The organism is Isoptericola sp. NPDC056618 (genome assembly GCF_042792715.1).
Classification (GTDB): Bacteria; Actinomycetota; Actinomycetes; order Actinomycetales; family Cellulomonadaceae; genus Isoptericola; species Isoptericola nanjingensis.
In genome coordinates this window covers 55,712-107,495 of the sequence record NZ_JBHTVZ010000015.1, presented here as the reverse complement: position 1 = coordinate 107,495, position 51,784 = coordinate 55,712, and the positions used below count along the sequence as shown (strand labels likewise).

33 protein-coding genes (1 of these 33 only partly in view) are annotated in these 51,784 nt (G+C 74.1%); 14 read left to right on the top strand and 19 right to left on the bottom strand.

Translation table 11 applies throughout. From position 1 onward, the window contains the following. Window positions 1-91: 91 nt before the first annotated feature. Complete coding sequence (glgB, locus tag ACFQ8T_RS16625; RefSeq protein ID WP_430547590.1) at window positions 92-2,311, bottom strand: 1,4-alpha-glucan branching protein GlgB; 2,220 nt, start codon at window positions 2,309-2,311, stop codon at window positions 92-94. A gap of 110 nt (window positions 2,312-2,421) precedes the next feature. Between glgB and ACFQ8T_RS16620 the strand changes: the two genes are divergently transcribed. Next, on the top strand, window positions 2,422-3,435 hold the full coding sequence (locus ACFQ8T_RS16620; RefSeq protein WP_430547589.1) for a LacI family DNA-binding transcriptional regulator: 1,014 nt from the start codon (window positions 2,422-2,424) through the stop codon (window positions 3,433-3,435). Here ACFQ8T_RS16620 and ACFQ8T_RS16615 read toward each other — a convergent pair. Together ACFQ8T_RS16615 and ACFQ8T_RS16610 are read right to left on the bottom strand one after the other, a co-directional pair. After that, window positions 3,432-5,564, bottom strand: coding sequence for an alpha-galactosidase (locus ACFQ8T_RS16615; protein ID WP_430547588.1), 2,133 nt, complete (start codon window positions 5,562-5,564; stop codon window positions 3,432-3,434). The two genes, ACFQ8T_RS16620 and ACFQ8T_RS16615, sit on opposite strands and share 4 nt — an antisense overlap. Further along, complete coding sequence (locus ACFQ8T_RS16610; protein WP_430547587.1) at window positions 5,561-6,841, bottom strand: ROK family protein; 1,281 nt, start codon at window positions 6,839-6,841, stop codon at window positions 5,561-5,563. Before ACFQ8T_RS16610 ends, ACFQ8T_RS16615 begins: the two co-directional genes overlap by 4 nt. 129 nt (window positions 6,842-6,970) lie before the next feature. Between ACFQ8T_RS16610 and ACFQ8T_RS16605 the strand changes: the two genes are divergently transcribed. From ACFQ8T_RS16605 to ACFQ8T_RS16575, 7 genes are all read left to right on the top strand, one after another. Then, the gene (locus ACFQ8T_RS16605; RefSeq protein WP_430547586.1) at window positions 6,971-8,665 is read left to right on the top strand and encodes an ABC transporter substrate-binding protein; all 1,695 of its coding nucleotides are present in this window, start codon (window positions 6,971-6,973) and stop codon (window positions 8,663-8,665) included. A gap of 39 nt (window positions 8,666-8,704) precedes the next feature. Next, window positions 8,705-9,694, top strand: a complete 990-nt coding sequence (locus ACFQ8T_RS16600; protein ID WP_429766949.1) for an ABC transporter permease — start codon at window positions 8,705-8,707, stop codon at window positions 9,692-9,694. A gap of 14 nt (window positions 9,695-9,708) precedes the next feature. Next, window positions 9,709-10,776 (top strand): ABC transporter permease, encoded by a 1,068-nt coding sequence (locus tag ACFQ8T_RS16595; protein WP_430547585.1) that lies wholly within the window; start codon window positions 9,709-9,711, stop codon window positions 10,774-10,776. Then, window positions 10,773-11,708 (top strand): ABC transporter ATP-binding protein, encoded by a 936-nt coding sequence (locus ACFQ8T_RS16590; RefSeq protein WP_430547584.1) that lies wholly within the window; start codon window positions 10,773-10,775, stop codon window positions 11,706-11,708. The genes ACFQ8T_RS16595 and ACFQ8T_RS16590 overlap by 4 nt, the downstream gene beginning before the upstream one ends. Continuing rightward, a complete protein-coding gene (locus ACFQ8T_RS16585; RefSeq protein WP_430547583.1) occupies window positions 11,705-12,631 on the top strand; it encodes an ABC transporter ATP-binding protein in 927 nt (308 codons plus the stop codon). The genes ACFQ8T_RS16590 and ACFQ8T_RS16585 overlap by 4 nt, the downstream gene beginning before the upstream one ends. Then, window positions 12,628-14,667, top strand: coding sequence for a beta-galactosidase (locus ACFQ8T_RS16580; protein WP_430547582.1), 2,040 nt, complete (start codon window positions 12,628-12,630; stop codon window positions 14,665-14,667). The genes ACFQ8T_RS16585 and ACFQ8T_RS16580 overlap by 4 nt, the downstream gene beginning before the upstream one ends. 65 nt (window positions 14,668-14,732) lie before the next feature. Then, window positions 14,733-17,294, top strand: a complete 2,562-nt coding sequence (locus ACFQ8T_RS16575) for a glycoside hydrolase family 2 protein (RefSeq protein WP_430547581.1) — start codon at window positions 14,733-14,735, stop codon at window positions 17,292-17,294. On the opposite strand, the gene ACFQ8T_RS16570 is transcribed toward ACFQ8T_RS16575, so the two are convergent. From ACFQ8T_RS16570 to ACFQ8T_RS16560, 3 genes are read right to left on the bottom strand one after another with little or no spacing between them, the layout of a single operon-like run. Then, window positions 17,278-18,669: an aminoglycoside phosphotransferase gene (locus ACFQ8T_RS16570; protein ID WP_430547580.1), complete on the bottom strand. Its 1,392-nt coding sequence runs from the start codon at window positions 18,667-18,669 to the stop codon at window positions 17,278-17,280. The two genes, ACFQ8T_RS16575 and ACFQ8T_RS16570, sit on opposite strands and share 17 nt — an antisense overlap. Then, window positions 18,666-20,462, bottom strand: a complete 1,797-nt coding sequence (gene treS / locus ACFQ8T_RS16565; RefSeq protein WP_430547579.1) for a maltose alpha-D-glucosyltransferase — start codon at window positions 20,460-20,462, stop codon at window positions 18,666-18,668. Before treS ends, ACFQ8T_RS16570 begins: the two co-directional genes overlap by 4 nt. A 38-nt stretch (window positions 20,463-20,500) precedes the next feature. Beyond that, window positions 20,501-22,564 carry an alpha-1,4-glucan--maltose-1-phosphate maltosyltransferase gene (locus ACFQ8T_RS16560; RefSeq protein ID WP_430547578.1) on the bottom strand — a complete coding sequence of 688 codons (2,064 nt, stop codon included), beginning with the start codon at window positions 22,562-22,564 and terminating at the stop codon, window positions 20,501-20,503. A gap of 434 nt (window positions 22,565-22,998) precedes the next feature. Between ACFQ8T_RS16560 and ACFQ8T_RS16555 the strand changes: the two genes are divergently transcribed. Further along, on the top strand, window positions 22,999-23,763 hold the full coding sequence (locus ACFQ8T_RS16555; protein ID WP_430547577.1) for a hypothetical protein: 765 nt from the start codon (window positions 22,999-23,001) through the stop codon (window positions 23,761-23,763). A 74-nt stretch (window positions 23,764-23,837) separates the two neighbouring features. On the opposite strand, the gene ACFQ8T_RS16550 is transcribed toward ACFQ8T_RS16555, so the two are convergent. From ACFQ8T_RS16550 to ACFQ8T_RS16540, 3 genes are all read right to left on the bottom strand, one after another. After that, entirely contained in the window at window positions 23,838-25,553 is a 1,716-nt protein-coding gene (locus ACFQ8T_RS16550) for an FAD-binding dehydrogenase (protein ID WP_430547576.1), read from the bottom strand. A gap of 55 nt (window positions 25,554-25,608) precedes the next feature. After that, the gene (gene glgX / locus ACFQ8T_RS16545) at window positions 25,609-27,897 is read right to left on the bottom strand and encodes a glycogen debranching protein GlgX (protein WP_430547575.1); all 2,289 of its coding nucleotides are present in this window, start codon (window positions 27,895-27,897) and stop codon (window positions 25,609-25,611) included. Window positions 27,898-27,962: 65 nt separating this feature from the next. After that, the gene (locus ACFQ8T_RS16540; protein WP_430547574.1) at window positions 27,963-28,757 is read right to left on the bottom strand and encodes an SDR family NAD(P)-dependent oxidoreductase; all 795 of its coding nucleotides are present in this window, start codon (window positions 28,755-28,757) and stop codon (window positions 27,963-27,965) included. A 136-nt stretch (window positions 28,758-28,893) separates the two neighbouring features. Here ACFQ8T_RS16540 and ACFQ8T_RS16535 point away from each other — a divergent pair, with 136 nt between their 5' ends. The 3 genes from ACFQ8T_RS16535 to ACFQ8T_RS16525 all read left to right on the top strand — a co-directional run bounded on the left by ACFQ8T_RS16535 (window position 28,894) and on the right by ACFQ8T_RS16525 (window position 37,027). Further along, window positions 28,894-29,700: an electron transfer flavoprotein subunit beta/FixA family protein gene (locus ACFQ8T_RS16535; protein WP_430547573.1), complete on the top strand. Its 807-nt coding sequence runs from the start codon at window positions 28,894-28,896 to the stop codon at window positions 29,698-29,700. Between the two features lie 12 nt (window positions 29,701-29,712). Next, window positions 29,713-30,726, top strand: coding sequence for an electron transfer flavoprotein subunit alpha/FixB family protein (locus tag ACFQ8T_RS16530; RefSeq protein ID WP_430547572.1), 1,014 nt, complete (start codon window positions 29,713-29,715; stop codon window positions 30,724-30,726). A 229-nt stretch (window positions 30,727-30,955) separates the two neighbouring features. Then, the gene (locus ACFQ8T_RS16525; protein WP_430547571.1) at window positions 30,956-37,027 is read left to right on the top strand and encodes an Ig-like domain-containing protein; all 6,072 of its coding nucleotides are present in this window, start codon (window positions 30,956-30,958) and stop codon (window positions 37,025-37,027) included. Window positions 37,028-37,093: 66 nt separating this feature from the next. Here the strand turns inward: ACFQ8T_RS16525 and ACFQ8T_RS16520 are convergent, their stop codons facing one another. The 10 genes from ACFQ8T_RS16520 to ACFQ8T_RS16475 all read right to left on the bottom strand — a co-directional run bounded on the left by ACFQ8T_RS16520 (window position 37,094) and on the right by ACFQ8T_RS16475 (window position 49,443). Further along, entirely contained in the window at window positions 37,094-37,390 is a 297-nt protein-coding gene (locus tag ACFQ8T_RS16520; protein ID WP_430547570.1) for a MoaD/ThiS family protein, read from the bottom strand. A 14-nt stretch (window positions 37,391-37,404) separates the two neighbouring features. Beyond that, entirely contained in the window at window positions 37,405-38,514 is a 1,110-nt protein-coding gene (gene moaA / locus ACFQ8T_RS16515; protein WP_430547569.1) for a GTP 3',8-cyclase MoaA, read from the bottom strand. A gap of 4 nt (window positions 38,515-38,518) precedes the next feature. Further along, window positions 38,519-38,851, bottom strand: coding sequence for a DUF6457 domain-containing protein (locus ACFQ8T_RS16510; RefSeq protein ID WP_430547568.1), 333 nt, complete (start codon window positions 38,849-38,851; stop codon window positions 38,519-38,521). After that, complete coding sequence (locus ACFQ8T_RS16505; protein WP_430547567.1) at window positions 38,848-39,612, bottom strand: molybdenum cofactor guanylyltransferase; 765 nt, start codon at window positions 39,610-39,612, stop codon at window positions 38,848-38,850. Before ACFQ8T_RS16505 ends, ACFQ8T_RS16510 begins: the two co-directional genes overlap by 4 nt. A gap of 1 nt (window position 39,613) precedes the next feature. After that, the gene (gene glp / locus ACFQ8T_RS16500) at window positions 39,614-41,032 is read right to left on the bottom strand and encodes a gephyrin-like molybdotransferase Glp (protein WP_430547566.1); all 1,419 of its coding nucleotides are present in this window, start codon (window positions 41,030-41,032) and stop codon (window positions 39,614-39,616) included. A gap of 88 nt (window positions 41,033-41,120) precedes the next feature. After that, window positions 41,121-42,350 (bottom strand): nitrate/nitrite transporter, encoded by a 1,230-nt coding sequence (locus tag ACFQ8T_RS16495; protein ID WP_430547565.1) that lies wholly within the window; start codon window positions 42,348-42,350, stop codon window positions 41,121-41,123. A gap of 43 nt (window positions 42,351-42,393) precedes the next feature. Continuing rightward, window positions 42,394-43,155: a respiratory nitrate reductase subunit gamma gene (narI, locus tag ACFQ8T_RS16490; protein ID WP_430547564.1), complete on the bottom strand. Its 762-nt coding sequence runs from the start codon at window positions 43,153-43,155 to the stop codon at window positions 42,394-42,396. Further along, window positions 43,146-43,865 (bottom strand): nitrate reductase molybdenum cofactor assembly chaperone, encoded by a 720-nt coding sequence (gene narJ, locus ACFQ8T_RS16485; RefSeq protein WP_430547563.1) that lies wholly within the window; start codon window positions 43,863-43,865, stop codon window positions 43,146-43,148. Before narJ ends, narI begins: the two co-directional genes overlap by 10 nt. After that, the gene (narH, locus tag ACFQ8T_RS16480) at window positions 43,862-45,598 is read right to left on the bottom strand and encodes a nitrate reductase subunit beta (RefSeq protein ID WP_430547562.1); all 1,737 of its coding nucleotides are present in this window, start codon (window positions 45,596-45,598) and stop codon (window positions 43,862-43,864) included. Before narH ends, narJ begins: the two co-directional genes overlap by 4 nt. Continuing rightward, window positions 45,595-49,443, bottom strand: a complete 3,849-nt coding sequence (locus ACFQ8T_RS16475; RefSeq protein WP_430547561.1) for a nitrate reductase subunit alpha — start codon at window positions 49,441-49,443, stop codon at window positions 45,595-45,597. The genes narH and ACFQ8T_RS16475 overlap by 4 nt, the downstream gene beginning before the upstream one ends. A gap of 330 nt (window positions 49,444-49,773) precedes the next feature. Here ACFQ8T_RS16475 and ACFQ8T_RS16470 point away from each other — a divergent pair, with 330 nt between their 5' ends. Further along, window positions 49,774-51,129 carry an MFS transporter gene (locus ACFQ8T_RS16470; protein ID WP_430547560.1) on the top strand — a complete coding sequence of 452 codons (1,356 nt, stop codon included), beginning with the start codon at window positions 49,774-49,776 and terminating at the stop codon, window positions 51,127-51,129. Beyond that, window positions 51,126-51,784, top strand: partial view of a molybdopterin oxidoreductase family protein gene (locus ACFQ8T_RS16465; RefSeq protein WP_430547559.1) — the 5' end (the start) only. Its footprint extends 1,612 nt past the window's final position; 659 of the gene's 2,271 nt are visible here — the first part of the coding sequence; its start codon is at window positions 51,126-51,128; the stop codon falls past the right edge of the window. The genes ACFQ8T_RS16470 and ACFQ8T_RS16465 overlap by 4 nt, the downstream gene beginning before the upstream one ends.

The following is a 51,784-nucleotide window of genomic DNA, read 5'->3' as shown; positions in this document are numbered from 1 at the left end:
TGTCCGACCCCCGCGCCCCCACCTGCCTTCGTACCTTGCGCCCCCCCCGCCCGCTTGCTTAAACACCCCCCCACGCTCGATTCGTCGAGGGTCAGTCCGCGCCGGGGCGCAGGACGAGGGCGCCGAGCGGCGGCACCCGCAGCGTGACGGAGTGCCGCCGCCCCTTCCAGGGCACGTCCTGGGCGTGCACGCGCCCGAGGTTGCCGACGCCGGAGCCGCCGTAGACCTCGGCGTCCGTGTTGAGGACCTCGTCCCAGGCGCCGCCGTCGGGCAGCGCGAGGCGGTACCCCTCGTGCGGCACGCCCGCGAAGTTCACGACCACGACGGCGGGGTCGCCGTCGGCGGACCGGCGCACCCACGAGAGCGTGTCGTGGTCGGCGTCGTCGGCGTCGAGCCACTCGAACCCGGCGGTGTCGAAGTCCCGCTCCCAGAGGGCGGGCGTGGCCCGGTAGAGGGCGTTGAGGTCGCGGACCAGGCGCTGCACCCCGGCGTGGCCGGGAGTCTCGAGCAGCCACCAGTCGAGGCCGGAGCCCTCGTCCCACTCGGCGTCCTGCGCGAACTCCTGGCCCATGAACAGCAGCTGCTTGCCGGGGTGCGTCCACTGGTAGGCGAGGAAGGCGCGCACGCCCGCGAGCTGCTTCCACCGGTCGCCCGGCATGCGGCGCAGCAGCGAGCCCTTGCCGTGCACCACCTCGTCGTGGCTGATCGGCAGCACGTACTGCTCCGAGAACGCGTAGACCAGCGAGAACGTCAGCTCGTGGTGGTGGTAGCGCCGGTACATCGGGTCGTGCGCGACGTACCGCAGCCCGTCGTTCATCCAGCCCATGTTCCACTTCAGCCCGAAGCCGAGCCCGTCCGCGTCGGTGGGCCGGGTGACGCCGGGGAAGGCCGTCGACTCCTCGGCGATCATCATCACGCCGGGGGAGCGGCGGTAGGCGGTGGCGTTGGCCTCCTGCAGGAAGGCGATGGCCTCGAGGTTCTCCCGCCCGCCGCGCACGTTCGGCTCCCACTCGCCGGGCTTGCGCGAGTAGTCGAGGTAGAGCATCGACGCGACGGCGTCCACGCGCAGGCCGTCGGCGTGGAACTCCTCGAACCAGTACGTCGCGTTGGCGACGAGGAAGTTCCGCACCTCGCGGCGGCCGAAGTCGAAGACGAGCGTCCCCCAGTCGGGCTGCTCCCCGCGGCGGGGGTCCGGGTGCTCGTACAGCGGGCCGCCGTCGAACCGCGCGAGGGCGAACTCGTCGCGGGGGAAGTGGCCGGGCACCCAGTCGAGGATGACGCCGACGCCGGCCTGGTGCAGGCGGTCCACGAGGTACCGGAAGTCGTCGGGGTGCCCGAACCGCGCGGTCGGCGCGTAGTAGCCGGTCACCTGGTAGCCCCAGGACCCGCCGAACGGGTGCTCCGCCACGGGCAGCAGCTCGACGTGCGTGAAGCCGTGCTCGACGACGTAGGCGGTCAGCTCCTCCGCGAGCTCGCGGTAGCCCAGCCCCGGCCGCCACGAGCCCAGGTGCACCTCGTAGACGCTCACCGGCCCGGCGTGCGGGTCGGACGCCGCGCGGCGCGCCATCCACTCGCCGTCCGCCCACTCGTACGCCGAGTCGACGACGACCGACGCCGTGGCCGGCGGCACCTGCGTGCCCTTGGCGAGCGGGTCGGCCTTGGCCCGCCACACGCGGTCGGCGCCCAGCACCTCGAACTTGTACCGGGTGCCCTCGCCCACGCCGGGCACGAACAGCTCCCACACCCCGCTCGCGCCGAGCGAGCGCATCGGGTGCACCGTGGTCCAGCGGTTGTGGTCGCCCACGAGGCGCACGCCCCGGGCGTTCGGCGCCCAGACGGCGAACGCCGTCCCGTGGACGTCGCCCAGCGCGCTCGGAAAGCGGCGGGGGTTGGCGCCGAGCGCGCGCCACAGCTCCTCGTGGCGGCCCTCGGCGATCAGGTGCAGGTCCACCTCGCCCAGGGTGGGCAGGAAGCGGTACGGGTCGTCGACGGTCTGGACGTCGTCGTCGTAGCGGGTGCGTACCCGGTAGTCCGGGGCGTGGCGCCCGCCGCCGGCGTCCACGCCCGCCGGCACCACCGACTCCCACACGCCCGCCGCCACGTGCCGCCCCGGGTGCTCGCCGTCCGTGGTCACGACCGTCACCTCGTCGGCCAACGGCCGCAGCACCCGCACGACGGCCCAGGCCCGGTCGCCCGGCGAGCCGTCGTCGTCCAGCAGGTGCGGCCCGAGCACGGCGTGCGGGTCGTGCAGCGTGCCCTGGGCCAGGGCGGTCAGCACCTCGGGGTCGACGGGCGGTGGCGACGGCGTCATGCGCCCACGATTCCACGGACGTATGTCGGGCGCGTTCCGACGCGCGGCCCGACCCCGGGCGCGGGCAGCGGCCCGGCGAGGCATACCATCCTGCTCGGGAAGGAGAGCGGATGGCTCGGATCACGATCGCGGACATCGCCCGGCGGGCCGGTGTGTCCACGGGGGCGGTGTCCTACGCCCTCAACGACCGCCCGGGCGTCTCCGACGAGACCAGGGCGCGGATCCTCGGGGTCGCGGCGGAGCTCGGGTGGGTGCCGAGCCAGGCGGCCCGGGCCCTGTCCGGCGCGCGGGTGGAGACGATCGGCCTGGTGCTCGCCCGCGCCCCGGAGACCCTGGGCTTCGAGTCGTTCTACATGCAGTTCATCGCGGGCATCGAGCAGGTGCTCACGGAGCGCTCGTACGGGCTGCTGCTGCAGGTCGTGCCCGACATGGACGCCGAGACCCAGGCGCACCGGCGCTGGCACGCCGCCCGCCGCGTCGACGGCGTGATCGTGGTCGACCCCCGCAAGGACGACCCCCGGATCGCGGCGCTGTCGGAGCGCGACGCCCTGCCCGCCGTCGTCGTGGGCGACCCCGAGTTCGCGGGGAACCTGCCCGCCGTGTACACCGACGACGCCACGGCCCTGCGCGAGTGCGTGCGCTACCTCGCCGGGCTGGGGCACCGCAGGATCGGCCGCGTGTCCGGCACGGAGGGCTTCGGGCACACGACCATCCGTGACCTGGCGTTCGACGACGAGGCGACGCGCGCGGGCGTGGTCGCCCGGGTGGCGCGGGCGGACTTCACGCCGGACTCCGGTGCGGCCGCCACCCGCTCCCTGCTGGAGACGGACGACCCCGTGACGGCCGTGATCTACGACAACGACGTCATGGCGTTCGCCGGCCTCGGGGTCGCGCACGGGCTCGGGGCCCGCGTGCCCGAGGACGTCTCGCTGGTGGCCTGGGACGACTCGCCGCTGTGCCAGGCGGCGTACCCCCGGCTCACCGCGCTCAGCCACGACGTGACGAGCTACGGGGCGCACGTGGCTCGGCGGCTGTTCGAGCGGATGGCCGGGGCCGAGGCGCGGGCGTACCGCGACTCGACCCCGACCCTCACGGTGCGGGGGAGCACCGGACCGCCGGCCTAGGCCGGAGCGAGGTGCAGCACGAGCGCCTGGACGGGCCACAGCGTCGGCAGCTGCAGCCCGACCTCGGCGAGCACCCGGCCGGACAGGGTGACCGGTCCGTCGCCGAGCCAGCCCGGCGTGACCCAGCCCCAGCGTGACTCCCCGATCTCGTCCCGCAGCCGCACCGTGTACCGCCGCTCCGGGTCGAGACCGTCGATCCGCAGCCGTTCCGCGAGCGCCTCCTCGGGCGACGCGACGGTCGCGACGGTGACGACGGCCTCCGACCGGTCCTGGGCGACCACGGTGCGCACCCGGAGGGCGGGGTCGGCGGTGTCGGGGTGCCGCACGGTGCCCGAGTGGAGGAGGCCGCGCAGCTCCTTGTAGAGCGCCGCGAACGCGGTGATCCGGGCGGTCTCCTCCGGGGTGCAGCCGAGGATGTCCCACTCGAACCCGGCCGAGCCCTGCAGCGACGTGGCGATCCGGTACGACAGGTCGGTGGCCCGCCCGGAGGAGTGCGCGGGCGAGGGTCCGACGTGCGCGCCGACCAGCTCGGGGGGCAGCACCAGCTCGGTCCAGCGCTGGACGTCCTGCCGCTCCACCGGGTCGTTGGAGTCGGAGGCCCAGACCCTGTCGGTGCGGGCGAGGATGCCGAGGTCGGTGCGCGCCCCGCCCGAGGAGCACGACTCGATCTCCAGCGCGGGGTGGTCCTCCCGGAGCCGGTCCAGGAGCCGGTAGGCGGCCAGCGTCTGGGCGTGCGTGCCGGGCGCGCCGTCGTGGACGGGCTCGACCAGGTCCCGGTTGTGGTCCCACTTGACGAAGTCGATGCGGAGGTCCGTCACGAGCGCGGACATCTGCCCTCGGACGTGCTCCCACGCGTCGGGGTTCGCCAGGTCGAGCACGTACTGGGTGCGGAACGACAGGCCGTCGGGCGACGGCACGGAGGCGGGGTTGGCCAGGATCCAGTCGGGATGCCGGCGCGCGAGGTCCGAGTCGAGGTTGACCATCTCCGGCTCGAACCACAGGCCGAGCTGCATCCCCAGGCCGTGCACCAGCCCGGCGAGCGGCTCGAGGCCGTCGGGCCACACGCCTCGGTCGACCACCCAGTCGCCGAGACCCTTGGTGTCGTCCCGGCGCGCGGGGAACCAGCCGTCGTCGAGGACGAAGCGCTCGACCCCCACCTCCGCCGCCCGCCGGGCGAGCGCGAAGAGGCGCTCGGGGTCGTGGTCGAAGTAGACCGCCTCCCAGGTGTTGAGCACGAGCGGCCGGGGCGAGCGCGGGTGCTCGGGGCGCGCGCGCAGCCAGGTGTGGAACCGTGCCGCGACGCCGTCGAGGCCGCCGTCCGACCAGGCGAAGTACGCCGTCGGCGCGCGGTACGACTCGCCGGGCGTCAGGACGAGCTCGCCGGGCCGGAGGAGCTCTCCCGCGCCGAGCAGCGAGACGTGCTCGGTGACCCGGTCGACGCGGTGGCGCACGTCGGCGCTCCAGCCCAGGTGAGCGGCCCACACCCGGCCCTCCCCGGCGCGGGGCGCGCCCTCGGAGGCGAGGGTCACCCACGGGCCGTCGTGGCCGCCGCGGCCCCGGCGGGACTCGCGCACGGTGGTCCCCCGTGGCATCGGGGTCGTGAGCGGGGACTTCTCGCGCGTCCACCGGCCGCCGAACGTGGTGAGGTGGTCGGCCGTCTTCGGCACGGGCAGGGTCGCCTCGAGCCAGGCGACCTCGAGACGGTCGGCGCCGTCGTTGACGAGCTCGTGGTCGAGCACGACCAGGCCGCCGGGGCCGACCTCCACGCGGGTGCGCAGGGTGAGGCCGCCGGTCGCGTCGACGGCGGTGATGATCGCGCTCGCCTCGTCCGGGCGGTCCACGGAGGACTCCCAACGGGGGTACACGGGGCCGCCGGCACGCGTGACGAGGAGGCCGGGGCGGCCGGACCAGCCGTCGGACTCCTGCGGCAGGAGCGGCAGGCGCCAGGCGGCGTCGAGGGTGCCGGGCGGCGTCTGGCGGCTGGTCGCCCGGAGGAGGGCGTGGGCGGCGTCGTCGTCGAGCGGACCGAGGTCCGCTCCCCAGTGCACGACGGCGGGCAGGCCGTGCGTCGGCAGGTGGAGGACGAGGGCGGTCCCGTCGCGGTGCAGGACGTGGTGGTCGGTGGTCACAGGGCTCCGATCGTGGCGGGCTGGTCGGGTTCGGGCTCGGGGCTGAGGTCGGTCGACGGTCGGGGTCGGGCACGCCCCAGGGGCAGTCCCGTGTCGGGCGCGCCGCGCAGCACCGTGAGGGCGCCGCCGACGGCGGCGGCCGTGGCGACCTGGCCGGAGAGCGCCACCCGGGGCGGGCTGAGGGTGCGGCTGAGGGCGTGCTCGGACAGCGCGGCGCCGACGACGCGGCGGTACAGGGGGCCGGCCGTCGCGAACGCCGGGCCGGCGAGCAGCACGGTGTCCACGTCGAAGAGGTTGACGAGGACGGTGGCCGCCTGGCCGACCCGGCGGGCGGACCGGGTGAGCAGGTCGGTGGCGGCGGCGTCGCCGTCGCGCGCGGCGCGGGCCACGCGCTCGAAGTCGGCGAGCGTGTCCTCGGCGGGTCCCCGCACGCCCCAGCGCTCGGCGACGTCGCCGCGGGCCAGGGCCTGGGCGACGACGGCCGCCGGGCCGGCCACCGCCTGCGTGCACCCGCGGTTGCCGCAGACGCAGGCGGAGCGCGCGTCCGGGAGCGGGACGTGGCCGATCTCGACCGCGTTGGAGGCGCGCCCGCGGTAGGCGACGCCGTCCACGACGACGGCCCCGCCGATCCCCGAGGCCATGTAGACGAGCCCGAACGTCTCGGTGTCGAGCTCCCGCGTCCACAGCTCGCCCACGGCCGCCGCGGTCGCGTCGTTCTCCAGCAGCACGGGCAGGCCCAGCCCGGCGGCGAGCCGCGCCGTCAGGGGGAACCTCTCCCACGCGGGCGTGGGCTGCGCGGTGAGGAGCATGCCCCGCTCCCGGTCCTGCGGGCCGTGGGTCACGAGGCCCACGCCGAGCACACGGTCGCGGGGGACGCCGGCGCTCGCGAGCAGGTCGCCCACGTGGTCGACGAGCGTCCCCACGGTCCGGGCGGGCGAGCGCCGTCCGGAGCCCCGCAGCCCGGCGCTCGCGACCGTCGCACCGGCGAAGTCGACGACCACCGCCGTCGCGGTCGTCAGGTCGACCTGGATGCCCACGGCGTACCCGGCGTCCGCCGTGACGCTCAGCAGGCGGCGCGGCTGGCCGCGGCCGCGCTGCTGGACCCCGGTCTCGTGCACCAGACCGAGGTCCAGGAGCCCCCGGACGACGTGCGTGACGGTCGGGGAGGTGAGGCCGGAGAGCCGGGCCAGCTCCACCCGGCTGATCGACCCGCGGGTCCGCACGAGATCGAGCAGACGGCGCGACGAGACGACCTGCGCGACGCCGTCCAGCAGCATCTATCGCCTCCTTGCGTGAGTGACCTACGGCACTTGACCGCTTAAGTTAACCATGGCAAGAATACCCACGAGCGCCGACGACGGCGCCGCTGGAGCCGGCTCTGGTGCCGGCACGAGAAAGGACCGCAGATGTTCCTCAGGACAGGAATCCGTCGGCGCGGCGCGGTGCTCGCCGGTGTCGCGGCCCTCGGTCTCGCCCTCGCGGCGTGCTCCGGGGGCGGCTCGGCCGGCAGCTCGGGCGGCTCGGGCGGGGGCGCGGACAGCACGCTCGTCGCGTACACCGGCCAGGCCGGCGACTACCAGATCAACTTCAACCCGTTCTCGCCCTCGAAGATCGGCGGCCTCGGGACCATCTACGAGCCCCTGTTCTTCTACAACAAGGCCGAGGTGCGGGACCCGGTGCCGCTGCTGGGCACCGAGCAGGCGTGGAACGACGACGGCACGGAGCTGTCCGTCACGCTGCGCGAGGGCGTCACCTGGAGCGACGGCGAGCCCTTCACCGCGAAGGACGTGGAGTTCACCTTCACCCTCCTCAAGGACAACCCCTCGATCAACAGCGGCGGCTTCGACGGGACCGCGAAGGCCGTCGACGACACCCACGTGACGTTCACGTTCGAGCAGCCCGCGTTCGTCAAGGGGCCGGACGTCATGAACACGCCGATCGTGCCCGAGCACCTGTGGAAGGACATCAACCCCGTCGAGGACGTCATCGAGAACCCCGTGGGCACGGGGGCCTACCTGCTCGACAGCTTCAAGCCGCAGGCGTTCACGTACAAGGCGAACCCCGACTACTGGGGCGGTGAGCCTGCCGTCACGAACATCCGCTTCCTGTCGCTGTCGGGCAACCAGGCCGGCGCCGACGCGATCGCGGCCGGCACGGTCGACTGGCAGACCGGCCCCATCCCGGACATCCAGAACACCCACCAGAACTTCCCGAGCTACGACGCGTACACGCAGTGGCAGAACCAGATGGTGCTGTCCACCTGCTCGAGCGCGGAGATGGGGTGCACGGGCCCGCAGACGGACCCCGCCGTCCGCAAGGCGCTGTACTACGCGATGGACCGCACCCAGCTCAACAAGCTGGCGTTCATGGAGACCGCGAACGAGATGTCCCCGGTCTTCACGCTGACCCCCAGCCAGGACGAGTTCGTCTCGGACGCGGTGACCGAGAAGACCGCCCCGATGACGGCCGACCCCGACAAGGCGGCGCAGCTGCTCGAGGACGCCGGCTGGGCGAAGGGCTCGGACGGCATCTACGCCAAGGACGGCGAGAAGCTCACGCTCACGGTCGAGGTCGTCACCGGGTGGACGGACTACATCACCGCCCTGGACACGATGGCCTCCCAGGCGAAGGCGGCCGGCATCGACCTCCAGACCGCGCAGTCGTCGTGGAACGAGTGGACGGAGAAGAAGGGGTCGGGCAAGTTCGAGCTCGCGATCGACTCCCTGTGGCAGGGGCCCGCTCCCGACCCGTTCTACCTCTACAACTACTTCTTCGACTCGGGCTCCGGCGCGAAGGTCGGCAAGTCCGCGGGGAACAACTACTCGCGGTACTCCAACCCCGAGGTCGACAAGGCGCTCGACGAGCTGGCGAAGCTCCCGCTCGACGACGCGGCGGCGCGCCAGCCGTACTTCGACACCATCCAGGAGCAGATCCTCGAGGACATGCCGTACGTGCCGATCCTCACCGGCGGCACGACGAGCGTGTGGAACACGGCGAAGTTCAGCGGCTGGCCGTCCGACGACGACCTGTACGCCTTCCCGGCCGTGTGGTCCGCGATGGACGCCGCCGAGATCTTCAAGAAGATCCAGCCGGCCGGCTGACATGACCCGAGACGTCGTCCCCGAGGAAAGCACCCTGCCGTGAACTACTTCCTGCGCAAGATGGGCTTCTACGTCGTGGCGCTGTGGGCCGCGCTGACGTTGAACTTCGCGATCCCCCGGCTCCTCCCGGGCAACCCGGTCGACATCCTGCTCGCCAAGCTGCAGCAGCGCGGCGGGACGGTGACGCCCGAGACCCGGGAGGCGTACGCCCTCCTCCTCGGGGGCGACGACTCCCAACCGTTGTGGAACCAGTACGTCGACTACCTGAACAACCTCGTCCACGGTGACCTGGGCGTGTCGGTCAGCTATTACCCGGCGCAGGTGACGGACGTCATCGCGCAGTCGCTCCCGTGGACGGTGGTCCTGGTGGGCATCGCCACCGTGATGGCCGCCGTCCTGGGCGTGACGCTCGGAGCGTTCGTCGGGTGGAAGCCCGGCACCTGGCTGGACTCGCTGATCCCGGCGACCACCCTCCTGGCGGCGGTGCCGTACTTCTGGCTGGCGCTGATCCTGGCGTACGTCCTGGCCCGCGTGCTCGGCTGGTTCCCGCTGCAGGGCGGCTACGACGTCGTCCTCGACCCCGGCTGGAACGCGGAGTTCATCCTCTCCGCGATCCACTACGGCGCACTGCCGGCGCTGACGATCGTGCTCGCCTCCGTCGGGGGCTGGCTGCTCGGGATGCGCAACATGATGGTCTCCACGCTGTCCGAGGACTACGTGCTCACCGCCGAGGCCAAGGGGCTGTCCCCGCGCACGGTGCTGCGCTCCTACGCCTCGCGCAACGCCGTGCTGCCGTCGGTCGCCGGGTTCGCGATCTCGCTCGGGTTCGTCGTCTCGGGGTCGGTGATCACCGAGCAGGTGTTCTCGTACCCCGGCATCGGCGGACGCCTGCTCGGGGCCGTGACCAACAACGACTACGCGCTCATGCAGGGGCTGTTCCTCGTCATCACGCTCGCCGTGCTCGGCGCGAACCTCGTGGTCGACCTGCTGTACGGCCTGATCGACCCGCGCACCCGAGCCCGGTCCTGAGAGGAGGCACCGTCATGACGAACCTGAGTCCTGCGAACGAACCGTCCCTCGTGGACGAGGCCGAGGCCGCGGAGGTGGCGCGCGACCGCGCCGGCGGCGCGCCGCGCTCCGGCTGGCGCATGCTCCTGCCCACGATGACGCCCTGGTTGGCCGTCGGCCTGGTGCTGGTCGGCGTCATCACGCTCTTCGGCACCTTCGGCCCGTACCTGGTCGGCGACCCGCGGCAGATCCGCGACATCGGGCTGACCCCGCCGTCGGCCGACTTCCTGCTCGGCACCACGCAGACCGGCCAGGACGTGCTCGCCCAGCTGGCGTACGCGACCCGCGGCTCGCTGCAGATCGGCCTGCTGGTCGGCGTGCTGGCCACCGCCCTGTCCGCGTTCTTCGGCATCTACGGCGCCTACCGCGGCGGCTTCGCCGACGAGGCTTTCTCGCTGCTCTCGAACGTCTTCCTGGTGATCCCCGGGCTGCCGCTCGTGATCGTCATCTCCGGCTTCGTGCCGCGCGAGAGCCGTGGCCTGTGGACCATCGCCGTCGTGCTGGCGGTGACGAGCTGGGCCGCGTCGGCGCGGGTGCTGAGGGCCCAGACCCTGTCCGTGCGCAACCGTGACTACGTGGCGGCGTCGAAGGTCTCGGGCGAGAAGCCGTGGCGCGTCATCGTCGTCGAGATCCTGCCGAACCTCCTGCCGGTGATCGCGTCGCAGTTCGTCTTCGCGGTCATCGCGGCGATCCTCGGCGAGGCCGGCCTGTCGTTCATCGGCCTCGGGGCGTCGAACTCCGCGACGCTCGGCACGATGCTCTTCTACGCGCAGAACGGCTTCGCCCTCTCCCTCGGCGCCTGGTGGTGGTTCGTGCCGCCGGGCCTGGTGATCGCGCTGTTCGGCATGGGCCTGTCGCTCATCAACTTCTCGATCGACGAGATCATCAACCCCAAGCTCAAGAACCTGCGCCAGCACCGCAGGCGGGCCCGCAAGGCCGCCCGCCTCGAGCGCGAGCTGGCCCGCGCGCACCGCCGGTCGCGCCCGCAGGAGCCGGACGCGGTCCGCGAGGCGGACGGCGCGAAGGAGGTGTCCGCGCGATGACGACGACCCTGGTGCACGACGAAGGGACCGCCGCCCGCGGCGGCCGGACGGAACCGGTCCTCACGGTCTCGGACCTCACGGTGGTCTACGAGGTGGAGCAGCCGGTCACGGCGGTGAAGGGCGCGAGCCTCACGCTGCACCGCGGGGAGATCCTCGGCCTCGCCGGCGAGTCCGGCTGCGGCAAGACGACGCTCGCCTACGCGGTCAACCGGCTGCACCGGCCCCCGGCGCGGATCGCGTCCGGGAGCATCACCTTCCACGACCGCGACGGTGCGGACGTCGACGTGCTCGCCCTGGAGGACTCCGCGCTGCGCGCGTTCCGCTGGGACAAGCTGTCGATGGTGTTCCAGGGCGCGATGAACGCCCTCAACCCGGTGACCACCGTGCGGGCACAGCTGCGGGACACGCTGCTGGCCCACCGGCCGGGCACGCCGCGGGCCGAGGTGCGCCGCCGGTCGGAGGAGGTGCTGACCCGCGTCGGCGTGGACCCGCGGCGCCTCGGGTCGTACGCGCACGAGCTGTCCGGCGGCATGCGCCAGCGCGTCATGATCGCGATGGCGATGCTGCTGGAGCCCCAGATCATGATCATGGACGAGCCGACGACGGCGCTCGACGTCGTCGTGCAGCGCGACATCCTGCGCGAGATCGTACGGCTGCGCGACGAGCTCGACTTCGCGGTCGTGTTCATCACCCACGACCTGCCCCTGCTGCTCGAGATCAGCGACCGGATCGCGGTCATGCTGGCGGGCGAGATCGTCGAGCTCGACACCGCCCAGCGGCTGTACCGCGAGGCGCGCCACCCGTACACCCGCAAGCTCCTCGGCTCGTTCCCGAGCCTGTCGGGGGAGCGGGGCGGCTTCATCCGCAGCGGCGTCGACGACTTCGCCGACGCCGGCACACCCGTGCAGAACGCTCAGGAGGACCGAGCATGACCCGCGTCCACGTGTCCGACCTGGTCAAGGACTACTCGATCCGCACGGGGCTGCGCCGGTCGCGGCTGCGCGCCGTCGACCACGTGAGCCTCGACCTGGTCCCCGGGCGCACCGTGGCCCTGGTGGGGGAGTCGGGCTCCGGCAAGTCGACGATCGCGAAGATCCTCACGCGCATGGAGAAGCCGACGTCGGGGACGGTCGACGTGCGCCTCGACGACGACACCCCGGTCCAGGGGTCGCTGTACCGGCGCCAGGTGCAGATGGTCTTCCAGGACCCGTTCGCGTCGCTCAACCCGTTCCACTCGATCGAGCACCACGTCGCCCGTCCGCTGCGGATCCACCAGCGCACCCGCACGGCGCAGGAGACGCACGAGCGGGTGGTCGAGATGCTCGAGCGGGTCAACCTCACGCCCGCCGAGGACATCGCCCCGCGCCGGCCCCACGAGCTGTCCGGCGGCCAGCGGCAGCGCGTCGCCATCGCCCGTGCCCTCGCCCCGGGCGCCCAGGTGCTCATCGCCGACGAGCCCGTGTCGATGCTCGACGTGTCGATCCGGCTCGGCGTCCTCAACCTGCTCGGCCGCCTGCAGCGCGAGGACCGCCTCGCCGTCCTCTACATCACGCACGACCTGGCGACCGCCCGGCACTTCTCCGACGAGATCGTCGTGCTGTACCGGGGGCGGGTCGTGGAGCGAGGACCGGCCGACGCGGTGATCCTCGACCCGCACCACGACTACACCAAGCTCCTCGCGACGGCGGCACCGGACCCCGAGCGCGTCGACCGCGTGACCCTCACCCAGGAGGGCACGGACCGCGGCGCCATCGACAACAGCGTCTGCTACGACCACTTCGCGGGCGAGTGGCAGGAGGCCGGCGTGCCCGCGGCGCAGGCGCAGGGCGGGGCGGCCGCCCGGAGCACGTCGTGACGGCGGCGCCCACCACGACCGCGACGCGCTGGCCGACCGACGGCCTGTCCTACGGCGGCGACTACAACCCCGAGCAGTGGCCGCGGGAGGTGTGGGACGAGGACGTGCGCCTCATGCGCGAGGCGGGCGTCAACCTCGTGACCCTCGGCGTCTTCGCCTGGGGGACCGTGGAGACCTCCGACGGCGTGCGGGACTGGTCGTGGCTGGACGACGCGATCGAGCTGCTGCACGCCCACGGGATCGCCGTGGACCGGGCCACCCCCACCGCGGCGCCGCCGAGCTGGCTCCTCACCGCGCACCCCGGCATCGCGCCGGTGCTCGCCGACGGGTACCGGGAGCCCGCCGGGGGACGCAACGCGTGGTGCCCGGAGTCGACCGTCTACCGCCGGTACGCGCTGCGCCACGTCGAGGCCCTCGCCCGCCGCTACGGGAACCACCCCGCCGTGCGCCTGTGGCACGTGGGGAACGAGCTCGGCGGCGGCAACGCCCGCTGCTACTGCGACGACTCCGCGGCGGGGTTCCGCCGGTGGCTGCAGGCTCGGCACGGCACCCTCGAGGCCGTGAACGCGGCGTGGGGCGCGGCGCAGTGGGGCCACCGGTACGGGGAGTGGGACGAGATCATGCCGCCGCGCGGCCGGCACGGCGCCCCCAACCCCGGGCTCTACCTCGACTACGAGCGCTACTCGTCCGACGCGCTGCTGGCGCACTACCTGGCGGAGAAGGAGGTCCTCGAGCGGCACTCCGCCGCGCCCGTCACGACCAACCTCATGGTCGGCGCCGGGGCCCAGGTGGTCGACTACGCGTCGTGGGCGCCGCACACGGCCGTCGTCGCCAACGACCACTACACGCTGGTCGGCGACCTTCCGGCGGGCGACCGCGAGCACGACCTCGCCTTCGCCGCCGACCGGGTGCGCGGGATGTCCCCGGGGCGTCCGTGGCTGCTGATGGAGAGCTCGACCGGCGCCCCGAGCTGGCAGCGCCGCAACCGCGCCAAGGACCCCGGGGAGATCGTGCGGCACTCGCTCGGTCACGTCGCCCGGGGGTCGGACGGCGCGATGTTCTTCCAGTGGCGCGCCTCGCGCGCCGGCGCCGAGCAGTTCCACTCGGCGATGCTCCCGCACAGCGGCACCCGGTCGCGGGTGTGGCAGGAGGTCGTCGAGCTGGGCGGCCACCTGCGCTCGCTGGCGGAGGTCGCCGGGACGGCCGTCGAGCCCGCCCGGGCCGCGATGGTGGTCGACGACCCCGCCGGGTGGGCCCTCCAGCACGGCCTGATGCCGCACCGCGAGCTGTCGTACGGGCGGGAGCTGCGGGCCTGGCACCGGGCCCTGTGGGACCGGCAGGTGGTGTGCGACGTCGTGCCGCCCGGCGCGCCGCTCGACGGCTACGACCTGGTCGTCGTGCCGACGCTCCTGGTCGTCGACGACGACGCGGCCGCGCGGCTCGCCGCCGTCCCCGCGCGGGGCGGCACACTGCTCGTGACCTACCTGTCCGGCGTCTGCGACGACGACGGCCAGGTCCGCACCGGCGGCTTCCCGGGCGCGTTCGCCGACGTGCTCGGCGCCTGGAGCGACGAGCTCTACCCCCTCCAGGAGGGGCAGGCCGTCCGGCTGGACGACGGCGGCGAGGCGACCGAGTGGACCGAGCGCGTCCACCTCGACGGGGCGGAGGCCGTGGTCCGGTACGCCTCGAGCTCGCTCGCGGGCGGGCCGGCCGCGACCCGGCGCGAGATCGGCGACGGCGCCGCCTGGTACGTCTCGGCGGCGCTCGGCGCCGACGGCGTGGGGCGGCTCGTCGACCGGCTCGTCGACGACAGCGAGTTGCCGCGCGTCCTCGACGCGGCGCCCGGGCTCGAGGCGGTGCGCCGCCGCGGCGACGACCGCTCCTACCTCTTCCTCCTCAACCACACCGGCGACGAGCAGAAGGTCGCCGCCGCCGGGCACGACCTGCTGTCCGGGGCGGAGGTCGGGCCCCTGACCACCGTGCCTGCCGGCGGCGCGCGCGTCCTGCGCGAGCCGCGCCGTCCGGCGTCCGGCTGAGCCACCTGCGACCCTGACCGGGTCGGCACCCAGCGAACTCCCTGCGAACCACGAAGGACTCCGCCATGACGCACCTCCCCACGACCTTCCGCGCCCTGCACCAGGGGTGGAGCCTGACCGCCGCGGAGCTCGCGGCCGACGCGCCCGACGGCGTGGCGCCGGCGCTCGCGGACGGGATCCCCGCCGTGGTGCCCGGCGAGGCGCACCTCGACCTCCACCGCGAAGGGCTGGTCGACGAGCCGTTCGACGGCGACAACGAGGCGGCGCAGCAGTGGATCGGCGACACGGCGTGGCGGTACGCGACGACGTTCGCGTGGCGGCCGGGCGACGCCGCGCGGCACGACCTCGTCGCCCTCGGCCTCGACACCGTGGCGACGGTGGAGCTCAACGGGGTGGAGCTCGGGCGGACCGAGAACATGTTCCGGTCCTTCCGCTGGGACGCCCGTGACGCGCTGCGCGAGGGCGACAACTCCCTCGTCGTCACGTTCGCCGCGCCCGTGCCCGAGGCGCTGGCCCGCGCCGAGCGCGACGGGGTGCTGCCGTCGACCAACCACCACGAGTACAACCAGCTGCGGAAGATGGCCTGCTCGTTCGGCTGGGACTGGGGGATCGACGTCGCCGGCGCCGGCATCTGGAAGCCGATCGGCCTCGACTCGTGGTCCGGGGTGCGCATCGCCGCGGTGCGACCGCTGGTCGACGTCGTGGCGGGGGCCGACGGCGCGCACGACGGCGTCCTGGTCGCGCACGTCGAGATCGAGCGCGACGGGGTGGCGGCGGACGGCGAGGTCCCGCTGCGCGTGGCCCTCACCGGGCCGGACGGCGGGGAGCTCGTGGCCACGGGCAGCGTGCCCGCGGGGCGGGCGGAGGGCACGGTGACCGTCGAGGTGCCCGGCGTGCGGCGCTGGTGGCCGGTCGGCCACGGGGACCAGCCGCTGTACGACGTCGAGGTCGCGGCCGGCGACGCCCGCTGGGCGGGGCGCGTCGGGTTCCGGACGGTGGAGCTGGACACGACCGCGGACGAGGCCGGAGCGCCGTTCCTCCTCAAGGTCAACGGCGAGACGGTGCTCGTCCGCGGGGCGAACTGGATCCCCGACCACGCGTTCCTCACGGAGATCGACCGCGACCGGTACGCGCGCCGGGTCGACGACGCCCTCGAGGCGAACATCAACCTGCTGCGGGTGTGGGGCGGCGGCATCTACGAGTCCGACGACCTGTACGACCTCGCCGACGAGAGCGGCCTGCTCGTGTGGCAGGACTTCCCGTTCGCCTGCGCCGCGTACAGCGAGGACGAGCCGATGCGCGCCGAGGTGGAGGCCGAGGCCCGCGAGAACGTCACGCGGCTCAGTCCGCACCCGTCGCTCGTCATCTGGAACGGCAACAACGAGAACACGTGGGGCTCGGTCGACTGGGGCTGGGCCGGCCGGCTCGGCGGCCGTCCGTGGGGCGACCTGTACTACCGCGAGCTGCTGCCCGGCGTGCTCGCCGAGCTGGACCCCACGCGCCCGTACTCGCCGGCGAGCCCGTACTCGTTCGGCGACTACCGTCACCCGAACGACGAGCGCTACGGCACCATGCACGTCTGGGACGTGTGGAACCGGGAGGACTACTCCGTCTACGCCCGCTACCGGCCGCGGTTCCTGTCGGAGTTCGGCTTCCAGGGTCCGCCCGCCTGGTCGACGCTCACGCGCGTGGTCCACGACGAGCCGCTCGACCCGTTCGGCCACCAGATGCTCGTGCACCAGAAGGCGCACCTGGGCAACGCCAAGCTCGAGCGCGGCTGGCAGGGGCACCTGCCCGACCCGGCGACGATCGAGGACTGGCACTGGACCACGCAACTCAACCAGGCGCACGCCGTGCGCTTCGGCATCGAGCACGTGCGGTCCCTGACCCCGCACAACACCGGCGCCATCGTGTGGCAGCTCAACGACAACTGGCCCGTGGTGTCGTGGGCGGCGGTCGACCACGACGAGCACCGCAAGCCGCTGTGGCACGCCCTGCGCGCCGCGTACGCGCCGCGGCTGGCCACCTTCCAGCCGCGCGCGTCCGAGGCGGCCCGGGCCGCCGCGTGGGAGGGGCTGGAGCCGGCGCCCGACACCGTCGCGCTCGTCGTCGTCAACGACACCGGCGAGCGTCTGGCCGGGACCTGGACGGTCACGCGCGAGGCGCTGGACGGGTCGGTCCTGGCCAAGGCGACCGTGGAGGTCGACGCGCCCGCCCGCGGCGCGGCGACGGTCACCGTGCCCGCCGAGGTCGCCACGTTCGACGACGCGGCCGCCGAGGTGCTCGTGGCGACGGCCGACGACCCCGAGTCCGGCGTGGCGGCGGCCCTGCGGCACGGGGCCGAGGTCGTGGACCAGCGGCTCGACCCGAGCCCGCTGCGGATCGAGGCGTCGCCCGTCCCCGGGGGCTGCGAGCTGCGGCTGACCGCGACCTCGCTCGCCCGTGACGTCTTCTGCCCGGTCGACGTGGTGGACCCGGCGGCGCGCGTCGACGCCGGGCTCGTCACGCTGCGTGCGGGCCAGAGCGTGACGCTCCGGGTCACCTCGCAAGGGGGCGACCCGGAGGCGTTCGCCGCCGCGGTGCGCTGCGCGAACGACCTGCTCGGCGGGGTCAGCGCGGCCGGGTGAGCACGCGGTCGACGGCCGACAGGGGGATGTGCACCCAGGTCGGCCGTTGCCGCGTCTCGTAGACCACCTCGTAGAGCGCCTTGTCCAGCACGAGGGCGGCGAGGACGGCGTCGGCGGTGGGCGGGTCGAGCTCGGGCGGACGTCGGGTGGTCAGCCCGCTCACGGCCGCGGACGTGTCGGCCGACTGACGGTAGCGGGCGAGGAAGGCGTGCACGGACTCCGCCTCCCACCACGGGTCGGGCGCGCCGCCGACGGCGGCCGCGTACGCGAACGAGCGGACCATGCCCGCGACGTCGCGCAGCGGGAGGTCGGGGGCCGTGCGCTCGGCGGCGGGCCGTTGCGGCTCGCCCTCGAAGTCGAGGAGCTTCCACCCGGTCTCGCCGTGCAGCGCCTGACCGAGGTGCAGGTCGCCGTGCACGGTCTGCAGGCGCAGCCGCGGCAGCCGGCCCTGGAGGTCGTCGAGCAGCGCGTCGATCGCGGGGGCCCGGGCCGCCAGGCCGGGCGCCTCGGACACGGCGAGCGCCGCCCGGTCGCGCAGGCCTCCGACGAACGTCGCCGGGTCGAGCAGCGGCCCGGGCGGCATGGCCTGGCGCAGCACCGAGTGCAGCTCCGCCACGACGCGCCCGAGGTCGGCCGCGAGGTGTGCGAACGACTCGCCGCGGCCGGCGTGCTCGCACGCCAGCTCGAACCCGTCGCGGGCCCGCGGCACCAGCTCGCTGAGGACGGCCAGGGCGGTGGTCGTGCCGGGCGCGGTGGCCACCTGGAGGGCGCCGAGGAAGCGCGGCACGCCGTCCCAGCCGGCGCGGGTCAGGGCACGGGGGACGACGACGTCGGGGTGCGGCCCGGGGGTCACGGTGCGCAGGATCTTGAGCATCCCGCCGGTGCCGTCCGGCGACGGCACGCCCGGCAGCACGACGCTCGTGTTCGACTGCTCGCCCGCCACGACCTGGCCGCCCGCGACGAGCGCCTCGCCCGGCACGCCGTCGCCGACGCCGGCCGCCCGCAGCAGGGCGAGCCAGCAGGCGGGGTGGGCGCCGCCGTCGTGCACGGCGACGTCGCCCGCGGCGGTGCGGACCTCGGCGACGAACCCGGGGCCGCGCGCGGCGGGGTCCGTGAGCACGAGCGGCACCTGCGCGACCACCTCGCCGCCCGGCACGCCCGCGCCGCGCAGGCGCACGAGGAGGACGACGACGTCGGCGCCGTCGGGGCCGCCGCCCGGGCCGTCGTCGAACGTCACCGCGAGCCACGGTTCGACGTGCACCGTGGCGGCGCTCGCGCCGCCCGCGGGGAACCACCGCCGGCCGGGCAGCCAGGCGGCGAGCAGCTCCCCGACGCTCGGGTCGGGGACGCCCGCGGCCGGCCGCACCGCGGTCATGCCGGCTCGCCTCCGGTCGATGGCGCGGAGGTGTCGCCCTCGCCGCGCCCCGGCGGGGTCAGGAGCAGCCAGTAGAAGTCGCGCGACCCCCAGGTCATGGTCACGGTGCCGTCCGCGCCGACGTCGGGGAAGCGGGCGCCGCCGAACAGGTCGGTGAGCGACCAGCCGGCGCGGCCGGGCACGCGCACGACGGACGACCGCGCCGTCGCGGACAGGTTCGCCGCCACGAGCAGCGTCTCGTCCGCCGAGGTGCGGGTGAACGCGAGCACGGCGTCGTCGTCGGCCTCCAGGGGCGCGAACGCCCCGGTACCGAACGCCGGGTGCAGCCGTCGCACGGCGAGCATGCCGTGCACCCAGTGCAGCAGCGAGGAGGGCTGCGCGAGCTGGGCCTCGACGTTGACGTGCTGGTAGTGGTGCACCAGCGACTGCACGAGCGGCAGGTAGAGCTTGCCGGGGTCGGCGGTGGAGAAGCCGGAGTTGCGGTCGGGCGTCCACTGCATGGGCGTGCGCACCGCGTCCCGGTCGGGCAGCCAGATGTTGTCGCCCATGCCGATCTCGTCGCCGTAGTACAGGCACGGGCTGCCCGGCAGGCTGAGCAGCAGCGCGTGGGCGAGCTCCACCTCCTTGCGCGAGTTGTCGAGCAGCGGCGCCAGGCGGCGGCGGATGCCGATGTTGGCGCGCATGCGCGGGTCGGGCGCGAACCACCCGTACATCGCCGCGCGCTCCTCGGTGGAGACCATCTCGAGGGTGAGCTCGTCGTGGTTGCGCAGGAACGTCGACCACTGCCCGCCCGGCGCGGGGATGTCCGGCGTGTCGGCGAGGATGTCGAGCAGGGGCCGGGCGCGCTGGTCGCGCATCGCGTAGTAGACGCGCGGCATCACGGGGAAGTGGAAGCACATGTGGCACTCGGGCTCGTCCGCCGTGCCGAAGTAGTCCACCACGTCCTGCGGCCACTGGTTCGCCTCGGCCAGCATGATCCGGCCCGGGAACTCGTCGTCGATCATGCGGCGCACCCGGCGGAGGAACGCGTGCGTCTCCGGCAGGTTCTCGCAGTTGGTGCCCTCGGCCTCGAACAGGTACGGCACCGCGTCGAGGCGGAAGCCGTCGACGCCGACCCCCAGCCAGAACCGCGCGACGTCGAGCATGGCGTCCACCACGCGGGGGTTCTCGAAGTTGAGGTCCGGCTGGTGGTGGAAGAACCGGTGCCAGAAGTACTGCCGCCGCACCGGGTCGAACGTCCAGTTCGACGTCTCGGTGTCCACGAAGATGATGCGCGCGTCCTCGTAGCGCGTGTCGTCGTCCGACCACACGTAGAAGTCGCCGTACGGGCCCTCCGGGTCCGACCGCGACGCCTGGAACCACGGGTGCTGGTCGCTGGTGTGGTTCATCACGAGGTCCACCACCACGCGGATACCGCGCGCGTGCGCCGCCTCGATGAGCTCGGTGAAGTCCCCGATCGTGCCGTACTGGCTCGCGATCGACGTGTAGTCGGCGATGTCGTACCCGCCGTCCCGCAGCGGCGACGGGTAGAACGGCGGCAGCCACAGGCAGTCCACGCCCAGCCACTGCAGGTAGTCCAGCCGTTCGGTCACGCCCCGCAGGTCGCCCGTGCCCGCGCCGCCGGTGTCCGAGAAGGCCCGCACGATGACCTCGTAGAACACGGCCGTGCGGTACCACTCCGGGTCCTCGGACAGGCCGGGCTTGTCCAGGGGCGGCGGTGCGGGCTGCGGCCGCGTGGGCAGCGCCTGCACCGGCACCTGGCGCGTGACGGGCCGCGGCACCTGGGGCGTCATCGGGGCCCTCTCATGCGGGCCTGCTCATGTCGGCCTCGTCATGCCAGGCCGATCGTCAGGACGTGCGCCACCTGCTCGCGGGGGTCGAGGCGGACGTACGGGTGGGCACCCCACGGGTAGGTGGCGCCCGACAGCTCGTCGTGGGCGACGAAGAACGGCTGGTCCTCGACCCCGTCCGGTCGCGTGAGGCCGAGCGCCTCCAGGTCGAGGAACAGCGTGGACTCCTGCGTGGCCCACGGGTCCAGGTTGACCACGACCAGCACGACGTCGTCCTGCGTGGCGCCCGGCCGGCCCGCGGCGGGCAGGTGCTCGGCCCGCACCCGCCGCGAGAACGCGACGACCTGGTCGTTCGTCGTCGGGTGCACCGTGAGGTCGCGCAGCTGCTGCAGCGTCGGGTGGGCGCGCCGGATCTCGTTGAGGCGTCGCAGCAGCGTGGAGACGCCGACGACGTCGGCCTGCGACCAGTCGCGCGGCTTGTACTCGTACTTCTCGTTGTCGATCTGCTCCTCGACACCCGGGCGCGGCACGTTCTCCACGAGCTCGTACCCGGAGTAGACGCCCCACGTGGGGCTGCCGAGGGCCGCCAGCACGGCGCGGACGGCGAAGCCCGCCACCCCGCCGTGCTGCAGGTACGGGGGCAGGATGTCGTGCGTCGTGGGCCAGAAGCTCGGACGCAGCACCGAGCCCTGGGGTCCGGAGACCTCCTGCAGGTACTCCTCGACCTCCTCCTTGGTGTTGCGCCAGGTGAAGTACGTGTACGACTGGTGGAAGCCGATCCGCGCCAGCGTCTGCATCATCGCGGGCCGCGTGAACGCCTCCGACAGGAAGATCACCTCGGGGTGCGCGGCGTGCACCCGCGCGAGCAGCCACTCCCAGAAGTCCAGCGGCTTGGTGTGCGGGTTGTCGACGCGGAACGCCGTCACCCCGCGGTCGATCCACAGCTCGACGATCCGCAGGATCTCCGCCGAGAGGCCCTGGGGGTCGCGGTCGAAGTTCAGCGGGTAGATGTCCTGGTACTTCTTCGGCGGGTTCTCGGCGTACGCGATGGTGCCGTCCGCGCGCACCGAGAACCACTCCGGGTGCTCGGTGACCCACGGGTGGTCGGGGGAGCACTGCAGCGCCAGGTCCAGCGCCACCTCCAGGCCCTCCGCGCGGGCCGCCGCGACGAAGTCCCGGAAGTCCTGCTCCGTGCCCAGGTCGGGGTGGATGGCGTCGTGCCCGCCGTCCGGCGAGCCGATCGCGTACGGGCTGCCGGGGTCGCCCGGCTGCGGGTCCAGGGTGTTGTTGCGGCCCTTGCGGAACGTCGTGCCGATGGGGTGCACGGGCGTGAGGTAGACGACGTCGAACCCCATCCCCGCGATCGCGGGCAGTCGCTTCGCCGCCGTGGCGAACGTGCCCGAGCGCCAGCTGCCGTCCTTGCGGCGCGTCGCGCCCTCCGAGCGGGGGAACAGCTCGTACCAGCTCGCGGCCAGCGCCAGCGGGCGGCTCACGCGCAGCGGGTAGGCGGCGCTCGCGGTCACCAGGTCGCGCAGCGGTGCTCGACGGAGCGCGTCCTTGACGGCCGCCGTCATCGCCATCGCGAGCCGGGCCTCGGGCGGGCGGGTCGTGTCGGCCAGCTCGCGGGCCGCGGCCTCCAGCACGGCGGCGTCGTCGGCGGAGCGGGTCGCCTGCAGCTCCGGCGCGACGATGCGCTCGAACAGCAGCCGCCCCTCCGCGAGCACCAGGTCGACGTCCTGCCCGGCGTCGAACTTGATCACCGCGTCGTGGGACCACGTGCCGTACGGGTCGGACCACGCCTCGACGCGGAACGACCAGTCACCCTCCGCGTCGGGCTGCAGGAAGCCGCGGAACCGGTCCAGCCCGGGCGCGACGTCGGCCATGGGCGCGGTGGAGTGCACCGTGCCGTCCGGCGCGAGCAGGACGGCGGTGGCCCCGACGGCGTCGTGCCCCTCCCGGAACACCGTGGCCTCGACGGGCACCACCTCGCCGCCCGCCGCCTTCGCCGGCCAGCGCCCTCCCTCGACGACGGGGGAGAGCTGCAGGACGGGGATCCGTCCGATGGGCGCGTGCGGCGTGGGCTGCGGAGACGTCACGGCCTCCACGCTAGCCAGCCGCGGTCGTGGGCGCTCGCGGGCCCACCGTCGGGGCGTCGCCTCGCGAGGTCGAGCCTCCGGTCCTCCGGTCGAGCGCCCAGCCCTCGACCGGAGGGGCGGACGCTCGACCTCGCGGCGGAACCGAACGGCTGTCCACAGGGCGGCCGGGGCGGCTCGGGGTTGTCTGCCACGCTGCCGCCATGGCAGACGACACCCGCAGGCCGCTGGCCGAGCGCCCTCGCGACCGTCGCGACGGACGTCGCCCCGGCGACACGGCCGTCCCGGTTCCGCGCCGTCTGCCGGAGGTGATCCGGTCAGGTCCGTGGCGGCGGTCGGCGATCGAGAGGCAGGTGCGGCGCGGTGATCTGGATCGGGTGCGGCGTGGCGTCTACCTCCCCGCGGGGGCGGACGACGACGGCCCTGCGCTGCGACGTGAACGTCGCGTGCTCTCGCTGGCCGCCGCCGTGGCCGCTGTGCTGGAGACCGACTTCGTGTTCAGCAACGAGACCGCGGCGCTCGTGCACGGCCTGAACGTCTACGGGCTCACCGAAGCGGTGCACGTTTGCCAGGGCTCCAAGCCCGCGGGGCGCCAGGCGCCGGACCCGTACCTGCGCCGGCACCCGATCGCAGTGCCCGACCGGGACCGGGCGGTCGTGAGCGGTCGTCCTGTCACCACGGTCGAACGCACGATGGTGGACTGCGCCCGGTGGCTGCCGGGGCCGCGCGCCCTTGTCGTCGCCGACTCGGCGCTCCGGGCGGGCGCGGACCTCGAGATCGTCGCGAGGCTGCTCGACGAGGCCGCCGGCAAGCCGGGCGTACAGCAGGCGCGCCGGATCGTCGAGGTCTCCGACGTCCGAGCGGAGTCGGCAGGGGAGTCCCTGGTGCGGTGGTTCGTGCTCGAGGCGGGCCTGGGCGCCGTCGAGCTCGCGATCGAGTCGCCGACCCGGCGGGGGAGGTACTGGGTCGACCTGGGATGGCCGGCGCTCAAGGTCGGGGTCGAGTTCGACGGGCTGGTGAAGTACTCCGGCGGGAGGTTCGGGGACCCGCGCGAGCGTCTCCTAGCGGAGAAGCGCCGCCACGACGCGCTGACGGAGGCCGGGTGGATCCTCGTCCACGTCACGTGGGACGACCTGCGGGACCCGGCCGCCCTCGTCGCCAGGATCCGTGCGGCGCTCGCCACCGGGCACCGCCGTCGAGCAACGAGGTAGAGCCGCCGGGGCTGAGGTCGAGCGCGCGGGGCTCGACCGCACGACGGGAGGCGCGACCTCGCGGGCGGTGCGGGTCAGGCGTCCGCGGCGAGCGCCCGGCCGGTGGTGCGGCCGGTGTGCAGGCACCCGCCGAGGAAGGTGCCCTCCAGGGCGCGGTGGCCGTGCACGCCGCCGCCGCCGAACCCGGCGGCCTCGCCCACGGCCCACAGGCCGTCCAGCACGGACCCGTCGGCCTGCAGCACGCGGCCGGACGGGTCGCACCACAGGCCGCCGAGGGTCTTGCGCGTCAGCACGGACAGCCGGACGGCGAGCAGCGGGCCGTCCTTCGGCGTCGTCAGGGGCCGCGGCTTGGCGACCCGGATGAGCTTGTCCACGCGGTAGTCGCGGGCGGCGCGCGTCGCGACCACCTGCGGGTCCTTGCCCAGGCCGGAGGCGACCTGGGAGTCGCGGGCCGCGACGACGGCGGCGAGCGCCCCCGCGTCCACGTGCCCCTTCGAGCCGGGGGTGGCCTCGACCAGCGCGTTCATCTTGGCGGCGAGCTCGTCGGTGGTGTCGGCCCAGAGGAACTCGGGCGACTCGGCGGCGAACTTCGCGACCGGCCCGACCGCGCGCGGCAGCACCCGTTGCGCGAGGAGCTTGACGTCCTTGCCGGTGAGGTCGGGGTTCTGCTCCGAGCCGGACAGGGCGAACTCCGACTCCATGATCGCCTTGTTGAGCACGAACCAGGAGTGGTCGTCGCCGCGCCGCGTCACGTGCTGCAGCGCGCCGAGCGCGTCGAAGCCGGGGAACAGCGGGGCGGGCAGGCGGCCGCCGTCGGCGTCGAGCCACAGCGACGACGGGCCGGGGAGGATGCGGATGCCGTGGTTCGTCCAGACGGGGGAGTGGTTGGCGATGCCCTCCGGGTAGTGCCACATCCGGTCCTCGTGCACCAGCGCCGCGCCGGCGTCGGCCGCGATGCCGAGCATGAGCCCGTCGGTCGAGTCCGGGACGCCGGACAGCATCCGCTCGGGCAGCGTCCCGGCCTCGGGGTCCCAGTGCGCGCGGGCCAGGTCGTGGTTGGCGCCGATGCCGCCGGTCGCGACGACGACGGCCCCCGCCGTGATCTCCTCGGCGCCCACCACGTCGCGGTTCGACGGCGTGCCCCGGCCGCCGAACGGCAGCCCGGTGAGCGGTTGGTCGGCGAGCACGTCGGCGCGCACCCCGGTGACCCGCCCGTCGGTGGTGACGAGCCCCGTGACCCGGCGGCGGAACCGCAGGTCGAGCAGGCCGGCGTCGCGGGCGGCGAGCGCCGCCTCCACGAAGGGTCGGACGATCCCGGGGCCGGTGCCCCAGGTGACGTGGAAGCGGGGCACGGAGTTGCCGTGCTCGGTCCGCCCGTCGTCGTGCCCCACCGTGTACCCGCCGCGCTCGGCCCACTGCACCAGCGGGAACCAGCGCACGCCCTTGGCGTGCAGCCAGGACCGCAGGTCGCCGGCCGCGAACTCCACGAAGCGGTGGGCCCAGGCGTACCCGTGCCGGTCGGGGCCCTCGCCGCGGTCGGCGCCGGGGGCGAACTGCGCGGAGCCCAGCCAGTCGGACCAGGCCAGGTCGGCGGAGTCGTGCACGCCCATCGCGCGCTGCTCGGGCGAGCCCACGAGGAACAGCCCGCCGAACGACCACCAGGCCTGGCCGCCGAACGACGCCTCCGGCTCCTGGTCGAGCAGCACCACCCGGCGGCCGGCGGCCGTGAGCTCCGTGGCCGTGACCAGTCCCGACAGGCCCCCACCGATGACGACGACGTCAGCATCCATGCGCGCAGTCTGGCAGAGGAGCGGCCCGGGGAGAACGGTCGGCTGGAGGCGGGCGTCACCGCCCGACGAACACCTCGACGCTGAGCGACTCGAGCACGACGTCCTCGGCCTCGTCGTCGGGCGCCTCGGGCCGGTCCCACGCGGAGCTCCACACCCGTTCCCAGGCGCCGCCGCCGGGGGCGCCGGGGAGGGTGACCTCCGCGTCGTCGAGCCCGCCGTTGAACACGAGCAGCACGTGCGCGTCGCCGTCGTCGGGCCCGGGCCGCAGCATCTGCACCACGCGGCGCCCGGCGACCGCCCAGGCGTCGCGGTCCATGGGTGCGCCGTCGGCGGCGAACCACAGCAGGTCGGTCTCGTCCTCGCCGGGGCGGGGCGCGCCGAGGAAGAACGAGTCCGCGCGCAGGGCCGCGTGCTCGTGCCGCAGCCCGACCAGGAAGCGCGTGGTGTCCAGCAGGTCGCGGGCGGCGTCCTCGAGGTCCCACCCGACCCACGAGATCGCGTTGTCCTGGGCGTACGCGTTGTTGTTGCCGCGCTGGGTGCGGCCCAGCTCGTCGCCGGCGGTGAGCATGGGCGTGCCCGCGGACAGCAGGAGCGTCGCGAGCAGGTTGCGCTGCGAGCGCCGCCGCAGCGGCACCACCGCGGACCACGGCTCGGTGCCCGTGTCGCCCGCGCCCTCCCCGTCCTCGGCGCCGGGCGCGTGCCCCTCCACGCCGTGGTTCCACGACAGGTTGTGGTCCGAGCCGTCCCGGTTGTCCTCGCCGTTCGCCTCGTTGTGCTTGTGGTCGAATGCCACGAGGTCGGCGAGCGTGAACCCGTCGTGGGCGGTGACGTAGTTGACCGACGCCACCGGCCCGCGCGCCAGCGGCGGGTCCGAGTGCCCGAACAGGTCGGCCGAGCCCGCGAGGCGGGTGGTCAGCTCCCGCAGGCCGTGCATGGGCCGGCCGTGCGAGCCCTCGCGGGCGGCGTCGAGCCAGAACCCGCGCGCGGCGTCGCGGAAGCGGTCGTTCCACTCGGCCATCGGCGGCGGGAAGTTGCCGGTCTGCCACCCGCCGGGGCCGACGTCCCACGGCTCGGCGACCAGCTTGAGATTGTTGAGCACCGGGTCGGTCTGCAGCGCCACGAGGAACGGGTGGTCGGGGGAGAAGCCGTGGTCGCCCCGGCCCAGGGTGACCGCGAGGTCGAAGCGGAACCCGTCCACGCCCACGACCTCGGCCCAGTAGCGCAGCGAGTCCAGGGCGAGCTGCACCACGCGCGGGCGGCGGAAGTCGAGCGAGTTGCCGGTGCCGGTGACGTCGGCGAGCGCGGCCGGGGACGCGCCGTCGTGCAGGTAGTAGCCCGCGTTGTCCAGGCCGCGCCAGCTCACGTGCAGCGCGTCGTCGCCGCCCTCGCACGTGTGGTTGTAGACGACGTCGAGCAGGACCTCGATGCCCGCGTCGTGCAGCAGGTGCACCATGCCGCGCACCTCGTCGAGGACGGCCGCCGGGCCGGCCTCGCGCGCCGCCCGGGTCGCGTACGCCGCGTGCGGGGCGAAGAACCCGAGCGTCTGGTAGCCCCAGTAGTTGGTGAGCCCGCGGGCGACGAGGTGCGGCTCGCTGGCGAACGCCTGGATCGGGAGCAGCTCGAGGGTGGTGACGCCGAGGCTCGTCAGGTGCGCGATCGTGGCCGGGTGCGCGACGCCCGCGTACGTGCCGCGCAGCTCCGGCGGGACGTCCGGGTGCGTCGCGGTGAGGCCCTTGACGTGCGCCTCGTAGACCACCGTGTCAGCCCAGGGCACGCGCGGTCGGCTCAGCGGCGGCGGGCCCGGGTGGGACGCGACGACGACGGAGTGCGGCACGAAGGCGAGCGAGTCGCGGTCGTCGGCGGCGCCGTACCGTTCGGCCACCCACGACCGGCCTGCCGGCGAGTCGGGGTCGTCCGGGTCGACCACCGCGCCCACGGCGCCGAGCGTCTCCGGGCCGTAGGTGAGGTCGCCCGTCAGCCCGCGGGCGTACGGGTCGACGAGCAGCTTGGCCGGGTTGTGCCGGTGCCCGGCCTCCGGGTCCCAGGCGCCGTACGCCCGGAAGCCGTACCGCTGCCCCGGCCGTACGTGCGGCACGTGGGTGTGCCAGACGCCGTACACCGGGCCGTCCAGCGGCACGCGCCGCTCCGCGTACCGCGCCGGGTCGTGCACGTCCCGGTGCGGCTCGACGACGTCGATCAGGCACAGCTCGACCGCGTCCGCGTGCGCCGCCGCCACGGCGACGTCGACCCCGCCGTCCGGCGTCGGATGCACCCCGAGCGGGGGGACGTGGCTGCGGCGTGCCGTCGGCCGCGTCAGCGGCGTGACCTTGGGTCGCGACTCCATGGGGACATGGTGCCCGGGGTCGGCGACAGCCGCGCGGGCGCAGGTGGGGACCGGTGGGGACCAGGTCAGGGCAGGATCGAGTCCACGTAGCCGCCGTCGACGCGGACGGCGCCGCCGGTGGTGGCGGACGCGAGCGGTGAGGCGAGGTAGGCCACGAGGTTGGCGATCTCCTCCGGCTCGATGAGGCGCTGCAGCAGGGACTGCGGCCGGTGCTTCACCATGAACTCGCGCTGGGCCTCGTCCCACGGCAGGTCGCGGTCGACGAGCTGGTAGACGAAGTCCTCCACCCCGCCGGTGTGCGTGGGGCCCGCGATGACCGAGTTGACCGTGACTCCGGTGCCCGCCGCCTCCTTGGCGAAGCCCCGCGACACGGCGAGGAGTGCCGTCTTGGACGCGCCGTAGTGGATCATCTCGGCCGGGATCACGACGGCCGAGTCGCTCGCGATGTCGAGCACCCGCCCCCAGCCGCGGGCCACCATGCGGGGCAGGTGGTGGCGGATGAGGCGGACGGCGGCCAGCACGTTGACCTCGAAGTAGCGCCGCCACTCGTCGTCGGTGATCTCGAGCGCGGGGCGGGAGCCGAAGATGCCGAGGTTGTTGACCAGCACGTCCACGTCGGGCAGGGCGTCGACCGCGGCGGCGAACCCGTCGTCGGTGGCGACGTCGGCCACCACCGGCACCCCCTCGAAGCCCTCGACGTCCCGGGCGAGCTCGTCGAGCGCCCGCCCGACGGAGCCCTCCGAACGGCCGTTGATCCCGACGCGGGCCCCCGCGGAGGCGAGCCCGCGGGCGATGGCGAGGCCGATGCCCTGCGTGGATCCGGTCACGAGCGCCGTCCTGCCGGCGAGGTCGATCCGCATCCCCCGACCGTAGGCCGCGTCACACCGCTCCGCCCCCGGACGCGGGGCCGGTCCGGGGAAGGCCGCGGGTAGGCTCGGCACCGTCGGCCGCAGCGCGTGCGGCCGCCGTCACCACCGTGAGCTGGAGGTCGCGCCCGTGCGCATCGTCGTCGCCGTGAAGTACGTGCCGGACATCAACGCGGACCGACGTTTCGTGGACTGTCGCGTCGACCGCGACCCGGGCGTCGGCACCCTCAACGAGCTGGACGAGAACGCGCTCGAGGCGGCGCTGCGGATCCTCGACGCACTGCCTGACGACGAGCGCGCGGCCAGCGAGGTCGTCGCCCTCACGGTCGCCCCCGCCGACGGCGACGTGGCGCTGCGCAAGTCGTTCCAGATGGGCGTGGACCGCGCGGTCCGCGTCACGGACGACGCGCTGGCCGGCTCGGACTACTTCGGCACCGCCACGGCGCTCGCGGCCGGGGTGCGCCGGCTCGAGGCGGACGGCGCGCCCGTCGACCTCGTGATCACCGGCATGGCCGCGCTCGACGGCCTGGGTTCCGTGGTCCCGGCGCTCGTCGCGGCCGAGCTCGGCCGCCCGGCGCTCACGCTGGCGAAGAAGGTGGACGTCGCGGACGGCACCCTGACCGTCACGCGCGAGACCGACGAGGCCACCGAGACGCTCGCCGCGCCCCTGCCGGCCGTCCTGTCCGTCGCGGACACCGCGAACACGCCGCGCATGCCGAACTTCAAGCTGATCATGGCGGCCCGCACCAAGCAGATCGAGGCGTGGTCGGCCGCCGACCTCGGCCTCGATCCCGCCGCCGTCGGCACCGCCGGGGCGCGCACCGAGGCGGTCTCGGCCGCTCCGCGCCCCGCCCGCCCGGAGGTCGAGCTGGTCGTCGACAAGGGCGAGGGCGGTACCGCGCTGGCCGAGTACCTCATCCGCAACGAGCTGGTCTGAGAGGACGCGACCGTGACGACATCGACCGAGCCCACCCGCAACCGCACCGTCCTCGTCCTCCTGGACCCCGCCACCGAGGTGCGCTCCGGCGCGCTCGAGCTGCTCACCATCGCGCGCAGCCTCGGCCGCGTCGAGGCCGTGACCCTGGAGGCGCCGACCGTCGAGGCGCTCGCCCAGCTCGGCGCGTACGGCGTCGAGACCGTGCACCAGGCCGAGGTGCCCACCGACGCGCTCGCCGCCGCCGGGGGCGACGGCGCCCGCCACCTGCCCTCCGTCGTGGCCGCGACGCTCGCCGCGGCCGTGCGCCGCACCGACGCCGACGTCGTCCTGGCACCCGCCACGTTCGCCGCGAAGGAGGCCGCCGCCCTGGCGGCCCACGCGCTCGGCGCCGGGCTGGTCATCGACGCCGCCGCCGTGGAGGAGGACGCCGAGGGCCGGATCGTGGCCGGCAAGCGCGTCTTCGCCGGCGCCTGGGACACCCGCTGCGTGGTCACCGCCGACGTCGCCGTGCTCACCGTGCGGGCGAACGCCGTCGTGCCCGAGCCCGCCGAGGCGTCGGTCGCGACCGAGGTCGACCCGCTGCCCGTCGCGTTCGCCGGCACCGCCGGTGTCGTCGTCACGTCGCGCGAGGTCAAGGAGCGCGCCCCGGGCCGCCCGACCCTCGAGGAGGCGGCGGTCGTCGTCGCCGGCGGGCGCGGCACCGGTGGCGACTTCGGCCCGGTCGAGGAGTTCGCCGACGCCGTCGGCGCCGCGATCGGCGCGTCGCGCGACGCCGTCTTCGAGGGCTGGTTCGACCGCTACATCGGCCAGACCGGCGTCACCATCGCGCCGCGCCTCTACGTGGGGGCGGGGATCTCCGGCGCCCCGCACCACCGCGGCGGGATGCAGGCGGCACAGGTGATCGTGGCGGTGAACTCCGACCCCGAGGCGCCGATCTTCGAGATCTGCGACTTCGCCGTCGTCGGCGACCTCGCGGAGGTGCTGCCGCAGGCCGCTGCCGCCCTCCGCGCCCGCCGGGACGGGTGAGGCGGCCCGCCCCCGCCCGACCCTGAGGGCGGCGTCGTCGCCCCTCGATGGGGAGGTCTGCCCATCGGCACGGGCAGCCACGCGACGGTGCGAGTCGGTATGCTCCGGCGAGGAAAGCATCGTGCTGTTCCCCATCACCGTCCCCGGATGGGTCACGCCGTGCCTCCGTCCGCGCCGCCACGAAGGCTCGCGGGCTGTCGCACCTGGTCAGGGGACCGAGGGGTAGGGCATGAGCTTCGTCTCGCGCGTCCTGGAGAACCGTCGCTCCATCGCGTCCGTCGGGGTCGTCGCGCTGTTCGGCGCGGGCCTGACCGGTTTCGCGCTCTGGTACGACGGCGAGGCGACGGTGGACGTCGACCTCAACGACTCGGGCGTGTGGGTGACGCAGACGTCCACGGGCACGCTCGGCCGGTTCAACTACCAGGCCCAGGCGCTCGACGGCACGCTCCTCGCCAACTCGGTGAGCTTCGACGTCGAGCAGGACGCGCAGCACGTGCTGCTCGAGAGCTCCGTCGACTCCTCCGCGAGCCCCGTCGACCCGGCGCAGCTCGCCCTGCGGAGCACGCTCAAGCTGCCGGCCGGGTCCGAGGTGGCGACCGGCGGGAGCACCGCCGCGGTGCTCGACGGGGAGACGGGTCGGGTCTGGGTCGTGCCGTTCGACGGCGCGATGGCGTTCGACGCGGAGAAGACCGACCCGGAGCTCGAGGACCTGGGCCAGGGCGCCCAGGTCGAGGTGAGCACGGGCGGCACGGTCGTCGTCGCGGCCCCCGGCGTGGGGAAGCTCTACACCATCGAGACTGGCGCCCGGGGCACGGCGGAGTCCACCTCGGAGGAGCGGCTCTCCCTGGCGAAGGACGCCGAGGTGCAGGTGACCACGGTGGGCGACGCCGCGGTCGTGCTGGACCGCTCGACCGGCAAGGTCGTGCTGCCGGGCGGCGACGCGGTGGAGATCGATGGCGGCGCGGCCGCGCAGCTGCAGCAGCCGTCGGCCGACTCCGACGCCGTCGTCCTGGCCACGTCCCGCGGCCTGGTCTCCCAGCCGCTGGACGGCAAGGCCGCGGCGAAGCGGACCGCGAACGGCACCCCCGCCCGCCCGGTCCAGCTGGGCGAGTGCGTCTACGGCGCGTGGTCCGTCTCGGGCCAGGTGGTGCGCGACTGCCCCGGCACGGACGCGGACGAGGACATGGTGCTCGAGGGCATCGGCACGGACACGAATCTCGTCTACCGCGTGAACCGCGACGTCATCGTCCTCAACGACGTCGTCAACGGCACGCTGTGGATGGCGGCGGACGAGTTCCAGAAGGTCGACGACTGGGACCTGACGATCCCGGAGAACGACGAGGGCGAGAAGACCGAGTCCGAGGAGACGACGCCGGAGCAGGTCGACCAGTTCGTCGCCGACCGGGACAAGAAGAACCGGCCGCCGCAGGCGAAGGACGACCGTTTCGGGGTCCGGGCCGGGGGCACCACGGTGCTCAACGTGCTGGGCAACGACATCGACCCGGACGGCGACGTGATGACGGCGTCGGTCGACGGCGACCCCGACGGCGAGATCGCCGTGGACCGGGTGCTCGACGGCGCCGCGCTGCAGGCCGACGTGCCCGCGGACGCGACGGGGAGCACGACGTTCACCTACATGGTCGACGACGGCCGCGAGGGCGGCACGGACACCGCGAAGGTCACGGTCACGGTCGTGCCGCAGTCAGAGAACGACCCGCCGACGCAGTCGGGCGAGCCCGTGCTCCGCGTCGGCCAGGGCGGCACCGCCGACGTCAAGGTGCTGCCCTACTTCAAGGACCCGGACGGCGACGACCTCTTCCTGTCCCACGCGGGGACGAAGGACCCGAACGACGAGGTCCGGTTCCGCCCGGACGGGACCGTCGAGTTCCGCGACGGCGGGGCGGCCACCGGCCGCAAGATCGTCGACGTCACCGTGTCGGACTCCTACGGCGAGCCGGTCGAGGGCCGTCTCCTCGTCGACGTGGTGGCGACGAACGAGCCGCCGGTGGCGGTGCAGGACCACGTCACGGTGCTCGCCGGCCAGCCGGTGACCATCGAGCCGCTGGCCAACGACTCGGACCCGAACGGGGACGAGCTGCGGCTCGTGCACGTGACGGAGCAGAAGGGCCTCAAGGTCACGAACAACCTGTCCGCCGGGGTGTTCTCCGTCCAGGGGCAGGAGCCCGGCTCCTTCGACATCACCTACCAGCTGAGCGACGGCCCCAACGTGGCCCTCGGCCTGGTCCGCGTGGACGTCGTCGCGCCGCCGGAGGACGAGGCACCGCCGGTGGTGGTCTCCGACCAGGTGCTGCTGCCGTCGGACGGCTCCGCGCTGCTGGACGTGCTGGCCAACGACACCGACCCGGCGGGCGGCGTGCTCGTCGTGCAGTCGGTCACCGTGCCGGAGGACTCGCCCGTCGACGTGGCGGTGCTCAACCACGAGATCCTCAAGGTCACGGAGAAGCGCCGCCTCAGCGAGCCGGTGACCTTCGAGTACACGGTCGCGAACGGCAGCGGGTCCTCGACCGGCCAGGTGCGCGTGGTGCCCATCCCGGCGCCCGACCGGCTGCGGCCCCCCGAGGCCGGCGCGGACAAGGCGCTGGTGCACGCGGGCGACGTCGTGACGATCCCGGTGCTGAAGAACGACTCGCACCCCGACGGCCTCGAGATCGTCCTCAACGACGAGCTCCAGGAGGAGCCCGAGGCGGAGCTCGGCGAGGCGTTCGTCTCCGAGGACACCGTGCGGTTCAAGGCGGGCTCCGAGGCGGGCACCGCGCACCTCGTCTACGAGGTCCGCGACAGCAACGGGCAGAAGGACTCCGCGCAGGTCACGATCACGATCAAGGACGACGAGGAGAACGCGTCTCCCCAGGTGCCCGACACCGAGACGCGGGTGCTCAGCGGCAAGACGGTGCGCATCCCGCTGGACCTGGACGGCACCGACCCCGACGGCGACCAGGTCACCCTCAGCTCCATCGCGGACGCGCCGAGCCTGGGCACGGCGACGATCGTCGACGGCTTCGTGGACTACACCGCCGAGGAGGGCGCGGCGGGCTTCGACTCCTTCGCCTACGAGGTGACCGACACGCGGGGCGCCGTGGGCCGCGGCGTCGTGCGCGTGGGCATCGCCGTGCCCCCGGAGACGAACCAGCCCCCGCAGGTCGTGGACGACGAGAGCACGGTGCGGCCGGGCCGGACCGTGGCCGTGCGGGCGCTGGAGAACGACAACGACCCCGACGGCGACGAGATCGGCCTCGTCAAGGACGGCTTCACCGGCATGCGCGAGGGCGTCGAGCCGGAGGTCGTGGAGGACGACGTCGTGCTCACGGCTCCCGACAAGGACGGGGCGTACTCCTTCTACTACACGGTCCAGGACGCCTTCAAGGCGCGCGCGACCGGCGCGATCACGGTGACCGTGGACGCCGAGGCCCCGCTGCTCCGGCCGGTCGCGCACGACGACGTCGTCACGGCCGACCAGATCCGCGACGCGTCCACGGTGACGGTGGACGTGCTCGCGAACGACGTCGACCCGGACGGCGTGGCCGGCGACCTCGAGGTGTCGGTGGAGAGCGCGTCCGAGGGCGTCACCGTCGGCGAGGACGGCACGATCCAGGTCGCGGTGGGCGCGACGGCGCAGGTCGTCACCTACACCGTGACGGACGTGGACGGGCTGCAGGCCAAGGCCTTCGTGCGCGTGCCGGGCGACCAGTCCCGGCCCTACCTCAAGCCGGGCTCGACCCCGCTGCAGGCGGTCAGCGGCGAGCCGCTGACCGTCGAGCTGGGCGACCTCGTCGTGGTGCGGGACGGCCGGGAGCCGCGCATCACCGAGGAGAAGACCGTCAAGGCGACCGGCGGCGCGGTCGAGGTCAAGGACCGCGACACCATCGAGTTCACGTCCGCCGAGGACTTCGCCGGCGGCGCGTCGGTGAGCTTCGAGGTGACCGACGGCAAGGGGCCGGACGACGAGGAGGGGCTGACGGCCGTCCTCACCGTCCCGATCGACGTCGTGCCGTCCAAGAACCAGCCGCCGGAGGTCGTCGGCTCGCCGACGCTCCAGGTGGCGGCGGGCGAGGAGAACGTCGTCGACCTGTCGCGGTACGCCAAGGACCCTGACAAGGACAAGCTGACCTTCGACGTCGAGGGTGCCGAGGGCATCTCGACGTCCGTGTCGGGCGGCACCGTGACCGCGCAGGTCGAGCCGTCGGTGCCCAAGGGCACCGCCGCGGACGTCGCCTTCACGGTGTCCGACGGGACCAACCCGCCCGTCGGCGGCACGCTGAAGGTCACCGTCGTGGGTTCCACGCGCCCGCTCGTGCAGACGACGCCGGACAAGGTGCCCGACGCGCACCAGGGGGAGCCGGTGACGATCCCGGTGCTCGAGAACGACACCAACCCGTTCCCGGGCGAGGACCTGACCGTGGTGGGCGCGGTCGGCGAGACCGGCTCCGGCGACGTCGCCTTCGACGGCTCGGTCGTCACGATCACCCCGGACGCCGACTTCCACGGCGTGCTCACCGCGCGCTACACGGTCGAGGACGTCACGCAGGACCCCGACCGCCAGGTGGACGGCACGGTCTCCGTGACGGTGCTAGGCCGCCCGGAGCCCCCGAAGGCGCCGGCGGTCGAGGAGGTGCGCTCCGGCACGGTGGTGCTGAGCTGGGAGCAGCCGAACGACAACGGCGCGCCCATCACCGGCTACACGCTGCACGCCACCGACGGCAAGACAAAGGAGTGCGCCACCACGACGTGCACCTTCGACGGGCTGACCAACAACGTGGAGTACACGTTCACGGTCACCGCGACGAACGACGTCGGCGAGTCCGACCCCTCGTCGGCCTCCGAGATGGCCCGCCCCGACGAGAAGCCGGACCCGCCGGCGGCCCCGACGCTGACGTTCGGCGACCAGCAGATCACCGTCGACTGGACGAACAAGACGTACACCGACCGGTCCCCGATCGAGTGCGTCAACCTGGAGATCAGCCCCGCTCCGGTGAGCGGCGCGATCCAGCAGCAGTGCGTCACGGGCGGCACGTACGTGTGGGAGGGCCTGACCAACGGCACCCCCTACACGGTGCGCCTGCAGGCCGTGAACGCCGCGCCGGACCCCTCCGACTGGGGCGACGCCTCCGCGCCGGAGACCCCGGCCGGGCCGCCGGCCGCGCCCGCCGCGCCGTCGGCGAGCCGGGTCGACACCGCCCTGGGCGGCCAGACCACCGTGACGTGGCAGCAGCCCGACACCAACGGCGCCCCGATCGAGATGTACTACCTCGACGTCTACGAGGACGGCACGAAGGTCCGGACCATCGAGGCCGGCACGGCGCTGTCCCAGGCGGTGGAGGGGCTCAAGACGACCTCCTCGTACACGTTCCAGGTGCGGGCGCAGAACAAGGCCGCGATCTCCGAGGCCAGCCCCTCGTCCAACGCCGTCGTGCCCTACGGCACGCCGGGCGTGCCGGGCAACGTCAGGGCAGAGCTGGGTTCCGACACGAACGGCAAGGCGAACGTGAGCTGGAGCGGCACGGACGACTACCGCGGGACCGGCGGCTACTACCAGGTGCAGGCCAACGGCGGCGGCGCGACGAGCGTCGGGAACCAGACCTCGTACACGTACGGGGGGCTGTCCAACGGCACCGCGTACACGTTCCAGGTCCGGGCCTGCAACGCGTACACCTGCTCCGCCTGGTCGGGGAGCTCGAACTCCGTGACGCCGTTCACGACGCCGGGCGCCCCGGGCATCTCCGCCTCGAAGCTGTCCGCGACGCAGGGACGGTTCACCATCTCGGCCCCGAGCAACAACGGCGGGCGGAACGTCCAGAAGATCGAGTGGCAGCGGAACTGGAGCTCGGGCAGCGGCTCGTCGACGTCGTTCCCCTTCTCGATGGACACCGGGTCCGCGTACTCGACCACCTACACGGTCCAGGCGCGGGCGTGCAACGAGGCGGGCTGTGGCGCGTGGGCGAACGCGAGCCACACCACGGACGCCCCGCCGAACCCGCGTGCGGTCGTCTCGCGCGGCAGCTCGGTGAGCAACAGCGACTGCAACGACGGCACCTGCGCCAAGCTGGTGATCACCACGCACGACTTCCAGGACACGGGCAGCCAGAGCGTCGCCTGCTGGACGGACTTCGGTGGCAGCGCGCACCAGTTCTACGGGTCGTCGACCTACTCCCGGAGCATCCCGGCGAACGGCTCCCTCGAGCTGCTGTGCTTCATCGGCAGCGCCGCGCCGACGTACAGCGGCCACAACGTGTGGGTCGTCATCAACGGCAAGCACTACGAGAAGACGTGGTGGACCAAGTAGGCGCGGTGGCCAGGGCCTGATCCGGCCCTGACCCGACGGTGAGCCGGCGCCCCGCGGGGCGCCGGCTCAGCCGCCGGCGAAGGGCGGCAGCAGGTCGAGGCTCGCGCCGGCCGGCACGACGTCGGACGGCGCGGCCCGGCGGCCGTCGAGCAGCACGCTGCACCGGGCGAGCACGGGCCCGGCCGCGGGCGTCGCGGCGGCCACGCGGGCGACGACGTCGGCGACGGTCGTGCCCGGCGGGACGGCGAGCGTCTCCTCCGAGCGGCCGAGCGCGGCACGGGCGGCGGCGAAGTAGCGCAGCACCACGGTGTGCCCTGCGGCCTGTTCGGGGGCGGTCGTCATCTGGGTCACCTGGTCCGTCATCGTCATCCTCCGCATCATCCGCCGATGGCGCTCATGGTGCGCTCGGGCTGCGTGAACCCCGAGCTGTCCAGGTCCGTGCCGGAGCCGGTGTCGCTCATGCCGTGCCCGGCCTGCTTGGCCCACATGGCGGCGCGCCACAGGTCGGCCAGCACGGCGTCGTCGGCGCCCGCGCGCAGCGGCCCGAGCAGGTCGGTCTCGGTGTGCGCGAAGAGGCAGTCGCGCACCCCGCCCTCCGCGGTGAGCCGGGTGCGGCGGCAATCGTCGCAGAACGGCTCCGTGACGGACGCGATGATGCCCACCCGGCCCAGGCGGTCGCCGCGCGGGTCCCGCACGACGAAGCGTTCCGCGGGGGCGCCGTCGCGCGGCTCCTCGTCGGGCTCGAGCGCGAACCGGGTGCCGAGCTGCTCGCGCACCTCGGCCGCGGTGACCATCGCGGCGCGGTCCCACGCGTGGTCGGCGTCCAGCGGCATCTGCTCGATGAACCGCAGCTCGAACCCGCGCTCCAGGCACCAGGCGAGCAGCTCGGCCGCGTGGTCGAGGTTGACGCCGCGCACCAGCACCGCGTTGATCTTCACGAGGTCGAACTGCCGCGCCGCGGCGTCGATCCCCGCGAGCGTGCGCTCGAGGAACGGGCGGCGGGCGAGCGTGGCGAACGTGTCGGGGTCGAGGGTGTCGAGGGAGACGTTGACGCGGTCCAGCCCGGCCTCGCGCAGCGCGGCGGCGCGGGAGTCGAGGCCGACGGCGTTGGTCGTGAGGCTGAGCTCCGGGCGGCTGGGGAGGGCGGCGCAGTCGCGCACGATCTCCACGAGGTCGCGGCGCAGCAGCGGCTCCCCGCCGGTGAACCGCACCTGACGCACGCCCAGGTCGCGCGTCGCGATCCCGACGAGCCGCACGATCTCCTCGCGCGTCATCACCGAGTCCTTCGGCAGGGTCGGCAGGCCCTCGGCCGGCATGCAGTACGTGCAGCGCAGGTTGCAGCGGTCGGTGAGCGAGACGCGCAGGTCGGTCGCGACCCGGCCGAACGTGTCGACGAGGCCGCCGGTGGCCGGTCGGTCCGCGGGCAGCCGCACGTCGGGCACGCCCGCGCCGGGCAGGCGCGGCATCCCGAGGGAGACGGTCGTCATCCGATCAGCTCCCCGCCCCGGTCTCGGTCCCGGCCGTGACGCCGGGTCCCGGGTCCTGCCAGGAGAGCGCCGACGACGTCGCGCGGTCGAGCGCGTCGGACGACTCGCCGCGCGCCGCGGCCAGCCCCTCCGCGTACCCGACGGCGTACGCGGTGACAGGCGCGGCGGGCCGCGCCACCTGGTGCGCGGCGTCGCGCGCGAGGTCGAGCACCGCGCCGACGTCCACGCTGCGCGGGGGCAGCCCGAGCTCCGCCTCGAGGGCGTCCACCCACCGGTCCAGCACGCTGGAGCCGGGCTCCGCGCCGCGGGGGGTGGCGGGGGGCGTCTGGTCGGTCATCGGTGTCCTCCCGGGCGGTCGGTCGGCGGTCGGGGCGTCGCGGGCTCCGTACCGGCGCGGGCCGCCACGACCGTGTGGCTTCCCGTGCGGCTTGCTGTGTGGCGTCCTGCGTGGAGTCCTACCGTAAGCCGTCGCAGGTCGTCCCAGGTGTCGACGTCCGCGCTCACGGCGTCGCGGTCGGGCACCTCCGCGCACGACAGCTCCGCGACGAGGCGGCGCACCGGCACCCCGGCGAGCCCCGCGGCGCCGGGCGATGCCGACGCCGCCACGGCGTCGAGGGCACGGCGCAGCGCGTCGCGCCGGTACAGGCCCACCAGCCACTGCGCGTGGCCCTCGCGGACCAGGTACGCGCCGTCGAGGTCGCCGACGGGCAGGTCGACGGCGGCGCGCAGCAGCGGAACCGCGTCGCCCGCACGCGGCACGTCGACGGCGAGCACGAGCACCCACGGCGGCGCGTCGTGAGCCGGCGCCGGGACCGCCGCCGCGTCCAGGGCCCGCAGCCCGGCGTCGAGGCCGGCGACAGGGCCCCCGAACGGCGGGTCCTCGCGGGTGGCGAGCACGTCGCGGCCGGGCGGCAGGACGGGGTCGGGGCCGACGACGACGGTGCGAGCGGCGTCGCGGGCCGCGGCGAGGGCGCGGTCGAGCAGCGTGGCGCCGTCGAGCACGACGGTCGGCTTGGGCACGCCGCCCAGGCGCGTGGCGCGACCGCCGGCGAGGATCACGGCGTCGTGCCCGACGGGCGTCGTGCGGTCGGTTGCCACGTCAGGCCCCGGCCCCGAACGGCAGGTCGAGCGGCAGCACGTCGAGCGCGTCGCCGGCCTCGACCTTCTCGACGTCCGCCGGGACGAGGGCGAGCGCGTCGGCGCCCAGCAGCGTCGACGTCGCGTGGCCGCCCGGGCGGTGGTCGGAGCCGGGCCCGGTGGCCCGGGCGACGGCGCCCGACGGCAGCGTCCGCACCGGCACGACGTGGGTGCGTCCCGGCGGGCTCGGCCAGGCCTCGGCGGCGGGGCGCCGCACCGGTCGCGGGGGCTCGCTGCCCGTGAGGACGGCGACCGCGGGGCGCACGAACAGCGCGAACGACACGAACGCGCTCACCGGGTTGCCGGGCAGCGCCACCCACGGCACCCCCCGCCAGCGCGCGAGCGCCTGCGGCCGCCCGGGCCGCAGCGCCACGGCGGCGACGTCCACGTCCGCGAGCCGCGCGTCGTCCGCGGCCAGCACCGCCCGCACGACGTCCGACGCGCCCGCCGACACCCCGCCGGTCGTGACGACCAGGTCGACGGCCGCACCCGCGGGACGAGGCGTGGGCGCGATCTCGCCGGGAATGGCGGGCCGCGCACCTGCCGAGATCGCGCCCACCACGCGATCGAGGGCGGCGCGGAGGGCGTCGGCGTCGTCGCGGACGGCGCCGACGCGCACGACGTCGGCGCCCGCGGCGCGGGCGAGCGCCGTCAGCAGCAGCGAGTTGGAGTCGGGGATCCGCCCGCCGCCGGCGAGGTCACCGCCCTCGGCCGGCACCAGCTCCGACCCCGTCGACAGCACGGCCACGCGCGGCCGCCGGCGCACCGGCAGCGCGGCCAGCCCGCCCGAGGCCGCGACGGCGACCAGCGCCGGGGTGACGGCGTCGCCCGACCGGCCGAGCAGGTCGCCGGGCCGCACGTCCTCGCCCCGGTGCCGCACGTGGGCCCGGGGCTGCCGGGCGAGCGTGACCTCGAGCTCCGTCGTCGGGCCGCCCGCGACGAACCGGCCCGTCGACGTGCGCTCGACCGGCACGACGGCGTCCGCCCAGCCCGGCACCGGCGCACCGGTCATGATCCGCACCGCAGCCCCGCCTGTGTCGTGGGTGGGATCGTGGCCCTCTCCGTCGGCGTGACGAGGGCGTGTCTCCCGCTCACAGCGGCCGGGGGGCGCGCCGGGGCGGAGGTCGCCGACGACGGGCAGGGTCACGGGGGAGCCGTCCGTGGGGAGGTCGGCGAGGCGCACCGCGTAGCCGTCCATCGCCGCGGCGTCGAACGGCGGCACGAGCGCGACGGCGCGCACGTCGGCGCCGAGCACGCGGCCGGGGCCCTCGACGGCGAGCTCCGCCAGGCCGACGTCGACCGCGGGCAGCGGCGCGACCCGCGCCAGCACCGCGGACACGTGCTCGGCCATGCTCCGTGGCGTGCTGCGCGCGGTGCTCATGGGGCCACGCTAGGCCGACGACGTGTCGCCCGTGCGGCGCGCGCCTCACGACCGACCACATCCGGGGGTGAGGCGCCGGGGCGCGCCGTCATCCGGCGTTCGCCCGCACGCGCTTGCGCACCGGGCCGAGCGTGAACAGCAGGGTGAGCAGCGCCGTCAGCGCGAGCAGGCCGAACCCGATGCCGTAGTCGCCCCGCGCGCCGTACACGGCGCCCATGATCAGCGGCGGGATGAAGCCGCCCAGGCCGCCGGCGGCGCCGACGACGCCGGTCACGGCGCCCACGGTCCCGGGCGGGGCCATCTTCGCCACGAGCGCGAAGGTCGCGCCCGAGGACCCGCCGAGCGCCGCCGCCATCGCGAGGAACGCGATCGTCGCCACGGGGATCAGGGCGGGCTGGAAGATGATCACGGCCGCCCCGACCGTCACGATCGCGTAGCACACCAGGTTCACCGCGACGCCGCCCACCTTGTCCGACAGGGTGCCGCCGAGGGGCCGGCAGACCACCGCGAGCACCACGAAGCCGGCGGTGCGGAACGACGCGTCGCCGGCGCTGAGGTCGTAGGCGTTCTGCAGGAACGTGGGCAGGTACACGGAGAAGGCGACGAAGCCGCCGAAGCCGATCGCGTACAGCCAGGACAGCTGCAGCGTGGCGGGGATCTTCAGCGTCGCCCAGGTGCGGGCCCACATGCCGCCGCCGGACCCGGGCGACCACGCCGGGGAGTCCTGCAGCAGGGCCCGGGAGGCCAGGGCGAAGACCGCGAGGAACACCGCCACGATGATGAACGGGGCCCCGTCGCCCCACGCGTCGCGGATGGGCACCGTGGAGAACGACGCGATGGCCGTGCCGCCCATGCCCGCGCCGAAGATGCCGATCGCGGTGCCGCGGCGGGCCGGCGGGTACCAGTTGTTCACGAACGGGACGCCGATGGCGAACGTCGTCCCGCCCAGGCCGAGGAAGAACCCGCCGATCAGCAGCCACACCAGGCTGTTCGCGACGAACCCGATGAACAGCACGGGGATGATCGTCAGCGCGCTGCACAGCGGGAACATCACCTTGGCGCCGAACCGATCCGTGAGCGCGCCGATCGGGATGCGCCCGAGCGACCCGACGATCACGGGGATCGCGACGAGCACGGACACCTCGAAGTCGGACAGGTCGTACAGCTCGCCGTAGCTCTTGCCCAGCGGGCTCAGCAGCGCCCACGCCCAGAAGCAGATCGCGAAGCCGATCGTCGCGAGGGTGAGCTGGGTGACGTTGCCCTGCACGGCCGGGGCGGCGGGCGCGTCGGCCGGTCCGGGGGTGGCTGCCGAGGTCATGGTTCCTCCAGTCGTGACGGACGGTCGTGACGGACGGTCGGGATCACCGGGGCGGCGTCGTCGTCGGGTCCCACCCGGGCCGCGGCGCCCGCGACGTCACGGACGCCTCGCGGGAGCGGTAGACCACGTAGGGCCGGAACGGGTACTGCACGGGGGCGGAGAACGCGTGCACCAGCCGCGTGAAGGGCCACAGCGCGAACAGCAGCATCGCCGCGACGATGTGCACCTGGAACGCCGCGGGCACGCCCTCCATGAGCGCGGGCTGCGGCTGGAGGTACCAGAGCGAGCGGAACCAGGGCGAGATCGTCTCCCGGTAGTCGTACCCGTGCCCGCCCGCGAGGATCTGCGTCTGGACGGTGGCCCAGGCCCCCGACAGCAGGGACGCGGCGAGGAACACGTACATGGTCTTGTCCATGCGCGTGGTCGCGAGGAAGACCGGCCCGGTGGCCCGGCGGCGGTAGATGAGGATGAGCAGCCCGGCGACCGCCACGAGAGCGGCGATCGACCCCATCGACGTCGCGATGAAGTGGTAGAACCCCTCGCTGACCCCCACGGCCTCGGTCCAGGTGTTCGGGATCACGAGCCCGAGGAAGTGGCCGAGCACCACGAACAGCAGCCCGAAGTGGAACAGTGGCGAGCCCCAGCGCAGCAGGCGCTTCTCGTAGAGCTCGCTGGACCGCGTGGTCCAGCCGAACTTGTCGTACCGGTACCGCCAGATCGACCCCACCACGAGGACGGCGAAGGTCACGTACGGCAGCACCACCCAGAGGATGATCTTGTCGGCGGAGGCGTCCGTCAGGCCCATGGCAGGTCCTTCCCCTCGTTCCCGTACCCGGCATCCCCGTACCCGCTCAGGCCCACCAGCTCCGCGGGCGGGCCGGCCGCCACGAGGTCGGCGACGCGCTCGGCGGTGGCCGCGTCGACGGGCGGGAGGGTGAGGCTCACGGCCTCCACCGCCGCCGTCCAGGGCGAGCGCTGCGCGGCGAGCGCCGAGCGCAGCACCTCGATCCCGTCCCGGTGGGCCGTGAGCAGCGCGCCGGCGATCCGGGCGCCGTCGGGTCCGCCGCGGGCGGACAGCTCCAGGACGGTGGGCAGGTAGTCGGGCAGCTCGTCGCCGGTGGTCTCGAACCCGGCGGCGCGGTACGCCTCGACGAACCGCACGAGGGCGGCGCCGCGCTTCCGGGTGTCGCCGGCCGCGTAGTACGACAGGTACATGGCGCACCGACGCTTGAGGTCGAACGTCGCCACGTACCGGGCCTGCAGCGCGTCGGGATCGCCGTCGAGCAGCGTCGTGGCGAGCCCGCCGAGGCGGTCCCGGACCGGTGCGGGCAGGGGCGCGACGGCGTCGCGCACCGTGGGCGCCGCCGCGAGCGTCGCGTCGTCGGGGTAGGCGAGCAGCACCGACGCGGCCATGTGCGCGACGGCGCGGTCGCCGTCGCCCAGCGGCACCGGCGCGAGCGGGTCGAGCCGCTTCGCCCGGACCCCGGGGCGGGGCAGGAACGCGAGGCGGCTCATCGCGCGCTCCCCTCGAAGCCCCCGGGCTCCTCGTTCGTCGCGTCCTGGCGCCCGCCGGGCAGGGTGCCCCGGTCGCCCGCGCCCTGCCCGCCGCCGTCGCCGGGCGGGAAGAGGCCGGACGGGCGGCCGCGACCGTCCCAGTTGAGCAGGTTGACGCGGCTGGGCGAGGAGGGCGTATGCGGGGAGTCGGCCGTCTGCCGTGCCGCCAGGGCGTGGAAGTTCTCCACCGCCACGGGGGTGGGCTGGCCCGACGACGTGCCGAACGGGCCGGCGCCGCCCATGCCGGGGCCGCCCTCGAAGTCGAGCGAGCAGGCCATCTCCTCCAGCTCGCGCGCGACCTCGGTGTGCGCGGTGGGGATGACGTACCGCTCCTCGTACTTCGCGATGGCCAGCAGGCGGTACATCTCCTGGACCTGGTCGCCGGTCATGCCGACGGCCTCGGCGTTCTCCTCGGGGAACTCGCGCCCCAGGTTCACCTCCCGCATCCCCGACCGCATGGCCGCGAGCCGGCGCAGCACCCGCTCGACGGGGCCGGTGTCGCCGGCGGTGAACAGGCCGGCGAGGTACTCCAGCGGGATGCGCAGCTGCGAGATGGCGGCGAACAGGGTGCGCCCGTCCTCGCCGTCGTTGCCGGAGCTGGCGACGACGTCGACCACGGGGGACAGCGGCGGGATGTACCAGACCATCGGCAGCGTCCGGTACTCCGGGTGCAGGGGGAGCGCGACCTCGTACTCCGAGATGAGCTTCCAGATCGGGGAGCGCTGCGCGGCGGTGATCCAGTCGTCGGGGATGCCCTCGCGGCGCGCCGCGGCGACCACCTCGGGGTCGTGCGGGTCGAGGAACACCGACCGCTGCGCCGCGAACAGGTCGGTCTCGTCCTCGGTGGCGGCGGCCGCGCCGACCTTGTCCGCGTCGTAGAGGACGAGGCCGAGGTAGCGCAGGCGGCCGACGCAGGTCTCGGAGCACACGGTGGGCAGCCCGACCTCGAGGCGCGGGTAGCACAGCGTGCACTTCTCGGCCTTGCCGGTCTTGTGGTTGAAGTAGACCTTCTTGTACGGGCAGCCCGTGACGCACATGCGCCAGCCGCGGCACTGGTCCTGGTCCACGAGCACGATGCCGTCCTCGACCCGCTTGTACATCGCGCCCGACGGGCAGGAGGCGACGCAGGACGGGTTGAGGCAGTGCTCGCAGATGCGCGGCAGGTAGAACATGAACGTCTGCTCGAGCTCCTCGGCGACGTGCTCGCTCATGTGCTTGAGGATCGGGTCGTCCTGCATCGTCGCGGTGGACCCGCCGAGGTCGTCGTCCCAGTTCGCCGACCACTGGATCGACATGTCCTCGCCGGTGAGGAGCGACTTCGGCTTCGCCACCGGCGTGTGCTCGCCCTGCGGGGCGCTGAGCAGCATGTCGTACTCGTACGTCCACGGCTCGTAGTAGTCGTGGATGGAGGGCAGCTTCGGGTTGGCGAAGATGGAGGCGAGCTTCTTGGCCCGCCCGCCGGCGCGGAGCTTGAGCTTGCCGCGCTTGGTGCGCACCCAGCCGCCCTGCCAGGTCTCCTGGTCCTCGTAGGTGCGGGGGTAGCCGAGGCCGGGGCGGGTCTCGACGTTGTTGAACCACACGTACTCGGTGCCGGTGCGGTTCGTCCACGCCTGCTTGCACGTCACCGAGCAGGTGTGGCACCCGATGCACTTGTCGAGGTTCATCACCATCGACATCTGCGCCATGACCTTCACTGGTACCGCACCTCCTGGCTGCGACGCCGGATGACCGTGACCTCGTCCCGCTGGTTGCCGGTGGGGCCGAGGTAGTTGAACGCGTAGGTGAGCTGCCCGTACCCGCCCGCGAGGTGCGTGGGCTTGAGCAGGATCCGGGTCAGGGAGTTGTGGATGCCGCCGCGGCGGCCGGACGTCTCGGCGAGCGGCACGTCCACCGTGCGGTCCGTGGCGTGGTGCATGTAGACCGTGCCCTCGGGCATGCGGTGGGAGACGACGGCGCGCGCCACGACGACGCCGTTGCGGTTCACCGCCTCGATCCACTCGTTGTCCTCGACGCCGATCTTCGCGGCGTCCGCGGGGCTCATCCAGACGTTGGGGCCGCCGCGCGACAGCGACAGCATGAACAGGTTGTCCTGGTACTCCGAGTGGATGGACCACTTCGAGTGCGGGGTCAGGTAGCGCACCGCGACGGCGGCGTGGCCGGTTCCGCTGCCGTCGGCGCCCCCGTCGTCGAACGCGCCGGGCGTGGGGGAGTCGCCGAACAGGCGGTGCAGGTCGAGCGGCGGCCGGTACACCGGCAGCTGCTCGCCCAGCTCGATCATCCAGTCGTGGTCGAGGTAGAAGTGCTGGCGCCCGGTGAGCGTGTGCCACGGCTTGAGCCGCTCGACGTTCACCGCGAACGCCGTGTACCGGCGCCCGCCGTGCTCCGACCCGGACCACTCGGGGGAGGTGATCACCGTCGTCGGGCGGGACTGCACGTCCGGGAAGGTGACGCGCTTGGCCTGGTCGTCGGCCGCCAGGTCCGCCAGTCGTTGGCCGGTGCGCTTCTCCAGGTGCTCGAACCCCTGCACCGCGAGCCGGCCGTTGGTGGTGCCGGAGAGGGCCAGGATCGTCTCGCAGGCGTGCGTGTCGCGGTCCAGGCGCGGCCGTCCGGCCGCGGGGCCGGACGTGACCAGGCCGTTGACCTGCCCGAGCCTGCGCACCTCCTCGTCCGGCATGAACGCGACGCCCTTGGTGGCCATGCCCTTGGAGTCGGTGAGCGGTCCGAGCGCGGCCATGCGCGCGGCGAACGCCGGGTAGTCGCGCTGCACCACCTGCAGCCGCGGCATCGTCACGCCCGGGACCAGCTCGCGCTCCGTGACCGGCGCGCCCGCGTCCGTGAGCGTGCCGTGCGGCACCGCGAGCTCGTCGGGGGAGTCGTGCAGCAGGGGCGTGGCGACCAGGTCCTCGCGCACGCCCAGGTGCTCCACCGACATCTGCGAGACCAGCCCCGCCAGCGTGTGGAACGTGTCGAAGTCGGTCCTGGTCTGCCACGGCGGGTTGATCGCCGGGTTGAACGAGTGCACGAACGGGTGCATGTCCGTGCTCGACAGGTCGTGCTTCTCGTACCAGGTGGCCGCGGGGAGCACGACGTCGGAGAACAGCGTGGTGCTCGTCATGCGGAAGTCCATCGTGACCAGCAGGTCGAGCTTGCCGCGCGGCGCCTCGTCACGCCACGTCATCGACGTGGGACGCCGGCCCTCCGGGGCCTCGTCGGCCAGCACGGAGGCGTCCGTGCCGAGCAGGTGCTTGAGGAAGTACTCGTTGCCCTTGCCGGAGGAGCCGAGGATGTTGGCCCGCCAGATCGTCAGCACCCGGGGGAAGTTCGCCGGGTCGTCGGGGTCCTCGCAGGCGAACCGCAGGGTCCCGGCCCTGAGCTCGTCGACGACGTGCTGCTCGGGCTCCTTGCCCGCCGCGCGCGCCTCGTCGACGAGGTCCAGCGGGTTGCGGTCGAACGTCGGGTAGCTCGGCATCCAGCCGCGCTGCGCCGACTCCACCAACGAGTCCGCCGTCGTGCGGCCCGCCAGGACCCCGGGCGCGAGGGGGGAGGCGAGCGCGTCGGCGGGCATCCCGTCGTAGCGCCACTGGTCCGTGGCCAGGTAGAACCAGCCGGTGCCGATCATCTGGCGCGGCGGGCGCACCCAGTCCAGGCCGCCCGCGTACTGCGCCCAGCCGGTGATCGGCCGGCACTTCTCCTGGCCCACGTAGTGCGCCCACCCGCCGCCGTTGACGCCCTGGCAGCCGGTGATGGTGGTGAGCGTGAGGAAGGCGCGGTAGATCGTGTCCGAGTGGAACCAGTGGTTCGCGCCCGCGCCCATGATGATCATCGAGCGGCCGCCCGAGTCCTCGGCGTTCTGCGCGAACTCGCGGCCGATCTGCGCGGCGTCCGCGGCCCGCACGCCGGTGATCTCCTCCTGCCAGGCCGGGGTGCCCGGCGCCGTCGCGTCGTCGTAGCCGGTGGGCCACTCGCCCGGCAGGGCGAGCTCCGCCCGCTCGACGCCGTACTGCGCCAGCAGCAGGTCGAAGACCGTGCACACCAGGTGCCCGCCCACGCGCCGGGTCGGCACGCCGCGGGTCAGCACGCCCTTGCCGCCGAGGTGTGCCTGCTGCGCGCCGTCGCCCGCACCGCCGTCGTCGTCATCGTCGTCACCGTCGGGGACGACGTCGAACCGGGGCAGCAGCACCGCCGCGGTGCCCCGCTCGCCGGACGCCGCGCCGTCCGCCACCGACAGCAGCGGGTCGACGTCGCCCAGGTCGAGGTTCCACCTCCCCTCGCCCGCCTCGCCGTACCGGTCGGCGAGGGTGCCGTTCGGTGCGACGACGGCGCCGTCGGCGCCCAGCAGCAGCGTCCGGAAGCTCGGGTTCGCCGCCGTCGACGCGCCCGGGAGGACGGCGTCGTCCACGTCCGCGGCGGTGAGGAACTTGCCCGGCACGTACGCGCTGTCCTTCTCGTCCAGCCGCACCAGGAACGGCGCGTCCGCGTACTTCTTGAGGTAGTCGACGAACGGGGCGGTCCGCTTCTCGACGAGGAACTCCCGCAGGATCACGTGTCCCATCGCCATCGCCAGGGCCCCGTCGGTGCCCGGCTGGGGCGCCAGCCACTGGTCGGCGAACTTCGTGTTGTCCGCGTAGTCGGGGGACACGGAGACGACCTTGGTGCCGCGGTAGCGCGCCTCGGCCATGAAGTGCGCGTCCGGGGTGCGGGTCACCGGGATGTTGGAGCCCCACATGATCAGGTAGGACGAGTTCCACCAGTCCGCGGACTCCGGCACGTCCGTCTGGTCGCCGAACACCTGCGGGGAGGCGACCGGCAGGTCCGCGTACCAGTCGTAGAACGACAGCATCGTGCCGCCCAGCATCTGCACGAACCGGGCACCGACGCCGTGCGACACCATCGACATCGCGGGGATGGGGGAAAAGCCAGCGACGCGGTCGGGGCCGTGCGCCTTGATCGTGTGGACGTGCGCCGCCGCGACGATCTCCGCCGCCTCGTCCCACGTGGCCCGCACCAGGCCGCCCTTGCCGCGCGCGCTCTTGTACGCCCGCGCCGTCTCCGGGTCGGACGTCAGCCGCTCCCACGCGAGCACCGGGTCCCCTCCGACCGCGGCCTTCGCCTCCCGGTACGCCCGCAGCAGGACGCCGCGCACGTAGGGGTAGCGCACCCGCGTGGGCGAGTACGTGTACCAGGAGAACGCGGCGCCGCGGGGGCAGCCGCGCGGCTCGTACTCGGGGGAGTCCGGGCCCACCGACGGGTAGTCCGTCTGCTGCGTCTCCCACGTGATGATGCCGTCCTTGACGTACACCTTCCACGAGCACGAGCCCGTGCAGTTCACGCCGTGGGTGGAGCGCACCACCTTGTCGTGCGACCACCGGTCCCGGTAGAAGACGTCACCCTCGCGCCCACCCTTGAGGAACAGCTGGCGCAGGTCCTCCGACACGTCCCCCTTGCGCAGGTGCTTGCCGAGCCGCAGCAGGGCGTCGGCGGCCCCGGTCGGCGGCGCCGCCCCGAGGTCAGCGGTGACGGGCGGGCGGGTGGTCGACATGCGCACTCCTGGGGCTGGGGGACCGTAGAGTCACTGCTTCGCATCATGGGCCCGGACCTGCGACAGCGCATGTCGGGCAGGGTGCCGGCGGGACCGCCCGTCGGCGGCGTCGGAGCCGGGTCCCGCCCGCTGCTCCGCGGACGACCGGGCACGCCGGGACCTCACAGGGCTGCCCCGGCGTCTGTGCGTTCGTGCTCACGCGCATTTCACGGCCGGACGCCGGGCGTCGAAACACCGCCTTCCTAGCGTCGGACCTGCCGGCCCGACGACGCGCCGGTGGTTCCAGACCACCGCCCGGCGTCGTCGGGCCTGCGCACAGGAGGACACGCGATGGCCGCACCGACCACCGTGACAACGCCGGCCCGACCTGACGCGCGTCCGGGGGCGATCGACCGCCCCGGCCGCTGGATCGACAGGTGGGAGCCGGAGAACCCGGAGTTCTGGGCGGGCGGCGGCCGCCGCGTCGCGCGGCGCAACCTGGCGATCTCCGTGTTCGCCGAGTTCCTCGGGTTCTGCGTGTGGGCGCTCTGGTCGATCGTCGTGCCGCAGCTGCCCGCGGCCGGGTTCACGCTCACCACCGACCAGATGTTCTGGCTCATCGCGGTGCCCTCGCTCGTGGGCGCCACGCTCCGCATCCCCTACACGCTCGCGGTGCCGGTCTTCGGCGGGCGGACCTGGACGGTCGTGTCGGCGTCGCTGCTGCTGATCCCCACGCTGGCGCTGGCGGTCGTCGTGCAGCGGCCGGAGACGTCGTTCGGCGTGATGCTCGCCGTCGCGGCGCTCGCGGGGTTCGGCGGCGGCAACTTCGCGTCGTCGATGGCGAACATCTCCTTCTTCTTCCCCGAGCGGGAGAAGGGCGCGGCCCTCGGCTGGAACGCCGCGGGCGGCAACCTCGGCACGGCCGTCGTGCAGCTCGTCGTGCCGCTGGTGATCGTCACCGGGGCCGGCGTGGCGCTGGAGCGCGCGAGCCTCGTGTTCGTCCCCTTCATCGTGCTCGCGGCCGTCCTCGCCTGGCGGTTCATGGACAACCTCTCGGCGGCGAAGGCCGACCCGCGGTCGTTCGCGGTCGCCGTGCGCGAGCCGCACACGTGGGTCATCTCGTTCCTCTACATCGGCACGTTCGGGTCGTTCATCGGCTTCTCCGGCGCGTTCCCGACGCTCCTGGCGGGACAGTTCCCCGAGGTGAGCCTGTCACTGGCGTTCCTCGGCGCGCTCGTGGGGTCGGTGGCGCGGCCGCTCGGCGGCATCCTCGCCGACCGCGTGGGCGGCGCCGTCGTCACCGTCGGGTGCTACGCGGTGATGATCGCCGGGGCCGTCGGCGCGATCTCCGCCCTGGGGAGCCACCGGTTCGGCCTCTTCTTCGCGTCGTTCCTCGTGCTGTTCGTCGCGACCGGGGTCGGCAACGGGTCGGTGTACCGGATGATCCCGGCGGCGTTCCGGGTGGCGGGCGCCGGGCGTGAGGCTGCGGCCACCGCCCGCGCCGCCGCGGGCTGCATCGGCATCGCCGGCGCGGTCGGCGCGCTCGGCGGCTTCCTCGTGCCGCGCGGGTTCGCGATGTCGACGTCGATGACGGGGTCGCTGGTCGCCGCGCTGTGGGTGTTCGTCGGGGCGTACGCGGTGATGGCCGTCGTCACCTGGGCGGTGTACGCGCGGCGCGGCACCGCGATGCGGGCGGCGCGCGTATGACGCCGTCGGGGGCCGCGGTCGCCACCCACTGCCCGTACTGCGCCCTGCAGTGCGGCATGGACCTCGCGCCCGCCGGTGCCGCCCTCGCCGGGCCCGCGTCGGAGGGGCGGGCGGCGCTGCCCGTGACGGTGACGCCGCGGCAGTTCCCCACGAACGGCGGCGGGCTCTGCCAGAAGGGGTGGACCAGCGCGACGGTGCTGCGCGCGAGCGACCGGCTCGTCACGCCGATGGTGCGTGGGGCCGACGGCGCGCTCGCCCCCGCGTCGTGGGACGCCGCCCTCGACCTCGTCGCCGGGCGGCTCGCCGGGCTGGCCGCCGAGCACGGGCCGCAGGCCGTGGCGGTGTTCGGCGGCGGCGGGTTGACGAACGAGAAGGCGTACGCCCTCGGCAAGTTCGCCCGGACGGTGCTGCGCACGCCGTTCATCGACTACAACGGCCGGTTCTGCATGTCGTCGGCCGCCGCGGCGGGGAACCGGGCGTTCGGCCTGGACCGCGGGCTGCCGTTCCCGGTGACCGACCTGGCCGGGGCCGGCGCGATCCTGCTGCTCGGCTCCAACGTGGCCGAGACGATGCCGCCGTTCGTGCAGCACCTCGCCGGCGCGCGCGCCGCGGGCGGGCTCGTCGTCGTCGACCCGCGACGGTCCGCCACGGCGCG

Coding starts and splice junctions, on each gene's coding strand:
- ACFQ8T_RS16470 (WP_430547560.1), top strand. CDS start 49,774: ATGGCCGCACCGACCACCGTGACAACGCCGGCCCGACCTGACGCGCGT.
- ACFQ8T_RS16525 (WP_430547571.1), top strand. CDS start 30,956: ATGAGCTTCGTCTCGCGCGTCCTGGAGAACCGTCGCTCCATCGCGTCC.
- glgX (WP_430547575.1), bottom strand. CDS start 27,897: ATGGAGTCGCGACCCAAGGTCACGCCGCTGACGCGGCCGACGGCACGC.
- glgB (WP_430547590.1), bottom strand. CDS start 2,311: ATGACGCCGTCGCCACCGCCCGTCGACCCCGAGGTGCTGACCGCCCTG.
- ACFQ8T_RS16570 (WP_430547580.1), bottom strand. CDS start 18,669: ATGACCGCGGTGCGGCCGGCCGCGGGCGTCCCCGACCCGAGCGTCGGG.
- ACFQ8T_RS16510 (WP_430547568.1), bottom strand. CDS start 38,851: ATGACCGACCAGACGCCCCCCGCCACCCCCCGCGGCGCGGAGCCCGGC.
- treS (WP_430547579.1), bottom strand. CDS start 20,462: ATGACGCCCCAGGTGCCGCGGCCCGTCACGCGCCAGGTGCCGGTGCAG.
- ACFQ8T_RS16575 (WP_430547581.1), top strand. CDS start 14,733: ATGACGCACCTCCCCACGACCTTCCGCGCCCTGCACCAGGGGTGGAGC.
- ACFQ8T_RS16550 (WP_430547576.1), bottom strand. CDS start 25,553: ATGGATGCTGACGTCGTCGTCATCGGTGGGGGCCTGTCGGGACTGGTC.
- ACFQ8T_RS16475 (WP_430547561.1), bottom strand. CDS start 49,443: ATGTCGACCACCCGCCCGCCCGTCACCGCTGACCTCGGGGCGGCGCCG.
- ACFQ8T_RS16610 (WP_430547587.1), bottom strand. CDS start 6,841: ATGCTGCTGGACGGCGTCGCGCAGGTCGTCTCGTCGCGCCGTCTGCTC.
- narI (WP_430547564.1), bottom strand. CDS start 43,155: ATGGGCCTGACGGACGCCTCCGCCGACAAGATCATCCTCTGGGTGGTG.
- moaA (WP_430547569.1), bottom strand. CDS start 38,514: ATGACGACCGTCTCCCTCGGGATGCCGCGCCTGCCCGGCGCGGGCGTG.
- narJ (WP_430547563.1), bottom strand. CDS start 43,865: ATGAGCCGCCTCGCGTTCCTGCCCCGCCCCGGGGTCCGGGCGAAGCGG.
- glp (WP_430547566.1), bottom strand. CDS start 41,032: ATGAGCACCGCGCGCAGCACGCCACGGAGCATGGCCGAGCACGTGTCC.
- ACFQ8T_RS16590 (WP_430547584.1), top strand. CDS start 10,773: ATGACGACGACCCTGGTGCACGACGAAGGGACCGCCGCCCGCGGCGGC.
- ACFQ8T_RS16540 (WP_430547574.1), bottom strand. CDS start 28,757: ATGCGGATCGACCTCGCCGGCAGGACGGCGCTCGTGACCGGATCCACG.
- ACFQ8T_RS16595 (WP_430547585.1), top strand. CDS start 9,709: ATGACGAACCTGAGTCCTGCGAACGAACCGTCCCTCGTGGACGAGGCC.
- ACFQ8T_RS16605 (WP_430547586.1), top strand. CDS start 6,971: ATGTTCCTCAGGACAGGAATCCGTCGGCGCGGCGCGGTGCTCGCCGGT.
- ACFQ8T_RS16495 (WP_430547565.1), bottom strand. CDS start 42,350: ATGACCTCGGCAGCCACCCCCGGACCGGCCGACGCGCCCGCCGCCCCG.
- ACFQ8T_RS16620 (WP_430547589.1), top strand. CDS start 2,422: ATGGCTCGGATCACGATCGCGGACATCGCCCGGCGGGCCGGTGTGTCC.
- ACFQ8T_RS16585 (WP_430547583.1), top strand. CDS start 11,705: ATGACCCGCGTCCACGTGTCCGACCTGGTCAAGGACTACTCGATCCGC.
- ACFQ8T_RS16520 (WP_430547570.1), bottom strand. CDS start 37,390: ATGACGGACCAGGTGACCCAGATGACGACCGCCCCCGAACAGGCCGCA.